Source organism: Stenotrophomonas sp. CASM110, from assembly GCF_049384345.1.
GTDB lineage: Bacteria > Pseudomonadota > Gammaproteobacteria > Xanthomonadales > Xanthomonadaceae > Stenotrophomonas > Stenotrophomonas muris.
Genome location: NZ_JBMRGI010000001.1, coordinates 167,248 through 223,852, shown reverse-complemented (window position 1 = coordinate 223,852; position 56,605 = coordinate 167,248). Strand labels below are relative to the sequence as shown.

53 protein-coding genes (2 of these 53 running past the window's edge) are annotated in these 56,605 nt (G+C 66.9%); 24 read left to right on the top strand and 29 right to left on the bottom strand.

Going from position 1 to position 56,605, the window contains the following annotated elements:
• Positions 1–1,095, top strand: partial view of a bifunctional diguanylate cyclase/phosphodiesterase gene (locus VG561_RS01095; RefSeq protein ID WP_134808847.1) — the 3' portion only. The gene continues 1,665 nt to the left of window position 1, outside the view; the window shows 1,095 of its 2,760 coding nt (coding positions 1,666–2,760); its start codon lies beyond the left edge, outside the window; it ends in the stop codon at positions 1,093–1,095.
• Positions 1,096–1,219: 124 nt separating this feature from the next.
• Here the strand turns inward: VG561_RS01095 and VG561_RS01090 are convergent, their stop codons facing one another.
• The 7 genes from VG561_RS01090 to VG561_RS01060 all read right to left on the bottom strand — a co-directional run bounded on the left by VG561_RS01090 (position 1,220) and on the right by VG561_RS01060 (position 6,203).
• Positions 1,220–1,726 (bottom strand): hypothetical protein, encoded by a 507-nt coding sequence (locus tag VG561_RS01090; RefSeq protein ID WP_032961898.1) that lies wholly within the window; start codon positions 1,724–1,726, stop codon positions 1,220–1,222.
• Positions 1,727–1,793: 67 nt separating this feature from the next.
• Positions 1,794–2,009, bottom strand: a complete 216-nt coding sequence (locus VG561_RS01085) for a hypothetical protein (RefSeq protein ID WP_014647074.1) — start codon at positions 2,007–2,009, stop codon at positions 1,794–1,796.
• A 98-nt stretch (positions 2,010–2,107) separates the two neighbouring features.
• Positions 2,108–3,298 carry a methyl-accepting chemotaxis protein gene (locus tag VG561_RS01080; RefSeq protein WP_014647075.1) on the bottom strand — a complete coding sequence of 397 codons (1,191 nt, stop codon included), beginning with the start codon at positions 3,296–3,298 and terminating at the stop codon, positions 2,108–2,110.
• Positions 3,299–3,516: 218 nt separating this feature from the next.
• On the bottom strand, positions 3,517–4,131 hold the full coding sequence (gene hflD / locus VG561_RS01075; protein ID WP_032961893.1) for a high frequency lysogenization protein HflD: 615 nt from the start codon (positions 4,129–4,131) through the stop codon (positions 3,517–3,519).
• Positions 4,128–5,270 carry a tRNA 2-thiouridine(34) synthase MnmA gene (gene mnmA / locus VG561_RS01070; protein WP_049403980.1) on the bottom strand — a complete coding sequence of 381 codons (1,143 nt, stop codon included), beginning with the start codon at positions 5,268–5,270 and terminating at the stop codon, positions 4,128–4,130. The genes hflD and mnmA overlap by 4 nt, the downstream gene beginning before the upstream one ends.
• Positions 5,267–5,728 carry an NUDIX hydrolase gene (locus VG561_RS01065; protein ID WP_014647078.1) on the bottom strand — a complete coding sequence of 154 codons (462 nt, stop codon included), beginning with the start codon at positions 5,726–5,728 and terminating at the stop codon, positions 5,267–5,269. Before VG561_RS01065 ends, mnmA begins: the two co-directional genes overlap by 4 nt.
• Position 5,729: 1 nt before the next feature.
• A complete protein-coding gene (locus tag VG561_RS01060; RefSeq protein ID WP_053495614.1) occupies positions 5,730–6,203 on the bottom strand; it encodes a hypothetical protein in 474 nt (157 codons plus the stop codon).
• A 112-nt stretch (positions 6,204–6,315) separates the two neighbouring features.
• Here VG561_RS01060 and clpS point away from each other — a divergent pair, with 112 nt between their 5' ends.
• A complete protein-coding gene (clpS, locus tag VG561_RS01055) occupies positions 6,316–6,642 on the top strand; it encodes an ATP-dependent Clp protease adapter ClpS (protein WP_005416477.1) in 327 nt (108 codons plus the stop codon).
• A gap of 161 nt (positions 6,643–6,803) precedes the next feature.
• Here the strand turns inward: clpS and VG561_RS01050 are convergent, their stop codons facing one another.
• Complete coding sequence (locus VG561_RS01050) at positions 6,804–7,562, bottom strand: aminoglycoside phosphotransferase family protein (RefSeq protein ID WP_423179288.1); 759 nt, start codon at positions 7,560–7,562, stop codon at positions 6,804–6,806.
• Between the two features lie 138 nt (positions 7,563–7,700).
• On the opposite strand from VG561_RS01050, the gene clpA reads away from it, so the two are divergent.
• The 3 genes from clpA (at position 7,701) to VG561_RS01035 (ending at position 10,739) form a co-directional block, all read left to right on the top strand.
• Positions 7,701–9,986 (top strand): ATP-dependent Clp protease ATP-binding subunit ClpA, encoded by a 2,286-nt coding sequence (clpA, locus tag VG561_RS01045; protein WP_032961881.1) that lies wholly within the window; start codon positions 7,701–7,703, stop codon positions 9,984–9,986.
• Between the two features lie 112 nt (positions 9,987–10,098).
• Positions 10,099–10,443, top strand: coding sequence for a type II toxin-antitoxin system RelE/ParE family toxin (locus VG561_RS01040; protein ID WP_262093999.1), 345 nt, complete (start codon positions 10,099–10,101; stop codon positions 10,441–10,443).
• 8 nt (positions 10,444–10,451) lie between these two features.
• The gene (locus VG561_RS01035; protein ID WP_241883843.1) at positions 10,452–10,739 is read left to right on the top strand and encodes a HigA family addiction module antitoxin; all 288 of its coding nucleotides are present in this window, start codon (positions 10,452–10,454) and stop codon (positions 10,737–10,739) included.
• Positions 10,740–10,787: 48 nt separating this feature from the next.
• On the opposite strand, the gene VG561_RS01030 is transcribed toward VG561_RS01035, so the two are convergent.
• Entirely contained in the window at positions 10,788–11,162 is a 375-nt protein-coding gene (locus tag VG561_RS01030; RefSeq protein ID WP_141098667.1) for a hypothetical protein, read from the bottom strand.
• Between VG561_RS01030 and VG561_RS01025 the strand changes: the two genes are divergently transcribed.
• Positions 11,155–11,316, top strand: a complete 162-nt coding sequence (locus VG561_RS01025) for a hypothetical protein (RefSeq protein WP_153643327.1) — start codon at positions 11,155–11,157, stop codon at positions 11,314–11,316. The two genes, VG561_RS01030 and VG561_RS01025, sit on opposite strands and share 8 nt — an antisense overlap.
• A gap of 55 nt (positions 11,317–11,371) precedes the next feature.
• On the opposite strand, the gene infA is transcribed toward VG561_RS01025, so the two are convergent.
• The 3 genes from infA to VG561_RS01010 all read right to left on the bottom strand — a co-directional run bounded on the left by infA (position 11,372) and on the right by VG561_RS01010 (position 13,607).
• Positions 11,372–11,590 (bottom strand): translation initiation factor IF-1, encoded by a 219-nt coding sequence (gene infA, locus VG561_RS01020; RefSeq protein ID WP_005409596.1) that lies wholly within the window; start codon positions 11,588–11,590, stop codon positions 11,372–11,374.
• 86 nt (positions 11,591–11,676) lie between these two features.
• Entirely contained in the window at positions 11,677–12,417 is a 741-nt protein-coding gene (gene aat / locus VG561_RS01015) for a leucyl/phenylalanyl-tRNA--protein transferase (RefSeq protein WP_014647084.1), read from the bottom strand.
• A gap of 65 nt (positions 12,418–12,482) precedes the next feature.
• Positions 12,483–13,607 carry a GNAT family N-acetyltransferase gene (locus tag VG561_RS01010; protein ID WP_262093998.1) on the bottom strand — a complete coding sequence of 375 codons (1,125 nt, stop codon included), beginning with the start codon at positions 13,605–13,607 and terminating at the stop codon, positions 12,483–12,485.
• 191 nt (positions 13,608–13,798) lie between these two features.
• On the opposite strand from VG561_RS01010, the gene VG561_RS01005 reads away from it, so the two are divergent.
• The gene (locus VG561_RS01005) at positions 13,799–15,361 is read left to right on the top strand and encodes an N-acetylmuramoyl-L-alanine amidase family protein (RefSeq protein WP_423179287.1); all 1,563 of its coding nucleotides are present in this window, start codon (positions 13,799–13,801) and stop codon (positions 15,359–15,361) included.
• A 78-nt stretch (positions 15,362–15,439) separates the two neighbouring features.
• Here the strand turns inward: VG561_RS01005 and trxB are convergent, their stop codons facing one another.
• Entirely contained in the window at positions 15,440–16,411 is a 972-nt protein-coding gene (gene trxB / locus VG561_RS01000) for a thioredoxin-disulfide reductase (RefSeq protein ID WP_014647087.1), read from the bottom strand.
• A 233-nt stretch (positions 16,412–16,644) separates the two neighbouring features.
• On the opposite strand from trxB, the gene VG561_RS00995 reads away from it, so the two are divergent.
• From VG561_RS00995 to VG561_RS00975, 5 genes are all read left to right on the top strand, one after another.
• On the top strand, positions 16,645–19,005 hold the full coding sequence (locus VG561_RS00995) for a DNA translocase FtsK (RefSeq protein ID WP_014647088.1): 2,361 nt from the start codon (positions 16,645–16,647) through the stop codon (positions 19,003–19,005).
• Between the two features lie 39 nt (positions 19,006–19,044).
• The gene (locus VG561_RS00990; protein WP_423179286.1) at positions 19,045–20,988 is read left to right on the top strand and encodes a DUF3857 domain-containing protein; all 1,944 of its coding nucleotides are present in this window, start codon (positions 19,045–19,047) and stop codon (positions 20,986–20,988) included.
• 111 nt (positions 20,989–21,099) lie between these two features.
• Positions 21,100–21,738 (top strand): outer membrane lipoprotein chaperone LolA, encoded by a 639-nt coding sequence (gene lolA, locus VG561_RS00985; RefSeq protein ID WP_005413289.1) that lies wholly within the window; start codon positions 21,100–21,102, stop codon positions 21,736–21,738.
• 216 nt (positions 21,739–21,954) lie between these two features.
• Positions 21,955–23,232, top strand: a complete 1,278-nt coding sequence (locus VG561_RS00980; protein WP_262093993.1) for a replication-associated recombination protein A — start codon at positions 21,955–21,957, stop codon at positions 23,230–23,232.
• A gap of 225 nt (positions 23,233–23,457) precedes the next feature.
• Positions 23,458–23,829 (top strand): DUF805 domain-containing protein, encoded by a 372-nt coding sequence (locus VG561_RS00975; protein ID WP_014647091.1) that lies wholly within the window; start codon positions 23,458–23,460, stop codon positions 23,827–23,829.
• Positions 23,830–23,903: 74 nt separating this feature from the next.
• Here the strand turns inward: VG561_RS00975 and VG561_RS00970 are convergent, their stop codons facing one another.
• Positions 23,904–24,278, bottom strand: coding sequence for a hypothetical protein (locus tag VG561_RS00970; RefSeq protein ID WP_014647092.1), 375 nt, complete (start codon positions 24,276–24,278; stop codon positions 23,904–23,906).
• 281 nt (positions 24,279–24,559) lie between these two features.
• Between VG561_RS00970 and VG561_RS00965 the strand changes: the two genes are divergently transcribed.
• The 9 genes from VG561_RS00965 (at position 24,560) to VG561_RS00925 (ending at position 34,668) form a co-directional block, all read left to right on the top strand.
• Positions 24,560–25,588 carry an alpha/beta hydrolase-fold protein gene (locus tag VG561_RS00965; protein WP_262093992.1) on the top strand — a complete coding sequence of 343 codons (1,029 nt, stop codon included), beginning with the start codon at positions 24,560–24,562 and terminating at the stop codon, positions 25,586–25,588.
• 122 nt (positions 25,589–25,710) lie between these two features.
• Positions 25,711–27,087 carry an ATP-binding protein gene (locus tag VG561_RS00960; protein ID WP_262093991.1) on the top strand — a complete coding sequence of 459 codons (1,377 nt, stop codon included), beginning with the start codon at positions 25,711–25,713 and terminating at the stop codon, positions 27,085–27,087.
• Between the two features lie 51 nt (positions 27,088–27,138).
• On the top strand, positions 27,139–28,185 hold the full coding sequence (locus tag VG561_RS00955) for a heme/hemin ABC transporter substrate-binding protein (RefSeq protein ID WP_049439866.1): 1,047 nt from the start codon (positions 27,139–27,141) through the stop codon (positions 28,183–28,185).
• Entirely contained in the window at positions 28,182–29,225 is a 1,044-nt protein-coding gene (locus VG561_RS00950; RefSeq protein ID WP_046430486.1) for a FecCD family ABC transporter permease, read from the top strand. Before VG561_RS00955 ends, VG561_RS00950 begins: the two co-directional genes overlap by 4 nt.
• Positions 29,222–29,983, top strand: a complete 762-nt coding sequence (locus VG561_RS00945) for a heme ABC transporter ATP-binding protein (protein WP_014647097.1) — start codon at positions 29,222–29,224, stop codon at positions 29,981–29,983. Before VG561_RS00950 ends, VG561_RS00945 begins: the two co-directional genes overlap by 4 nt.
• A 63-nt stretch (positions 29,984–30,046) precedes the next feature.
• A complete protein-coding gene (locus tag VG561_RS00940; RefSeq protein ID WP_142234695.1) occupies positions 30,047–30,796 on the top strand; it encodes a hypothetical protein in 750 nt (249 codons plus the stop codon).
• 444 nt (positions 30,797–31,240) lie between these two features.
• Positions 31,241–33,277 carry an elongation factor G gene (gene fusA, locus VG561_RS00935; protein ID WP_014647099.1) on the top strand — a complete coding sequence of 679 codons (2,037 nt, stop codon included), beginning with the start codon at positions 31,241–31,243 and terminating at the stop codon, positions 33,275–33,277.
• Positions 33,278–33,529: 252 nt separating this feature from the next.
• Entirely contained in the window at positions 33,530–33,802 is a 273-nt protein-coding gene (locus tag VG561_RS00930; protein WP_005409616.1) for a hypothetical protein, read from the top strand.
• Positions 33,803–33,912: 110 nt separating this feature from the next.
• Positions 33,913–34,668, top strand: a complete 756-nt coding sequence (locus tag VG561_RS00925) for a SapC family protein (protein WP_032961063.1) — start codon at positions 33,913–33,915, stop codon at positions 34,666–34,668.
• On the opposite strand, the gene VG561_RS00920 is transcribed toward VG561_RS00925, so the two are convergent.
• The 12 genes from VG561_RS00920 to VG561_RS00865 all read right to left on the bottom strand — a co-directional run bounded on the left by VG561_RS00920 (position 34,669) and on the right by VG561_RS00865 (position 49,705).
• On the bottom strand, positions 34,669–36,978 hold the full coding sequence (locus VG561_RS00920; RefSeq protein WP_423179285.1) for an ATP-binding protein: 2,310 nt from the start codon (positions 36,976–36,978) through the stop codon (positions 34,669–34,671).
• A 14-nt stretch (positions 36,979–36,992) separates the two neighbouring features.
• Positions 36,993–37,643 (bottom strand): response regulator transcription factor, encoded by a 651-nt coding sequence (locus VG561_RS00915; RefSeq protein WP_232503899.1) that lies wholly within the window; start codon positions 37,641–37,643, stop codon positions 36,993–36,995.
• A 242-nt stretch (positions 37,644–37,885) separates the two neighbouring features.
• Entirely contained in the window at positions 37,886–41,359 is a 3,474-nt protein-coding gene (locus tag VG561_RS00910) for a DEAD/DEAH box helicase (protein ID WP_142234697.1), read from the bottom strand.
• Between the two features lie 306 nt (positions 41,360–41,665).
• Positions 41,666–42,199, bottom strand: a complete 534-nt coding sequence (locus VG561_RS00905; protein WP_111206860.1) for a lipocalin family protein — start codon at positions 42,197–42,199, stop codon at positions 41,666–41,668.
• An 8-nt stretch (positions 42,200–42,207) separates the two neighbouring features.
• On the bottom strand, positions 42,208–43,281 hold the full coding sequence (locus VG561_RS00900) for an SAM-dependent methyltransferase (RefSeq protein ID WP_014647123.1): 1,074 nt from the start codon (positions 43,279–43,281) through the stop codon (positions 42,208–42,210).
• Positions 43,278–44,063 carry a DUF1295 domain-containing protein gene (locus tag VG561_RS00895; protein WP_046430504.1) on the bottom strand — a complete coding sequence of 262 codons (786 nt, stop codon included), beginning with the start codon at positions 44,061–44,063 and terminating at the stop codon, positions 43,278–43,280. The genes VG561_RS00900 and VG561_RS00895 overlap by 4 nt, the downstream gene beginning before the upstream one ends.
• On the bottom strand, positions 44,060–44,605 hold the full coding sequence (locus VG561_RS00890; RefSeq protein WP_032961075.1) for a DUF2878 domain-containing protein: 546 nt from the start codon (positions 44,603–44,605) through the stop codon (positions 44,060–44,062). Before VG561_RS00890 ends, VG561_RS00895 begins: the two co-directional genes overlap by 4 nt.
• Before the next feature lies 1 nt (position 44,606).
• On the bottom strand, positions 44,607–45,866 hold the full coding sequence (locus VG561_RS00885; protein ID WP_049405283.1) for an SAM-dependent methyltransferase: 1,260 nt from the start codon (positions 45,864–45,866) through the stop codon (positions 44,607–44,609).
• Positions 45,863–46,630 (bottom strand): DUF1365 domain-containing protein, encoded by a 768-nt coding sequence (locus VG561_RS00880; protein ID WP_142234700.1) that lies wholly within the window; start codon positions 46,628–46,630, stop codon positions 45,863–45,865. The genes VG561_RS00885 and VG561_RS00880 overlap by 4 nt, the downstream gene beginning before the upstream one ends.
• The gene (locus tag VG561_RS00875) at positions 46,627–47,904 is read right to left on the bottom strand and encodes an NAD(P)/FAD-dependent oxidoreductase (RefSeq protein ID WP_049439856.1); all 1,278 of its coding nucleotides are present in this window, start codon (positions 47,902–47,904) and stop codon (positions 46,627–46,629) included. The genes VG561_RS00880 and VG561_RS00875 overlap by 4 nt, the downstream gene beginning before the upstream one ends.
• Position 47,905: 1 nt before the next feature.
• The gene (locus VG561_RS00870; RefSeq protein ID WP_049439853.1) at positions 47,906–48,856 is read right to left on the bottom strand and encodes an acyl-CoA desaturase; all 951 of its coding nucleotides are present in this window, start codon (positions 48,854–48,856) and stop codon (positions 47,906–47,908) included.
• An 81-nt stretch (positions 48,857–48,937) separates the two neighbouring features.
• Complete coding sequence (locus VG561_RS00865) at positions 48,938–49,705, bottom strand: hypothetical protein (protein ID WP_049439851.1); 768 nt, start codon at positions 49,703–49,705, stop codon at positions 48,938–48,940.
• A gap of 134 nt (positions 49,706–49,839) precedes the next feature.
• Between VG561_RS00865 and VG561_RS00860 the strand changes: the two genes are divergently transcribed.
• Genes VG561_RS00860 through VG561_RS00850 form a run of 3 tightly spaced genes read left to right on the top strand, consistent with a single transcriptional unit; the run spans position 49,840 to position 51,840 of the window.
• Entirely contained in the window at positions 49,840–50,463 is a 624-nt protein-coding gene (locus tag VG561_RS00860) for a sigma-70 family RNA polymerase sigma factor (RefSeq protein ID WP_014647131.1), read from the top strand.
• Positions 50,460–51,134 carry a ChrR family anti-sigma-E factor gene (locus tag VG561_RS00855; protein ID WP_423179284.1) on the top strand — a complete coding sequence of 225 codons (675 nt, stop codon included), beginning with the start codon at positions 50,460–50,462 and terminating at the stop codon, positions 51,132–51,134. Before VG561_RS00860 ends, VG561_RS00855 begins: the two co-directional genes overlap by 4 nt.
• Positions 51,135–51,147: 13 nt before the next feature.
• Positions 51,148–51,840, top strand: a complete 693-nt coding sequence (locus VG561_RS00850; RefSeq protein WP_049439847.1) for an oxidoreductase — start codon at positions 51,148–51,150, stop codon at positions 51,838–51,840.
• A 2-nt stretch (positions 51,841–51,842) separates the two neighbouring features.
• Here VG561_RS00850 and VG561_RS00845 read toward each other — a convergent pair whose 3' ends face one another.
• The 3 genes in view from VG561_RS00845 to VG561_RS00835 are tightly spaced (each overlapping or abutting the next) and all read right to left on the bottom strand, a layout consistent with a single transcriptional unit that may run on beyond the window.
• Positions 51,843–54,242: a PAS domain-containing protein gene (locus tag VG561_RS00845; RefSeq protein WP_423179283.1), complete on the bottom strand. Its 2,400-nt coding sequence runs from the start codon at positions 54,240–54,242 to the stop codon at positions 51,843–51,845.
• Positions 54,235–54,702, bottom strand: a complete 468-nt coding sequence (locus VG561_RS00840) for a response regulator (protein ID WP_014647135.1) — start codon at positions 54,700–54,702, stop codon at positions 54,235–54,237. Before VG561_RS00840 ends, VG561_RS00845 begins: the two co-directional genes overlap by 8 nt.
• On the bottom strand, positions 54,699–56,605 hold the 3' portion of the coding sequence (locus tag VG561_RS00835) for an ATP-binding protein (RefSeq protein WP_423179282.1). The gene runs 331 nt beyond the window's last position; only the last 1,907 of its 2,238 coding nucleotides appear in the window; the start codon falls outside the window, past its right edge; the stop codon is at positions 54,699–54,701. The genes VG561_RS00840 and VG561_RS00835 overlap by 4 nt, the downstream gene beginning before the upstream one ends.

Sequence of the window (56,605 nt, the reverse complement as noted above, 5' to 3'; positions counted from 1 at the left end):
AGCGGCGATGAGTTCATCGTGGTGCTGCGCGACCTGGCCGAGCCGGAAGATGCCGGTCATGTCGCCCGCAAGCTGATTGCCTCGCTGGCTGAGCCGCTGCGCCGTGGCGAGACCACGTTGAAAGTCGGCGCCAGCGTCGGCATCGCGATGCTGGGCGATGCGCAGACCGATTTCGACTCACTGCTGCGCGCGGCCGACGCCGCGATGTATGCGGCCAAGGAAGCCGGGCGCAACACCTACCAGTACTACAGCCAGGACGCCCTGGCCCGCATCCAGCGCCGGCTGGACGTCGAGCATGCCCTGCATGGGGCGATCGAGCGCGACGAGTTCAGCCTGGCCTACCAGCCGCTGCTGCACGCCCACCACGGCGAGCCACCGGCGATCGAGGCACTGTTGCGCTGGCACCGCCCCGGCATCGGCTACTGCAGCCCGGCCGAGTTCATTCCCATTGCCGAAAAGTGCGGCGAGATCGTGCGCATCGGCGACTGGGTGCTGAACGAGGCCTGCCGCCAGGCGACCGCCTGGGACCGTGCCGGACTGCACTTTGATCGCATCGCGGTCAACGTGTCGGCGGTGCAGCTGCGTGATCGCGGCTTCGCCGAGCGCGTGATCGAGATCTGCCATGCCCATGGCTGGCCGCCGCAACGGCTGGAACTGGAGCTGACCGAGTCGGCGCTGATCCGTGATACCGACATCCTGCGCCATTGCTTCGACGTGCTGGAACGGCATGGCGTGCCGCTGGCGGTGGATGACTTCGGCACCGGCTTCTCCAACCTCAATTACCTCAATCGCTTCCCGGTGGGGCGCCTGAAGATCGACCGCAGTTTCGTGCAGGGCATGCTGCATGATTCGGGCACGGCCGAAGTCACCCAGGCCATCGTCCACCTGGGCCACGCGCTGGGCATGAAGGTGGTGGCCGAAGGCGTGGAAACCCACCAGGAAGAAGACATGCTGCGCCGCCAGGGCTGCGACGAGATCCAGGGCTACCTGTACTCGCGCCCGCTCAGCCCGCGTGATCTGGCGCAGTGGCTGCGCCAGCAGCGCCCGGCGCCAATGCGCACCGACGCCAGCGGCGAAGCGGTGCTGGTGCGCTGAGGGTCTGCGCTGGCGGATGCCGGCGCGGTGTGGCCTGACTCTGGTGCGCCCAGCTCTGGTGGGTGCCGACCGTTGGCCGGCACGGATGCCCTGGCGCTCGCGATCATCCACGCATGGCGTGGAACTACCTGGGAAACTCCGCCTTCAACTGCATGCGCAGGGCCTCGACGATGGCCGCATAGCGCCGCTTCTGGACCAGGTAGCTGGCCAGGAACAGCGGCAGCACCAGCAGCATCGGTGCCACCATCGGGCGCATCGCCACCAGTGGCAACAGCAGCAGTGACAGGATTGCCACGAACCAGCTGCACAGGCCGATCACCCGCACCTCGTGCCGTCGCGCGTTGAGAACGATGCGTCCACGCATCACCGGGAAGTAGCGCAGGCCGAAGCTCGGTGCGAAGCTCTCGCGGAACGCCATGCTGCCATCGGGCAGCGCATGGAAGGCCAGTTGCAGCCATCTGTCCTGCGGCAGGTCACGTTCCAGGCTGCCCAGCGAAAGCCGGGCCTGCATGGCCGGTGACGCCGCGATGCGTTCGTTGAACAGGGTGATGCCCCAGCTGAAATAGCCGGCCACCCAGGCCATCAGAAGGACGGCTTCGATCAGGAGCACTGCGATCAGGGCGATGGCCATCGGTCTTCCATGAACGGGACCGGTGGATCATGCCATGCGGGACGGCCCATCCACGCAGGACGTGGATCTACTTCAGGGCTTCGCCATCCAGGCCCAGGTCCCATGCCAGGCCCAGCAGTTCATCGTCGGCTCGGGAGGGGGTGGGGCGCGCATCGGCCAGCTGCTGCAGTTCGAGCAGTTCCTCGCGGGCCACGTCTTCCAGCCGCTGCAGCTGCTCACGCACGCTCGCATTGCGCGGGCGCTCGGTGTCGGTGAGGGCGGGCAGGGCGCGGATCAGGGTCATGGTGCGCGTACAGGATGCATCCAATGGCAGGTTACAGGCAAAGGCCCCGGACGAACCGGGGCCTTGCGGGCTGCCGGCGAGGGCAGCGGACATCAGGATCAGAACAGCTCGACGGTGCCGGCGCCCATGCTCTGCTGGGCGACGGGCTTGTGCGGCGGGCGTTCCCATTCGCTGCGCAGCTCGCGCAGGCGATTGCCGGTGCGCTGCAGGGCGCTGGCGATCTCTTCGTCGAACACGCCGCCATTGCGGTGCAGCAGCTCCTGCAGGGCCACCGCTTCGCGGTTGATCGCGGTCAGGCGGTCCAGGTGGGTGTGCACGCCGCCCAGGGCCTGGGTGGCGATGTCTTCGAACTGCAGGGCGCGCACGGCTTCGGCCACGCTGCCATCGATCGCACGGGCGCACTCGGACACTTCGCGCATGCCGTCGCCGAGCGAGGCATTGATCTGCGCGACATTGTCGAGCATCGCCGCCGCTTCCTGGCGCGCTTCGCGGGAGCGGTCCATGTCACGTGAGGCCATGTGCGAGACCGTCTCGCGCACCTTGGCAATGGCGTCCTTGGAGCTGTGCGCCAGCTTGCGGATCTGCTCGTTGAAGGTGGTCGAGCGCTCGGACAGGTTGCGCACTTCGTCGGCGACCACGGCGAAGCCACGACCGGCTTCACCGGCACGCGCCGCTTCGATGGCCGCGTTCAGCGCCAGCAGGTTGGTCTGGTCGGCGATCGACTTGACGTCTTCCAGCAGCGCGAAGATGCCATCCAGGTGCTGCGCCATCTGGTCGATGTGCTGCACGGTGGTGCTGCTCTGGCCGCTCACCTGCTCCAGTGCTTCCACCAGCTGTTCCATGCGGTGGCTGGCGTGCTGGGCGAAACGGGCGACGTCGAGGCCGGCATTGCCTTCATCACCGGCGCGGTCGACGATGCGCGACAGGGCCTGGCTCTGCTGGCGCGACTTGCGGTTCATGGCATCGAAGCTGCCGCCCAGGCTGGAGACGGCCTGGCGGATCAGGTCACGGGCGCGTTCCACTTCGCCACGCGAACCGTCGATCTCGTTGCCAACGAAGTTGCGCAGCTCGGTCAGCAGCTGGTCCTGTTCGCGCAGGACACGGGCGTGCTCGGGGGAACGATGTGCCTGGGCGCGGGTGGTCCACCACGCAAAGCCGAGCCAGCTCAGCGTCATCGTGGTCAGGATCGCCCAGCGCAGGGCGGCCGGCCATTCGAAACCGATGGCGAAGGGGAGCAGCAGGGTCAGAGCCAGGGGGGCGGCCAGACGGATGAAAATGCGTGAGTACATGGACGTTCTCGGGAGGTGCACGGAGGATGTATCGGCCGTACCCCCTTTCTCTTTAACGTCGATGTGCCTCGAAGTGCATTCTGAATGCGCCGGTTTTCCGGCGCCTTGGCGGCCTCGGGGTCAGAGCCCTTTCCGTGCCGGAAAGGGACCCGACCCCTTGGGCAGGCGCAACGGGGTCGGATCCCTTTTCCATGGAAAAGGGCTCTGACCCCGCACCCTCAGGCCAGCAGGCGGTCCACGGCCTCGATCATCGCCTTGCGGCTGAACAGGAAGTCCCAGTAGCTGCCGCCCAGCTGGCGCCACAACACCGCCGAACGCACCGCGGCCAGCAGCAGGGCACGGATCTCCGCCACCACGCCGGCCTGGCCCAGGTAGTGTGGGTTGCCCTGCACCATCACCCGCGGTTTCAGGTGGCTGATGGTGTCGGCATACAGGCCGCCGAGGTTGGCCAGTACGTCCGGGTGGCCACTGTCGCCCAGTTCGGTGGCCTGGCGCTGGGCGCGCTCGATGCCCGAGGCGACCTTGTTCACGGTCGCCCCATCCTGCACGAAGCGGCGCTCCAGCTGCAGCACCGACAGGGCCAGCTTGGGCAGGATCGGGTCCTGGCCCTGGCTGCGGAAGTAGTTGTGCAGCAGGCGCAGGCCGGACTTCAGTGCATGACGGTCACCGAACACCGCCTGCGGCGAGGACGCATCGACGCGGAACACGCTGTCCACGGCGGTGCGCACGGCGGCGGCGTCGGAATGGCCGGTATCGGCGATGCGGCGCACCTGCTGCAGGGCCTGGGCAATGCCGGCCAGGGCCAGGACGCGGTCGTCGACAGTGAAACTCATGCAGCGATTACCTCAAAAGGGGAGGGGGTGGTGCGCAGGCGTTGTTCCAGCGGCGCATCGGTGGCGGCGATCACCGCGCCGCCCAGGCACACATCACCGTCATACAGCACCAGCGATTGACCGGGGGTAACGGCACGCTGCGGGCGCGCAAAGGTGACCAGCACGCTGCCATCGTCCAGCACCTGGACCGTACACGGCTCGTCGGGCTGGCGGTAGCGGGTCTGGGCGGTGCATTCGAAGCGCCGTGCCGGCGGTGAGCCGGCGATCCAGTGCGCGGTTTCCGAACGCAGGCGGTCGGACAGCATCCACTTGCTGTCGCGGTCCTGGTCCACGTACAGCACGTTGCTGGCCACATCCTTGCCAACCACGTACCACGGCGCGGCCGGGCGGCCACGCACGCCGCCGATGTTCAGACCCTCGCGCTGGCCCAGGGTGAAATAGAACACGCCCGGGTGTTCGGCAATCACGCTGCCGTCGGCCGGGTCGAGGATCTGGCCGGGCTTGGCCGGCAGGTAGCGGCCGAGGAATTCGCGGAAGTCGCGCTCGCCGATGAAACAGATGCCGGTGGAGTCCTTCTTGGCGTGGGTCGGCAGGCCGACGTCGCGCGCGATCCGGCGCAGGTCGCTCTTTTCCAGGTCGCCGATCGGGAACAGGGTGGCTGCCAGCTGTTCCTGGCCCAGTTGATGCAGGAAGTAGCTCTGGTCCTTGGATCGATCGGCGCCGCGCAGCAGCAGCCACTGGTGGCCGCGCTGGGTCACCCGTGCGTAATGGCCGGTGGCGATGCGCTCGGCGCCCAGCTCGCGGGCGGCGTCCAGGAAATGCTTGAACTTCACTTCACGGTTGCACAGCACGTCCGGGTTCGGGGTGCGGCCGGCCGCGTACTCGGCCAGGAAGTGCTCGAACACGCCCTGCCAGTACTCGCTGGAGAAGTCCCGGAAGTGGAACGGGATGCCCAGCAGGCCGCACACGGCCACCGCGTCGCGACGGTCATCCTCGGCACGGCAATCACCGCTGCCATCGTCGGCCCAGTTCTGCATGAACAGGCCGGCCACGGCCTCGCCCTGCTGTACCAGGCGCCAGGCGGCGACCGAGGAATCGACGCCGCCGGAGACGCCCACCATCACACGCGGAGTGCTCATGCGACCTCCCGGACCAGCGAAAGCGGGTGGCGCTGGCCACCCAGGTAATCCGCCACCACCTGCCACACCAGCGGGCTGCGCTGGCGCTCGCCGGCGGCCTGCAGCTCGGCCGGGGTCAGCCACAGCGCGCGGTCGATGCCGGTGTCCAGCGGCTGCGCCGGGTCGTGCGAAACCGGGCGCGCCGCGTAGCAGAAGCGCAGGAAGGCCGTGCCGTCGCCGGCAGTCCACTGGTAGCAGCCAATGAAGTGGGTCAGCTGCACCGTCCAGCCGGTTTCCTCGCGGGTCTCGCGCAGGGCGGCCTCGGCCAGGCTTTCGCCTGGCTCGAGGTGGCCGGCCGGCTGGTTCAGCACCTGGCGGCCGTCAATGGTCTCCTCGACCAGCAGCACGCGGCCGCCGTCGATCACCACGGTGGCAACGGTGGCGTGCGGTGCCCAGCGCGGGTCCGGCGTGGCGTTCAACTCAGAACTCGTCCTTCTTGGTCAGTTCCAGCTCCATCGCGTCGGCGGTGCGGATGGCCGCATCGATGGCGTCGCTGAGCTGGTCGGCGGTGGCATCGGCGTCGATCTTCACCACGAACATGGCGGTGGTGTCCTGCTTTACCCAGCCGCCCATCTTGGCGTCCTGCGAATCTTCCAGCAGGCGGTTGGCCACGGCCACCGGGAACTGCTTGGTCTTGGCGCTGTAGGCCGGCGACCAGATCTCGCGGATGTTGTGGCTGCCGAAGTCTTCCACCGCCGAGCGCACGTAGACCATCTGGGTGCGGTCGCCCTCGACGTCGAAGACCATGCGGTAGTCGCCATCCTCGTCGACTTCGTAGGTATAGCCCAGCTTGTCCAGGTGGCGGGCCACGGACTTGTCGGCGCTGGTCGCCGCGGCGGCAGAACCGGCAGCAGCCAGGGTGATCAGCAGGGTGGAGAGAAGGGTCCTTTTCATGAAGATCCTGTGAAGCAGTGTTGAAAGATGGTGCAATTGTGACGGGGGGCGTGCGTGCCGTCCAATCTGCGGCGGGCCGACGCAGGTCCGGCGCTACCCCTATAATGGAAGGATGCCCCATGAGTCCTCCCCCGATTCCCAGCACGAGCACGGCGTTGCCGTGGAGCCCGCGCGCCCGGAAGTGGCGCCGCCGCCGTTCTATCAGGTGATGCTGCTCAACGACGACTACACCCCGATGGATTTCGTGGTGGATGTGCTGCAGCAGTTCTTCAGCATGGACCTGGACAAGGCCACGCAGGTGATGCTGCACGTCCATACCCGCGGCCGCGGCGTCTGCGGGGTGTTCACCCGCGAAGTGGCCGAGACCAAGGTTGCCCAGGTCAACGAGTACTCGCGGATGAACCAGCACCCGCTGCTGTGCACGATGGAAAAGGCCTGACCGGCTGCCGATCCTCGTCCGGGTACATCGACTCCGAACACGGCGTGCCCACCAAGGTGGGCACCTACCAAGGCAGAAACCTGTAGAGCCGAGCCCATGCTCGGCTGCTTTTCGTCCCGGCGCAATGATCCCGGATGGAGTGCGCCCACCACGCGCGGAGGTCACGCCTCCGCCAACGCCTCCAGCGCCATCCGCGCCACCGCTTCGTCGATGTCGGCGGGGTCGCCATCGTCCCGGAACCACACGGCCGACAGTGCCGCGCTGGCGGCGATCCAGCGCAGCAGGCGCGCCCGTTCCAGCCCAGCCAGCGCGCTGACCTGTTCCAGCCGGGCGGCAAACCGCTCGGGCCGGGTGGCCACATGGATGCCCGGGCCACAGAGGTCCGGGTTGCTGAACATTGTCGTGTAGTCGAACGCGCGGTCGCCCAGCAGCCGCTTCGGGTCGATCGCCAGCCAGCCACGCGCGCCGAAATCCAGCACGTTGTCGTGGTGCAGGTCGCCGTGCAGCGGCCGGATCTCGTGTTCTTCCCGCAACACCCGCTCCGCCAGTGATCTGCACTGTTCCAGCAGTGGCGGCAGCGCGGCCCTTGGCTGCAGCAGGTCGGCGAACCATGTACGCAGGCAGACCAGTTCCGCTGGCGGCGCGCTCCGTGGCCGGTGCAGCTGCCGCAGGACCTGGCACAGGATCGTGGTACAGGCATCATCGTCGCCCTCGATCGAACGTTGCCGCAGCGAATCGCCGCCGGCACCGTCCCACCAGCGCAGCAGGCGATGGCCGTTCTGCTCCTCGGTTTCGCTGCTGACCTTCAGCATCGCCGGTTCGCCGTCGGCGGTCAGCACCGGCCAGAGCTGGGCGTGGGGCGTCTCGATGGCCGCGCCATCACGCCGCAATCGCCAGCGGCTCAGGTAGGGTTCGCTCATGCTGGGTGGGCTGTCCTGGAGTGAATGAAGATCAAGCGATCTGCACTGCTAACGCCATCTGAACGCAGCAATCCGCTAGGGTGATGGAAATCGCGTAGTCAGGCCGCATATTGTCCCCATCTGCCGCCGGAGTAATCCATGTTCAGCAAAGACCTCGAACACACCATCGGCCAGTGCTACAAGCGCGCCCGTGAGGCCCGGCATGAATTCATGACGGTCGAACACCTGCTGTTGGCACTGCTCGACAACCCGTCCGCCCAGGCCGTACTGAAGGCCTGTGGTGCCGACGCCGAACGCCTGCGCCAGGAGCTGGAGCAGGCCATCGAGGCTTCCGTGTCCCGCCTGGCCGAAGATGACGGCCGTGATACCCAGCCGACCCTGGGCTTCCAGCGCGTGCTGCAGCGGGCCGTGTACCACGTGCAGTCCTCGGGCAAGAAGGAGGTCACCGGCGCCAACGTGCTGGTCGCCATCTTCGGCGAAAAGGACTCCCATGCCGTCTATTACCTCAACCAGCAGGACGTGACCCGTCTGGACGTGGTCAATTACCTGTCCCATGGCATCGCCAAGCTGGGCGAGGAAGGCGAGCAGCCGTCCTCCTCCTCCGAGGGCGAAGGCCGCATCGAAGGCGGGGAGGGCGAGCCGAAGGGTGATGCCCTGACCGAGTTCGCCAGCAACCTCAACGAACAGGCGCGGTCGGGCCGCATCGATCCGCTGGTCGGCCGTGCCGACGAGATCGAGCGCACCATCCAGGTCCTGTGCCGCCGCCGCAAGAACAACCCGCTGTACGTGGGCGAGGCCGGCGTGGGCAAGACCGCGATTGCCGAGGGCCTGGCCCGCCGCATCGTCGAGGGCTCGGTGCCCGACGTGCTGGCCGACGCGGTGATCTACTCGCTCGACCTGGGCGCGCTGGTGGCCGGCACCAAGTACCGCGGCGACTTCGAGAAGCGCCTGAAGAGCGTGCTGACCGCACTGAAGAAGGTCCCCAATGCGGTGCTGTTCATCGACGAGATCCATACCATCATCGGTGCCGGTTCGGCCTCGGGCGGCACCATGGATGCGTCCAACCTGATCAAGCCGGCGCTGGCCTCCGGCGAGCTGCGCTGCATCGGCTCGACCACCTTCCAGGAGTACCGCGGCATCTTCGAGAAGGACCGGGCGCTGGCCCGCCGCTTCCAGAAGATCGACATCGTCGAGCCGACCGTGGGCGAGACCTACGAGATCCTGCAGGGCCTGAAGTCCAAGTACGAGCTGCACCACGGCGTGACCTATTCGGACGAAGCGCTGCAGGCGGCAGTGGACCTGTCGGTGAAGCACATCGGCGACCGCCTGCTGCCGGACAAGGCCATCGACGTGATCGATGAGGCCGGTGCCCGCCAGCGGCTGCTGCCGGAAGGCCAGCGCAAGGAGCTGATCGACGTCGAGGAAGTGGAGGCGATCGTGGCCAAGATGGCGCGCATCCCGACCAAGCAGGTCAGTGCCACCGACAAGGACGTGCTGCAGCACCTGGAGCGCAACCTGAAGATGGTGATCTTCGGCCAGGACCCGGCCATCGAGACGCTGTCCTCGGCGATCAAGCTGGCCCGCTCGGGCCTGGGCAATCCGGAAAAGCCGATCGGCAACTTCCTGTTCGCCGGCCCGACCGGTGTCGGCAAGACCGAGGTGACCAAGCAGCTGGCGCTGCAGCTGGGCATCGAGCTGGTCCGCTTCGACATGTCCGAGTACATGGAGCCGCATTCGATCAGCCGCCTGATCGGTGCCCCTCCGGGCTATGTCGGCTTCGACCAGGGCGGCCTGCTGACCGAAAAGATCGTCAAGACGCCGCACTGCGTGCTGCTGCTGGACGAAATCGAAAAGGCGCACCCGGATATCTTCAACATCCTGTTGCAGGTGATGGACCGCGGCGTGCTGACCGATACCAACGGTCGCGAGGCCAACTTCAAGAACGTGGTGCTGGTGATGACCACCAATGCCGGCGCGGCGCAGGCCTCGCGGCGCTCGATCGGCTTCACCAAGCAGGACCATGCCACCGACGCGATGGAGACCATCCGCCGCAGCTTTACCCCGGAATTCCGCAACCGACTCGATGCGGTGGTGCAGTTCCAGGCGTTGGGCTTCGAGCACATCCTGCGCGTGGTCGACAAGTTCCTGATCGAGCTGGAGATGCTGCTGCAGGACAAGCACGTCAGCCTGTCGGCCACGCCGACCGCGCGCGACTGGCTGGCCCACCACGGCTTCGACCCGCTGATGGGTGCGCGCCCGATGGCCCGCGTGATCCAGGACAAGATCAAGCGTCCTCTGGCAGACGAGCTGCTGTTCGGCAAACTGGTCAACGGTGGCAAGGTGAACATCGATGTCCGCGACGACGAGCTGGTCGTCGAGACCCAGGCCGAGCCGGAGCGCCTGCTGCCGGTCACCGTGGAGTGAGCTGACGCCGGGCCTGGCCCGGCGGACCTGAAATGACAAGGGCGGCTTCGGCCGCCCTTGGTTGTTCTGGGCCTGTCGCCTACGGCCTTGCTGAGCGGGTACGGAGGCATCAATGCTGTTCCGTGAGCGCGATGGGGCATTGCTTCATTTGTATCGCGCAACGATACGGGATACAGTGATGATCATCGGTTTTCGCCACAAGGGCCTCGAGCGGCTCTACCGTTCCGGTAGCAGCAGCGGGGTCCGGCACAGTCACACCGGCAGAGTGCTGATGATCCTGTCGATCCTGGATGTGGCGTCAGGTCCCGAGGATCTCGCCATGCCTGGATTGCGCCCCCACAAGCTGCGCGGCGACCTGAAGGGGCATTGGTCTGTGTGGGTCAATGGGAACTGGCGGATCACCTTCCGTTTCACCGGTGGCGACGTGGAGCTGCTGGACTACCTGGACTATCACTGAGGCCGCGCATGATTCATCACCATCCACACCCGGGGCAGACGATCAAGGCAATGGTTTTCGATCCGATGGATCTCTCGGTGACCGAAGCGGCCGAGCGCTTGGCAATGTCGCGGGTGGCATTGTCGCGGGTGTTGAACGGGAAGGCGGGCATCAGCCCCGATCTGGCCATTCGCTTGGAAATGGCTGGGGTCAGTACGGCGGCTTTCTGGATGGGGCTGCAATCCAGCTACGATCTCTGGCTGGCGCGGCAGCACGAGCAGCCGCGGGTGCTTCCACTGGTGGCGCCTGTGCGGTGACGCCCTTCATGACAAGGGCGGCTTAGGCCGCCCTTGTCATGTGTGCCATCAACGGCCGCGCTGGCGGGCCTTCTTCTGGAAGGTGGCTTCGTCGATCGGTTCGATCTGCGCCACCCGGCAGTGGTCGGCATCGGTGCGCAGCTGGCTGCGGCCGGCGCTGCACAGCAGGCCCTGCTGGCCTTCGGTGATGAAGCTCAGTTTCCGCGAGTAGCCGGCAGTGGAGCAGTCGTTCTGGAAGTGCACGACATAGTGGTCCTGGCCATTGCGCAGCAGGATGTTCCGCGAAACGCCGGCGCGCACGATCTGCTGGTCGCTGCCCAGCTGGATGCAGTCACTGGCCGTGGAAGGGGGCTCGGCGGCGCGCACAGGCGATGCGCTGGCGGACGTGGCAACGGCGACGAGCAGGGCGGTCAACGTGAGCATGTTCATGGCGGGGCAGGGGAATGGCGATCCGGACTGGATCGGGTCCCACGATGCCGCCACGGATGAAGATGCGAATCTGCCGCAAGCAGGGCTGACCGACGCCACGGTGCGTTCGGTCACGATGACCTCCGGCAGGGCCGGATTGCAGGCATGACAAAAGGCCAGCAACCAGGGCTGGCCTTGTCGCAGTGGCGCAACGCGCCGACCGCTTACTTCATGCGGTAGGTGATACGACCCTTGGTCAGGTCGTACGGGGTCATTTCAACCTTGACCCGGTCACCGGTGAGGATGCGGATGTAGTTCTTGCGCATGCGGCCGGAAATGTGGGCGATGATTTCGTGCCCATTTTCCAGGCGAACGCGGAAAGTGGTGTTCGGCAGCGTCTCGCTGACGGTGCCCTCGAACTCGATGGAATCGTCTTTCGACATGTAGTCCTGTGCGGTTCAGAAAACGGCCACGCTGGGCCTAAGGCGCAGTATTTTACGCGTGACCGGCCCAGCTTGCAAAGTTTGTGTTAACCCCCGGCCAAACGCTGTGCCGGCAGGCGTCCGACCGCCTGCGTCCAGGGGCCTTCACGGCCGTCATGGCGCACCGCGTGGCGGACGTGCTGCAGGAACGCCGCGCGCGGCAGGTGCTCGGCGCCCATCCGCAGCAGGTGCGGATTCTCCACCTGGGCATCGATCAGCGCCCAGCCCCAGCCGTGAAGCGTGGATGCCAGCGCGGCCAGGGCGATCTTGGAGCCGCCGCTGGCGCCACTGAACATGCTCTCGCCGAAGAACATCGTCCCGATGGCCACCCCGTAGATGCCGCCGACCAGCGTCTGCCGGTCCCAGACCTCGAAGGAGTGGGCAAAGCCGAGGTCATGCAGCTGGCTGTAGGCCTCGACCATGTCGGGGCTGATCCAGGTGCCGTCCTGGCCGGGCCGCGGTGCCGCCGCACAGGCGCGCATCACCCGGCTGAAGGCGGTGTCGGCGGTGACCTCCCATGTGCTGCCGCGCAACTGGCGGCGGAAGCGGCTGGACAGATGCACGCCATCGGTACGGAACACCATGCGCGGGTCGGGCGACCACCACAGGATCGGCTCGCCCTCGCTGAACCATGGAAAGATGCCGCCCGCATACGCGTTGAGCAGGCGCGCCGGGTGCAGGTCGCCGCCCACGGCGAGCAGGCCGTCGGGCTGGCGCAGGGCGGTCTCGGCCGGCGGGAAGGGGGCGTCCGGCGCGTCGGCCAGGCGCCAGGGCAGCTGGCGGGTCATGCCGGCATTGTATTCGTCGCGGCCCCGCGTGAATGCCGCGGTAGATGCCAACCTTGGTTGGCAGGTCACCCGTCCGCGCGAAATGGCCCATGCCCCTGCAGCTCCTGCTGGTAGCGCCGCACATCGCGCCGTTCCTGCCGGCACCAGTCCTGCAGTGCTTCTGCGAAATCCGCATCAGCCACCCAGTGCCGGCTGCGCACCAGCGTCGGCAGGAAGCCCCGCGCCAGCTTGTGCTCGCCCTGTGCGCCGGGTTCGAAACGGCTCAGGCCTTCGCGCAGGCAGTACTCGATGCCCTGGTAGTAACAGGCTTCGAAGTGCAGGCCGGGCAGGGTGGCGCCGCCCCAGTAGCGGCCGTACAGCGTGTCACCGCCGCGCAGGCAGAGGGCGCCGGCAATCGGCTGGCCTTCCTGCTCGGCCAGGAACAGCACCAGCCCGCGTCCCAATGAAATGGCCAGATGGCGCAGGAAAGCCTCGGTCAGCGCCGGGGCATTGCCGTACTCAAGGAAGGTCTGCAGGTAGAAGCGGTACATGGCCTGCAGGTCGGCGCGACTGGCGTCGTCGCCATGCACCACGCGGAAGGTGATGCCCTGGCGCGTGACCTTGGCCCGTTCCTGGCGGATGTTCTTGCGGTGCTTGTGGTCCATCGCGCCAAGGAACTGGTCGAAGGTCGCCCAGTCACCCGGGTTCTGCCACTGGAACTGCACGTCTTCGCGCAGCAGCCAGTCATCGCCGAACAGCGCCTCGTCGCCGGCGGTGTGGAAGTTGATGTGGGCCGACGACACGTCCAGTGCCGGCAGCGCCTCGCGCAATGCCGACAGCAATGCGGCCCGTCCTGAATCGTGACGCGCCAGCAGGCGCGGCCCGGTGACCGGCGAGTACGGCACCGCGCCCAGCCATTTCGGGTAGTAGTCGCGGCCATGGCGGGCATAGGCGTTGGCCCAGGCATGGTCAAACACGAATTCACCGTGGGAGTTGGTCTTCAGGTAGCCCGGAATGGCGCCGACCAAGGTGTCGCCTTCCCAGAGCGTGAAGTGCCGGGGCTGCCAGCCCCAGTCCTCGCGCAGGCAGCCGTGCTGTTCCAGGCCGGAGAGGAAGGCGTGGCTGACGAACGGGTTCTGGCCGTCGTGCAGGGCATCCCAATCGGTGGCGGGAATGGACTGCAGGGAGTCGAGGAAGCTGGCGGAGGGCATGGTTGGCAAGGATAGGCCAGGTGGATCACGAACGGTGTTGGCGAGGCTGGGTTGGTTTGTTCCGGTTGGGGGTGAGGAAAGTTTGAACTCTCCATCCGTGTGCGCTTGGTTGCGGAATGCCTGAATGCACAGGGGCAGAGTGAGCTGCGCCGCTGGAGCGGTGCATTCACTCTTTGCATGGAGTAGCCAAAATGAACCAGGAATTTCGCCTTGGATCCCTTTCTGTCCTGCTGTCTCTTCTGGGTGGCGGACTGTTGATAAGCCCCGCGCAGGCCGTTGACGCTCCTCCTGCGGTGGAGCAGGACACTGGGCTCGACATCCTCTTGACCCAGAAGGCGCGCGACATTCTGGAGCGCGTTCGTCTCGTGGATGGCCAGGCACGTAGTCGCCGGGTTGAGGTATCAGCAGATATCGCCAACGGTGTAGTGACCGTGGCGCTGGATCGTGACTTCGTTCCTGCCGATTACGGACCGTCGTTCGAGGATCAGCGAAGCGAGATCAGTTTTGGACTACTGCATTGGGCCGAGCAGGTGGCGCCGTTCAGTCGTGTCGTTTTTCTGTATGACGGGAAAGAGATCGAATACTACTTTCCTGAGATAAAGGCTGCGGACGATGCGGCGCGGAAAGCGGGGGATGCGCTGAGGCGGATGCGTGGAACGCCTGGGTCCGGGATGGCATTTGTCGCAGCCGGCCATGGGTATTTCTACAGCTACAAGGACAACCGGTGGGTGACCTCAAGGAATGAATGGAATGGCGTCTCCGAGGGGTTGTTGACTCCGTCGTACGCTGCGGAGCTGAAGGCGATGATCGAGCAAAGGAACCAAATGCCTGTCGTCCGTCCGCGCGTTCAGATCACGGGAACGACTCATCCTCCGAGTGGTGAGGAGTGGTGGACCATAGCTGCGCGCCACGCGATTGCCGAGCAGTATCCGGCCGAGACAAAGATATGGAACACGTACGCAGGCAGTACGCTTTGGGATCGGGAGGAGCGTGAAGACATCAACAGTCGGCCGCTTCTCGCAAACCACCACGGAGCTGAGGTAGCGATTCATCTGCACAGCAATGGAGAACCCTCGGGGGCCGCGCGCGGTACTCGTGTGATCGTGCAACCTGGTAGGCCGATGGATGCTGCTCTTGCAGAGAGTGTCCTGTGCTCGATGAAGGAGCTGATTCACTCGCTACCTGAGTATGCGGCATTCACCGTGGCTCCCGCTCCGCACGCGCTGAACAAGGGGGAGAACCGAGAGGCGCACATGCCATCGATCATCGTAGAGACGGCGTTTCACACGAATCCGGATGATGCCAAGGCGCTGCAGGACCCCGTCTTCCGCTCGGCGTCGATGAAAGGGGTGGAGAAGGGCTATCGCCTGTGGGCAACAGGAAAGACGTGTGAGCCGCTGTCCGGGCAGCCGATCGCAGATGTCGACGTTCCATCCGGCGACTCGCGCGAGGTGGACGTGGCGTTTGCGGGCCATCCGCAATTCCCGATCAGCCTGATCACCCGCAATACGCTGTGCCCATCAGGGTGGAACTGCAGCGGACGGACGGTGGTCATCGATTCGCCTGACCAGCCCAGCAGGATGCAACTCAGCTGCGGTCGCGACAGCGTGGGGACGCTCGGCTGGGAGACGCATGTGTTGGATGCGGATGGGGTCAAGTCGCAGCCCGTGCCTCACACTGTTCGTTGTGTTCCCGATGCGGCCGGCCCTGATCGAAATGGCTTGCCTGAGAATACGGCTGCCGCAGGGATGTAACGAGAAAGGCCGACGCTTTCGCGTCGGCCTTTCTCCTGAGTCGAGCATGGCTCGACTCTACAGAGCATAATCAGCGCTTCAGCTGGCCTTGCCCTGCGCGTCCAGGTAGCGCTCGGCGTCCAGTGCGGCCATGCAGCCGAAGCCGGCCGAGGTGATCGCCTGGCGGTAGTGTTGATCGGCCACGTCGCCGGCGGCGAACACGCCTTCCACCGAGGTCTGGGTAGCGTTGCCGCCCAGGCCCGAACGGATTTCCAGGTAGCCGTTGTTCATCGCCAGCTGGCCGTCGAACAGGGTGGTGTTCGGGTGGTGGCCGATGGCCACGAAGAAGCCGTGGGCATCGATGTCGCGGGTGCCGCCGTCCAGGGTGGACTTCACGCGCACGCCGGTCACGCCGGCGTCGTTGCCCAGCACTTCCTCCACCTGGTGGTGCCAGACGGTCTCGATCTTGCCTTCGGCCACCTTCCTGAACAGCTTGTCCTGCATGATCTTCTCCGCCTTCAGGGTGTCGCGGCGGTGGACCAGGTAGACCTTGCGGGCGATGTTGGACAGGTACAGGGCCTCTTCCACCGCGGTGTTGCCGCCGCCGACCACGACCACGTCCTGGTCGCGGTAGAAGAAGCCGTCACAGGTGGCACAGGCGGACACGCCGCGGCCCTTGAACTCGTCTTCGGTCGGGATGCCCAGGTACTTGGCGGTGGCGCCGGTGGCGATGATCAGCGCGTCGCAGGTGTACTCGTGGCTGTCGCCGATCAGCTTGAACGGGCGCTGCGACAGGTCGGCGGTGTGGATGTGGTCGAAGATGACCTCGGTCTCGAAGCGCTCGGCGTGGGCCTGCATGCGCGCCATCAGGTCCGGGCCCATCAGGCCGTGGGCGTCACCCGGCCAGTTGTCCACCTCGGTGGTGGTCATCAGCTGGCCGCCCTGCTGCAGGCCGGTGATGACGACCGGCTTCAGGTTGGCACGGGCGGCGTAGACGGCGGCGGTCCAGCCGGCCGGTCCGGAACCGAGGATGACGAGGCGCTGGTGGCGGGAGGGCAGGCTGGTGCTCATGTAGACTCGCGAAAAGGTAGATGGGACAAGGCGCTGGCGATGTTTGCGCAGCATCCGTGGCTGGTCATAGAGTGGCGGCTGGGGCAGGGCGATTCAAGCCGATGAACAGAACGCCGTCATCCAGCGGTGGTTTCGGCCCTGTCCGGGCCCGGTCAGAAGTCGCATAACTGAAAACTGACGCCGTCTCATTTATTATCAATCACTAACAGCGCATTCCAAAGGTATGGTCTAAGGTGGCGAAGCAGGTCCCTGAACGCTCCAAGTCGGACGACAGCAAGGCGTCACGTCGCACGGCTGCTGCGGCGACGACCGACAATCCACGCCGCCAGCGCCTCTGGCGCGACCTGGGCCTGATCGCGATCGCGCCGGCCCTGCTCTATCTGGCGGCAAGTCTTTTCACCTATTCAGCGACGGATCCGGGCTGGTCGCATACCGGCAGCGTGGTCGCGCCGGTGCACAACCTCGGTGGTCGCGCGGGCGCCTGGATCGCCGACGTGCTGCTGCAGTTGTTCGGCTACATCGCCTTCCTGCTGCCGGTGGTGCTCGGTGCGCTGTCGTGGATTGCCATGTTCGGCCTCAAGCGCGAGAGCAAGGGCGAGAACGACCTGGACCCGGCGCTGCGCCTGGTCGGCCTGGTCGGATTCCTGATCGCCGGCACCGGCTTCCTGCATGTACGCCTGTTCAGTGGCGATGTCTCCAGCGCCGGCGGCATTCTCGGCAAGCTGGTTGGCAATTCGCTCACGGTGGGCTTCGGTGCGCTGGGCGCGAACCTGTTCGTGCTGGTGCTGCTGCTGGCCTCGATTACCCTGGCCACCGGGCTGTCCTGGTTCACGGTGATGGAAAAGATCGGCCGTGGCGTGATGTCGCTGGCACCGTTGCTGGCGCGCAAGAAGGAAGAAGTCACCGAGTGGCAGCAGACCCGGGTGATGCGCGAGGAGCGCCAGGAAGTGCGCAAGGCCGATGCCGAGGTCCGCGCCAAGCGCGAGCCGGTGAAGATCGAGCCGCGCCCGGAACCGGTGATCGAGAAGAGTGACCGGGCCAAGCGCGACACGCAGATCCCGATGTTCCGTGGCGTCAACGGCGACGGCTCGGACCTGCCGCCGTTGGCCCTGTTGGACGACCCCAAGCCGCAGCCGGTGGGCTACGACAAGGAAACCCTGGACGCGCTGTCACGGCAGATCGAGTTCAAGCTGAAGGATTTCCGCATCGACGCCCAGGTGGTCGGCGCCAATCCCGGCCCGGTCATCACCCGCTTCGAGATCGAGCCCGCGCCGGGCATCAAGGTCAGCCAGATCAGTTCGCTGGACAAGGACATCGCGCGCGGCCTGTCGGTGAAGTCGGTGCGCGTGGTCGACGTGATTCCGGGCAAGTCGGTGATCGGCCTGGAAATTCCCAACGTCACCCGCGAGATGATCTACCTGTCCGAGCTGTTGCGCTCGAAGGAATACGACAAGTCGGCCAGCGTGCTGACCCTGGCGCTGGGCAAGGACATTGCCGGGCGCTCGACCGTGGCCGATCTGGCGCGCATGCCGCACCTGCTGGTGGCCGGTACCACCGGTTCGGGCAAGTCGGTGGCGGTCAACGCGATGGTGCTGAGCCTGCTGTTCAAGGCCTCGCCGAAAGATCTGCGGATGCTGATGATCGACCCGAAGATGCTCGAGCTGAGCGTCTACCAGGGCATCCCGCACCTGCTGGCGCCGGTGGTCACCGACATGAAGGAGGCTGCCAACGGCCTGCGCTGGTGCGTGGCCGAGATGGAGCGCCGCTACAAGTTGATGAGCGCGGTGGGCGTGCGCAACCTGGCCGGCTTCAACAAGAAGGTGAAGGAAGCGCAGGATGCCGGCCAGCCGCTGATGGACCCGCTGTTCAAGCCGAACCCGGAGCTGGGCGAGGCGCCGCGTCCATTGGAGACGCTGCCGTTCATCGTCATCTTCATCGACGAATTCGCCGACATGATGATGATCGTCGGCAAGAAGGTGGAAGAGCTGATCGCGCGCCTGGCACAGAAGGCGCGTGCGGCCGGCATCCACCTGATCCTGGCCACGCAGCGCCCGTCGGTGGACGTGATCACGGGCCTGATCAAGGCCAACATCCCGACCCGTATCGCCTTCCAGGTCAGCTCCAAGATCGACTCGCGCACCATCCTCGACCAGTCCGGCGCGGAAACCCTGCTGGGCCACGGCGACATGCTGTACCTGCCGCCGGGCACCGCGCTGCCCGAGCGCGTGCATGGTGCGTTCGTGTCCGATGACGAAGTGCACCGCGTGGTCGAGCACCTCAAGGCGATGGGCCCGGCCGACTATATCGACGGGGTGCTGGACGAGGTGCAGACGATGGGCGACGGCGTGGTCGTCGGTGCCACCGGCCTGCCCGAGACCAGTGCGGCCGGCGACGAGTCCGACCCGCTGTATGACGAAGCGCTGCGGGTGGTCACCGAGACCCGCCGCGCCTCGATTTCCGGCGTGCAGCGCCGGCTGAAGATCGGCTACAACCGTGCAGCGCGACTGATCGAGGCCATGGAAGCGGCCGGCGTGGTCAGCCCGCCCGAGCACAACGGCGACCGCACGGTGCTGGCACCGCCGCCGCCGAAGTAAAGCCCGACGTATCCCCCACGACGTCCAAGGAACCGACGCATGCTTCACCCCGTACCAAGCGCGCTGGCGCTGGCGCTGGCAGCCTTCCTGGCTGCCGGCCCGGCACTGGCAGAAACCGCCACCTCCGCGCCCGCCACGGCGCCGCCTTCCACCAGCGGCGATACCGAAGCCAGCAATAATTTCAGCATTGTCCGTTACCGCGCCGACTACCAGGTGCGGCCGGATGCGGGCAATGTGCAGACCGAAACCTACGAAGTCCTGCTCAAGACCAAGGCCTCCGTCGAGCAGTTCAGCCAGGTGCGGCTGAGCTACAGCGAAAAGATGGAGACGCTGGAAGTGCTCGGTGCCTACACCATCACCGCCGATGGCCAGCGGCGCGACGTGCCGGCCGATCGCATCTACACCCAGGAGAGTTACTCCAGCGCCTCGGCGGCGATGTATGCCGACCGCAAGGTGCGGGTGATCGTGTTCCCGAACCTGGCCCCGGGCACGCGCCTGTACTACCAGGTGCGCCGCACCCAGGCCACGCCGTACTTCCCGGGCTATTTCGGCCTGTGGGAGACCTTCAACGTCTTCACCGAGTACGAAGACGCCGAGGTCACCCTGACTGCGCCGGCCAGCCTGCCGATGTTCGTCGACAGCCGCGGCGTGCAGGGCAGCGATCGCCCGACGGTGAAGAACGGCCAGGCGCAGTGGCGCTGGCGCTACCAGCGGCGCGAAGCCATGCCGGCACAGAACTGGTCGGCGGCGGGCTGGGAGTTCGGCCCGAACATCATGGCCAGCACGTATCGTGACTGGTCGCAGATGGGACGCGCCTACCAGCTCAAGGCCGGCCCGGCGGCCGACGTGACCCCGGCGCTGCAGGCGCTGGCTGATGAAATCACCGCTGGCATCAGCGACCGGCGCGAGCAGGCCGATGCGCTGTACCGCTGGGTGGCGCAGAACATCCGCTATGTGGCGGTGTACCTGGGCAATGGCGGCCTGGAGCCGAACAGCGCGCAGAGCATCCTCGACAACCACTATGGTGACTGCAAGGACCATGTGACGATCCTCGAGGCACTGCTGGCAGCCAAGGGCATCACCAGCTCGCCGGTGCTGATCGGTGCCGGCGGTGGCCCGACGCTGCCGAAGATTCCGGTGCTGGGCCGCTTCAACCACGCCATCACCTACATCCCGGAATTCGATCTGTACCTTGATTCGACCACCGCGTGGGCCCGCTTCGGGCAGCTGCCGGAAGGTGACCTGGGTGCGCCGGTGATGCGTACCCGCGACGCCACGCTGGCACGCACCCCGGCCAACACGCCGCAGCGCAATGCCACCTCGATGGAAGTGCGTTTCACCTTCGACGCCAACGGCAACCTGCGCGGCGAGACCATTCCGAAGCTGGGCGAGAACGCCGAGATCGGCATGCGCGCCCAGTTCTCCCAGCTCAACGCGCAGAATCGTGCGCGCGCCGAGGAGCAGATCATGGCCGCGTCCGGTTTCGACGGGCGAGGGCAGCTGCAGATCCAGGGCGTGCCGGTCGACCTGACCCGGCCGTTCGGCTATCGCATGGCCTTCCAGGCCGAGGACTACGCCGACTTCAGCGTGGCCGGCGGCATGGCCGTGCCGGATCCGCCGGGCGGCGAGTCGGTGCGTGGCCTGTACGCCACCGCTTCTGCGCCGGCCAACGAGACGCCGTTCTACTGCAATGCCAGCCTGCGCGAGGAAACCTATCGCCTGCAGTTCCCGGCCAATGCGCCGATCATCGCCATCCCGGCCAACCAGCGTTTCACCAACGCCGCTGGCGAGTACCGCGTGGACTGGAGCCGCGAGGGGCAGGACGTGATCGTGCGCCATCGCTTGCAGCAGAACGCGGTGCGTGGCCCGGAGGCGCTGTGCCAGCCGCAGGACTACACCGCATTCCGCGCGTTGTATCGCGAAGTGCGGCGTGGCTTCCGTGGCCAGGTGCTGTACGGCAAGCTGCCGGGCTCGGGCGGCTGAATCGCCGATGGACGTTCAGGGCGGCATAATGTCGCCCTGATCGCCCATTCATCTTTCCCCGGGCACACTGGCAACCACCTTTCCTGGCGCCCGCGCCCACAGGATTCCCGCATGAACTTCCGCTTCCGTCGTTTCCTTGCCACCACCACCCTGGCCGTGGCCTGCGCCGCCGCCGGCAGCGCCTGGGCAGGCGCCCGCGATGACCTGAAGACCTTCACCAGTGGCCTGAAGGGCCTGGATGGCCAGTTCAGCCAGCAGGTGTTCGACAGCCGCGGCAAGGTGAAGGAATCGACCAGTGGCCGCGTGGCCCTGTCGGCGCCGCGCCTGTTCCGCTGGGAATACGTGCGCCCGCACGAGCAGTTGATCGTGGCCGACGGCAAGAAGGTCTGGATGTATGAGCCGGACCTGGAACAGGCCACCGTGCGCGAGCAGGGCAAGGAAGAGCAGAACAGCCCGCTGACCGCGCTGATCAACCCGGCGCTGCTGGAGCAGCAGTACGACGTCAGCGAAGAGGCCGCGCAGCGCGATGGCCTGCAGTGGCTGTCGCTGTCGCCGAAGCGCGAGACCGAAGCCAGCTTCCAGTATGCCGCGCTGGGCTTCAATGCCCAGGGCCTGGCCAAGATGGAAATCACCGATGCGGTTGGCCAGCGCACTGTGATCAGCTTCAGCGGCTGGAAGCGCAACCCGGGCTTTGCCGCCGGCACCTTCAGCTTCACCCCGCCGAAGGGCACCGACGTCATCGGTAATTGATCAGGGCGCCGGGCATGGCCCGGCGCTAGCTGCTCTGGTGGGTGCCAACCGTTGGTTGGCACGCTTGGGATTTGCCGGCCAGCGGCCGGCACTACCGAAATTGCTGGCACGCGCTCGCGGTACAATGACCGGGTGGCAAGACATCGTTCAACTTCCTTCCTTGGTCCCGATCTGCTGAGCGTCGATCGGGAGCACCTGCGCCCGCTGGCCGAGCGCATGCGTCCGCGCACTCTCGACGAAATGGTTGGGCAGAAGCGCCTGCTGGCGCCGGACAGCGCGCTGCGTCGCGCGGTCGAATCCGGTCGCGTGCATTCAATGATCCTGTGGGGGCCGCCAGGCTGTGGCAAGACCACGCTGGCGCTGTTGCTGGCCGAATACTCCGACGCAGAATTCCGTGCCATCTCCGCCGTCCTCTCCGGCCTGCCGGAGGTGCGCCAGGTGTTGGCCGAGGCCGCGCAGCGTTTCGCCGAAGGCCGGCGCACCGTGTTGTTCGTGGATGAGGTGCATCGCTTCAACAAGGCGCAGCAGGACGCGTTCCTGCCGCATATCGAGTGCGGCACCATCCTGTTCGTCGGTGCCACCACCGAGAATCCGTCATTCGAACTGAATTCGGCGCTGCTGTCGCGTTGCCGCGTGCATGTGCTGGAAGGCGTTTCGCCCACAGACATCGTTGAGGCGCTGGAGCGTGCGCTGGGTGACCGCGAACGCGGCCTGGGTGAAGAGCGCATCGAGGTCGCTCCCGAGCTGCTGCTGGAAATTGCGACCGCCGCCGATGGCGACGTGCGCCGTGCGCTGACCCTGTTGGAAATCGCCGCGGAACTGGCGGGCGGGGAGGGAGGGCGCATCACGCCGCAGACCCTGGCCCAGGTGCTGGCCGATCGCACCCGTCGCTTCGACAAGGGCGGCGAGCAGTTCTACGACCAGATCTCGGCGCTGCACAAGTCGGTACGCAGCTCCAACCCGGATGCCGCGCTGTACTGGCTGACCCGCATGCTCGATGGTGGCTGCGACCCGTCCTACTTGGCGCGCCGGCTGACCCGCATGGCCATCGAGGATATCGGCCTGGCCGATCCGCGCGCGCAGAGCATGGCGCTGGAAGCCTGGGACATCTACGAGCGGCTGGGCAGCCCGGAAGGCGAGCTGGCGTTCGCGCAGCTGGTGCTCTACCTGGCCAGCACCGCCAAGTCGAACGCCGGCTATGCCGCCTTCAACCAGGCCAAGGCCGACGTGCGCGAGAGCGGCACCGAAGAAGTGCCGCTGCACCTGCGCAATGCACCGACCAAGCTGATGAAGGAGCTCGGCTACGGCGCCGAGTACCAGTACGACCATGACGCCGAGGGTGGCATCGCGCTGGACCAGACGGGTTTCCCGGATGCGATGGGCGAACGGGTGTACTACAACCCGGTGCCGCGTGGCCTGGAAATCAAGCTGAAGGAAAAGCTGGACCGGCTGCGTGCCGAGCGCGAAGCGGCGAGGGCGGCAAAGGGTCGCTGACCCGGTTTATGTAGCGTCGAGCCGCGCTCGACTCCGCTCTGGACCGGGCCAGCAGCGCCTGCGGCAACGGCAGCCGAGCATGGGCTCGGCTCTACAGGGCCAACGGCAGCCGAGCATGGGCTCGGCTCTACAGGGCCAATGGCAGCCGAGCATGGCTCGGCTCCACATTGTTCCCGGCGGCGGTCTTTGGCACACTGCGCGGCCACTTTTTCAAGGATTGATGCCGTGCAGGAAATGATTCTGCCGTTGAAGCGCTACGCCCAGTTCGAGGGGCGTGCCAACCGTCGTGAGTACTGGATGTTCCAGCTGTTCATGCTGATCGTCTCCGCCGTCCTGATGGTGCCGCTCGTTGCCGGGCTGGTGATGCAGTCCGACGTCCTGGGCATCGCGTCGATCATCCTGTTTGTCGTGTTCTGGCTGGCCACGTTCGTGCCGGTCATCGCCGTCACCGTGCGCCGCCTGCACGACTGCAACCAGTCGGGCTGGATGTACCTGCTGGCCTTCGTTCCGTTCGGCGGCCTGGTGATCTTCGTATTCGCGCTGCTGCCGGGCACGCCGCAGGAAAATGCTTATGGTCCGGTGCCTTCGGGGCCGTGACATTTCGCGAGTCGGGCATGGCTCGACTCCACAAGAGGCAAAGAAAAGAAGCCGGCATTTCGCCGGCTTCGTCTTTACTTGATGGTGCAGTCGCCGAAGGACAGGTAGTCCGTGCCGGAACTGAACTGCAGCGTGCAGCTGGCGGTGAACGTCGCGCCTTCTTCCAGTGCGCCCAGCTTGGCCGCCTGCTGTTCGTCGTCGCTGGTCAGCCGGGCCAGGACATTGCCCTGGTCGTCGCCGGCCTCGATCAGCGGCTCGCCCGCCAGGTTGCTGGAAACGCTCAGGGCTACGGCAGTGAATGTCACCGTCTGGTTGAGTTGGTCCATGCCCAGTGACGAATTGCCGGCTTCTTCAAAGGCCTGGTAGAGCGTTGGCAGGTCCTGTGCGGCATGGGCGGCCAGCGGCGCAAGCAGGCCGAGGGAGAGGGCGATCAGGGTGGTGTGCTTCAAGGGAGTCTCACAATCATGGGATCCAATCCCATGCCGGTTGTGTGCAGATGAACGCGACCCGGATGGCGGCAAGTGCCCGCCATCCATGGCTGCGCTGGAAGCGGGGCGATCCAATGCCCCGATGGGCGGCAAAATAGGGGAATTGCTGCCCCTTGCGCAACCCGGGCATGCGCGCGCGTGATACACAGCGTGACGTTTGATCGATGTGATAATCATTCGCGTTTAAGGTAGACTGCGGTCCCTTGTGAACCGGCGGCCCTGGGCCGCTTCTGCCGCCGCTGATGAAGCACTTTGTTCCGCCTTCGCGCCGTGGTCCGCTGGCCCGCGGCTTGGCCGCCTTGATGATGGGTCTGCTCCTGGCCACCCCATATGCCCATGCACAGCAGCGCAACCCGCTGCAGAAAATCGGCCACACCGTACTCGACGAGCCGGCGGCCAGCTATCGCTTCGAGCATTTCGTGGTGGACAGTCCCGACCAGCAACGCCGCTGGCGGGTGAACCTGGCGATTCCGGCCAAGGCCGGCAAGACGCCATCCCCGGTGCTCTACGCGCTGGACGGCAACGCCGTCGCCATGGTCCTGGATCAGCCGTTACTGGCCGAGCTGGCCGCGCGCAAGGCGCCACCGGTGCTGGTGCTGATCGGCTACGACAACGACCTGCGCATCGATTCCAAGGCGCGCACCCGCGACTACACCGCATGGATCGACCGTGCCGACGATGAGAGCGGTACGACCCAGGCGGTCGGCGGTGGTGGTGCGGCCTTCCTGGATGTGATCGAACGCCGCATCAAGCCGGAAGTCGAGCGTCGCGCACGCATCGATACGCAGCAGCAAGCGCTGTGGGGCCACTCGCTGGGTGGATTGTTCGTGCTCAATGCGCTGTACACGCGTCCGGCCGCCTTCCAGTCCTATCTGGCCGCCAGCCCGTCGCTGTGGTGGAGCCAGGGTGCGGCGCTGGGGGATCCGGAACAACAGTTCGTGCAGAACGTGCACGGCCAACCGGCAAGGCTCTGGCTGATGCTGGGCGGTGCCGAGCGTGTCGGTGATCGCGGCAAGCGCGACATGAACAATCCGCGCGTGGTCGCGCACCTGCGCCGCATCGGTGGCGCCACCCCGGATGCGGCGATGCAGCTGTCCGAGCGCTTGGGCAAGGTGCCGGGCCTGAGCGTGCAGTACCGCGAGTTCCCCGGCCTTGGCCACGGCCCGATGCTGCCGGCGTCCTTCCATGCGGCGCTGCATGAGCTGTACGGCGTGACCGATCGCAGCGCCGGCGATGGCGCGCCCAATGGCGGTGACAACGCCGCCGAATGAATCCCTTCGCACGCGCTGCCGTGCGACCCCACTACCCAGGCGAGGCTGCCGACGTGCAGCGGCCCAGGCAACCGATGACCCCCGCGCCACGTGGCGCGGCCTACGTGTGCAAGGAGCCTGCCATGTCGTTCCGTCCGTCTCTCCGTCTTACCTCTCTCGCTGCCGGCCTGCTGCTGGCAGTGACCGCCACCGCGCAGCCGGTGTTCGACCAGCCGGCCAACGCCACCTTCAAGGGTGAGGTCGTCTCACGCGGTGAGAACGTGGTTCCCGGCAGCACCGCCGACGTGGTCGGCCGTGGTTTCGTGCCGGGCCAGAAGGTCAGCCTGCTGCGTGGCGACAGCGTGCTCAACGCACAGCCGGTGGTGGTCGATGCCGATGGCAACTTCAAGACCCAGCTGAGCATTCCGGCCGACGCGGTGCCGGGCACCCACCCGGTGGTGGTGCGCGCCAGCCAGCCGGCTGCGGCCACGGTGCTGAAGCTGCGCGTGTCGCCGCAGTTGCCGCTGTCCGGCCAGGCGCAGTTCGCCACCCGGTCCAGCAAGCTGGTGCCGGGCCTGTACCAGTCCGCCTACAGCGCCGCCAGCAACGCAGTGTTCGTGACCTCGGCGGTGGGTCGCCCGCCGGTGACCCAGTCGCAGCTGCTGAAGCTGGACCCGACGTCGCTGAAGGTGACCAGGGCGATCACCCCGGCGCAGGTGCCGGGCAGCACCAATGGTGCGGTGTACGCGGTCTACGGCGTGGGCGTGGATGACACCAACGGCAATGTCTGGGTGACCAACACCCGCCAGAACTCGATCGCGGTCTACCGGCAGAAGGACCTGTCGCTGGTCCACCAGTTCCCGGCCGACACTGTGCCGCACGCGCGCGACGTGGTGGTCGATGGCACCCGCGGCAAGGTGTTCGCCTCGGCCACGGGCGAGGACCACCTGTCGGTGTTCGACGCCAGGACCTTCAAGGAGCTGCCGGCAGTGACGCTGGAATCCGGCGTGGACGACGGCACGTTCACCCCGATGAGCCTGGTGCTGGACGAGAAGGGCGGCAAGCTGTTCACCGTCAGCATCGGCACCCCGGAAGCGGCGGTGATCGATGTGGCCAGCGGCAAGGTCGAGAAGGTCATCGATCTGGGCAATTCGATCAGTGCCTCGGGCGTGGCCTTCGATGCGGCACGCAACCGCCTTTACGTCGCCTCGCAGGGCACCGACAACCTGCTGATCGTCGACGTGGCTGCCGGCAAGGTGCTGCATGACGTGCCGGTCGGCGCCGGTGCGCTGAACGTCGCCTTCGATGATGCCTCCGGCCTGGCCTATGTCAGCAACCGTGGCGCTGGCACGGTCACCGTGGTGAATGGTGACGGCAAGGTGGTCGCCAATCTTGATGGCGGCACGCTGCCGAACCACGTCGGCGCCGATGGCAAGGGCAACGTGTTCGCGGTGAACAAGTCGCGCGGCGCTGAGGACCCGAAGGGTGACCGCATCACCCGCATCACCCCGAAGCAGTAAGTCACACGGTGGGGCGGCGTGCGCGCCGCCCTGCCAGCAAGGAGAACGAGCATGAACATCGCGTCCCGTCTGCGCCTGTGTGCGCTTCCGTTGGCTGTTTCGCTGGTACTGGCCGCCTGTGGCGGCGCGTCGACACCGCCTGATGGCCAGAAGGCCGCCGAGCCGCCCGCCGCACCGGCCGCTGCCGAAACCGCGTTGCCGGCAGGCTGGCAGCGCGTGGCCGGTGCCGAGCTGCCGGCCGTGCATGACCAGAAGGCGATGCTGCCGGCCAAGGTGCATTCCGATGACGGCGCCGATATCGAGGTGACCGATACCAGCCGGATCATTGCCGGTGGCGACGACGTCATCGCGGTGATCGAAGCACTGGGGCTGGGCACGCAGGTATTCGCCGCGCCGACCAACACCACCACCCAGGCCGGCCTGGCCGCGCCGCACCAGTTCCTGTTCAACCGCACCACCGGCGTGGAGGGCGTGCTGAGCCTGCAGGGCTCGCTGTTCCTCGGCAACAGCCTGCGCCGCCACACCGAGCTGGCCAAAAAGCTGCGCGAAGTCGGTGAGCCGGCGGTGGTCATCGATGATCTGCAGCCGGCCCCGGACAAGGTGCGCAAGGTCGCCGCCGCACTAGGGCTGGCCGAAGCGGGGCAAACATTGGCCACGCAGGTGCAGCGCCAGCTCGACGAGGCTGCAGCGATTGGCAAGGGCCTGGGCCATGCGCCACGACTGATCCACGTATCGGCCACCGGCGCTGGCGGCTCGCCCACTGTTGCCGGTGCCGACAGCGCGTCAGCGCAGCTGATCGCGCTGGCCGGCGGCATCAACATCGGCACCGAGGCCGGGGTGAAGAACTACTCGCAGCTGAGCAACGAGGGGGTGGTCGCCGCGGCACCGGAGGTGATCCTGGTGACCGAGCATGACCTGCGGCTGTTCGGCGGTGCCGAAGGCCTGTGGAAGGCGTACCCGACGCTGAAGCAGACGCCGGCCGGGCAGGCCAATCGGGTCTGGGTGATGCCGGATGTGCAGCTGAAGTACACCAGCGTGGGTTCTGGTGCGGGCGCGCTGGCGCTGGCCAAGGCCCTGGCGGCGTTGCCGGAGGCATGAGTCCGGCGGATCGGCGCCGCCGTCGCGGGCGGACGATGTTGATGGTGGCGTTGCTGGCGCTGCTGGGGGCAGTGCTGGCGTCGTTCGCCGTGGGTCCGTTGCGGTTGCCGCCGCTGGAGGTGATGCAGGCGCTGGCGGTGAAGCTGGGCCTGCTTGACCCAGGGGCAGTCAGCAGCCGTGATCTGGCCGTGGTCTGGCAGCTGCGCATTCCGCGCGCCCTGTTGGGCGCGATGGTCGGTGCGTCGCTGGCGATGGCCGGTGCCAGCCTGCAGGGCCTGTTTGGCAATCCGCTGGCCGACCCCGGCATCGTCGGTGTCAGCCAGGGTGCTGCGCTGGGTGCGGTGGCTGCCATTGTTCTCGGCGCTGCCGGTGCGGCCGGCTGGCTGGTGCCGGTGGCAGCCTTCGTCGGCGGCGCGCTGGCGATCGGCCTGACCTATGCGCTGGCCCGGCCCGGCAAAGGCAGTGGGAATGCCACGCTGCTGCTGGTCGGCATCGCGATGGCCGCGTTCTGCTCGGCGCTGATCGGTTTCCTTACTTACATCGCCAGCGAAAGCGAGCTGCAGTCGCTGGTGTTCTGGCAGATGGGCTCGCTGGCGCGCGCCAACTGGGCCGACGTGGCCGCGGTGGTGCCGCTGTTTGCGCTCGGCGTGTTTGCGCTGCAGCGACTGGCCACGCCGCTGGACATGCTGGCGCTGGGTGAGCGCCAGGCGCAGCACCTGGGGCTGGACGTGACCCGTACGCGGCGTCGCCTGGTCGCGTTCAGTGCGCTGCTGGTGGGCGCAGCGGTGGCGTTCGCGGGCTCGATCAGCTTCGTCGGCCTGGTGGTGCCGCACGTGGCGCGACTGCTGGTCGGCCCGGGTCATCGCTGGCTGCTGCCGTTGTCCGGGCTGCTCGGTGCGCTGCTGATCGTGGTGGCCGACACCGCCGCACGCACGCTCGATCCACCTGCGGAGATTCCGCTGGGCCTGTTCTCGGCCGCGCTGGGTGCGCCGTTCTTCCTCTGGCTGGTGCTGCAGCAGCGCCGCAAGGCGGCGCCATGAGCGTGCTGCTGAAGCTGCACGAGGTGGTGGTGCGCCGCCAGCAGCGCGAGATCCTGCATGGCATCTCGCTGGCGTTCGAGCCGGGCACGGTGACCGCGCTGGTTGGCCCGAACGGCGCGGGCAAGTCTACGTTGCTGGCGGTGGCGGCCGGTGACCTGCGCGCCGATGCGGGGGAGGTGAGCCTGCTGGGCAAGCCGTTGGCCAGTTACAAGGCCGGGCCGCTGGCACGCGAGCGCGCGGTGATGCCGCAGGAGCATGGCGTGCGCTTCGCCTTCAGCGTGGAAGAAGTGGTGGCGATGGGACGGTTGCCGCATCCGCCGGATCCGCGTGTGGACGATGCACGGGTGGAAGCTGCCATCGATGCCGCCGAACTGCAGGCGCTACGCCTGCGCGAAGTGCAGCAGCTGTCCGGTGGCGAGTCCGCCCGGACCACGTTCGCGCGCGTGCTGGCGCAGGACACGCCGCTGCTGTTGCTTGATGAACCGACCGCGGCGCTGGATCTTCGCCACCAGGAGCGTACGTTGCGCAGTGTGCGTGCCTGTGCCGAAGCCGGTGCGTGCGTGATCGTGGTGCTGCACGATCTGAACCTGGCCGCCGGCTATGCCGACCGCATCGTGCTGTTGGAGCAGGGCAGGGTGGCGGCCGATGGCACGCCGCTGCAGGTACTCACCGAAGACAACCTGCAGCGGGTCTATCAGCAGGATGTGGTGGTGCTGGAGCATCCGCGGCGCGGGGTGCCGTTGGTGGTGGTGACGTAGTCCGGATCTGCTTCCGTCGCCGCGTATCATGTCTGACCGGTATTCCCTCAATGGACTGATGCAATGATCTGTAGCATTTCGCGCGGCACGCTGCTGGCCGTGTTGGTTGGCTTCGCAGGCGCTGCGACTGCGGCTTCCACCTCTCCGGTTTCGCTGGCCGATGCGGCGGAGAATGCCTCGCTGATCGAGATACGGCATTCCGCTGGCGCGGGTTCTCCTGTTGCGTCCATCCGGACGCAGTACTTCGCCAGCGAGGAAATGTCCGTGAGTTGGGATGACCAGCAGGTGCTGGTGCTTTGCAAGGAGGCGGCATACCTGCAGATTCCCCCTGCCAAGCTCAAGGCCGCTGCGTTGAGCACCGAGCAGCGGCAGATGATCGTCTACCAGGCGCTGATGTCCGGCCTGGGTGCTGTCGCGGGCGTGGTCGGGCCGGCGGGCGAGATGGTGGCTGTGGCGGATGACGGAAGCGAGACCCGCAGCATTGGTGAAAGCCATTGGGCGTACGGTATCGAGCGCTACGACGTCACCACCCAGCGCATGCCGGGCGGCGCGCTGCGTGTGCATTCCCGCAAGACCGAGACCGTGAACACGACGCCCCCGGCGAGCCCGGACGACACGTTCAGCACCGAGGATGACCAGGCGGCACGCCTGTCCGAACTGGCGCCGGTGGGGAGCTGGACCGAGGTGCTGATCCATGGTGGCCCGCAGCTGCCGCACATTGACCCGGCGACGTCGCTGAAGGGGTGGATTTCGATGGGGGATGACCAGGCGGCGACCGTGGCCGAGGCGCGCACGCTGCACGGCTGCAAGTAAGGGCTGAGAGGAGGCAGATCCCTTTGGCCAGGGTCAAAGGGATCTGACCCCGATCATTGTCGGCCTCATCGTTCCATTTATGTTTGCAATATTCACTTGCGTGCCAGATTGGCAGGTCTAGAATGCGCCCCATGAACCGGATGCCGCTCCTGAAGTTTTTCACCCTGACCCGCGCCAACGCGGAACGGGCGTGTCTGCCTGGAGCCCCACGAGGCCGTTGAAGCGGCCATCGCTGGACCTTCGACAGAGCGCCCCCCGGGGCGCTCTTTTTGTTTTTGTTTTTTTTGTTAGTCGACTAACAGTCGACTCTACCCAGTCGACGCTACCCAGTACTGCAAAGGAGAACGTGCCATGCACCAGATCGCCGAGACCGAACGCTAGCCGCGCACCCTGTCGCCAACCGGGGGGCGCGGCCCCTGAAGTTGGCTTTGCAGGAACCTCTATATGAACACCCAAGTCCTTTCCCGTCGTCGCAACCTTGGCATCATTGCCCACATCGACGCCGGCAAGACCACGCTGACCGAACGCCTGCTGTGGAAAAGCGGCGAGATCCACCGCGTCGGTGAAGTGCACGACGGCAACGCGACCACCGATTTCTCGGCGATCGAACGCGAACGCGGCATCACCATCGGCGCTGCCGCCGTGCAGGCGCAGTGGGCGCCGCGCGACCTGCCGCCGCATCGGCTGACCCTGATCGACACCCCTGGCCACATCGACTTCGCCATCGAGGTCGAGCGTTCACTGCGCGTGCTCGACGGCGCCGTGGCCGTGTTCTCGGCCGTGGATGGCGTGCAGCCGCAGTCCGAAACCGTGTGGCGCCAGGCGCGTCGCCACCGCGTGCCGCTGATCGCTTTCGTCAACAAGATGGACCGCGTCGGCGCTTCGTTCGAGCGCGTGCTGGAGCAGCTGCAGGACAAACTGCGGGCGCGGCCGTGGGCGCTGGGCGTGCCGTTGGGCAGCGAAAGTGGCTTCAACGGCTGGGTCGATCTGGTCGATGAGCGCGTGCTGCAGTGGCAGGATGGTGCCGCAACCACGGTGACCCCGTGGGACCAAGCGGCGCGGGCCCAGTGGCAAGCCCAACGCGATGCGCTGGTCGAGGCCGTGGCCGATCACGATGAGCAACTGGCCGATGCCTGGCTGGAAGGTCGCGTGATCGATGCCGGGCAGCTGCGCGCGGCGATCCGCCGGGCGACGCTGGCGGGTGCGGGCGTGCCCGTGCTGGCCGGTGCTGCGTTCAAGGACAAGGGTATCGAGACGCTGCTGGACGCCGTGGTCGATTACCTGCCGTCGCCGCTGGATCGCCCTGCCGTCAGCGCCGAAAGCGATGAGGGCGAGGTCGTGCTGCCGCCGGACCCGGACGGTCCGCTGGCCGGCCTGCTGTTCAAGATCACCCACCAGCAGCACGGCGCGTTGAGCTTCGTGCGGCTGTACTCGGGCACCTTGAAGGTGGGTGATGCGGTGGCCAGTTCGCAGCATCCGCAGGGGCGGCGTGTCAGTCGCCTGGTGCGGGTGCAGGCCGACCAGACCCACGACATCGAACAGGCCGTGGCCGGTGACATCGTTGCAGTGCTGGGCTGGAAGGATGCGGTCAGTGGTGAAACGCTGAGCGGTCGTGCGCAGCCGCTGCGCCTGGAGAACATCCAGGCACAGGCACCGGTGCTGGCGTGGCGGTTGGAGCCGGCGCGTGCGGCCGACCTGATCCGGATGGCACAGGGTTTGGCCAGCCTGGCCCAGGAAGATCCCTCGTTCCGCGTCGAAACCGATCGCGACACGGCGGAGACCCTGGTCTGGGGCATGGGCGAACTGCACCTGGAGGTGATGGTCGAGCGCCTGCGCAGCGAATGGAAGGTCGACGTAGGCGTAGGTGCGCCGCGCGTGGCCTACCAGGAGACGCCGATGCGTGCGATGACCGGCGTCGTCGGGCGGCTGGTCAAGCAGACCGGCGGCCAGGGCCAGTTCGCGCACGTGGTGCTGGATGTATCGCCGCGCGAGGACGACCAGGTCGTATTCAACGACCGCATCGTCGGTGGCGTGGTGCCGCGCAGCTTCATCGCGGCGGTGGAGAAAGGTGTGCGTGCTGCGCTGTCGGAAGGCCCCCAGGGCCATCCGGTGGTCGGCATCGAGGTCAGTCTTGTCGATGGCCAGACCCATGCCAAGGACTCCTCGGAGATGGCGTTCCATCGCGCAGGCGCCGAGGCGATCAAGGCGGCGCTGGCCGAAGGCGGCACGCAGCTGCTGGAGCCGGTGATGGCGGTGACGGTGCATTCGCCGTCAGCGTCGGTGGGTGATGTGGTCGGCGACCTCAACCGCCGCCATGGTCGCATTGCCCGCATCGACGATCAGGATGGTCGCGCCGAGGTCAGTGGCTTCGCACCGCTGGCGCAGCTGGTGGGCTATACCACCTCGCTGCGTTCGCTCAGCCAGGGGCGGGCCAGCAGCGAGGCGCACCTGCATGGCTACGAGCCGGTGCGCGCTGCATGAAGAAGGTGAGGGGAGCCCGTTCGCGGGCTCCCTTTTTTGTGGGTTCGGGTTTCCGCATCCATGCATGGCGTGGATCTACCGGGTGATCGGGTCGCGAGCTCTGCACTAGATCCACGCCATGCGTGGATGGGGCCCTCGCGATGCGTTTTTTTGCATTGCGATGCAACAAAACTGCAGAAAAAGCTGGATTAAAGTGATGCCTCACGATAAATTGCGCACCCCCCGTTGCTCGCCGCCGCCCGCACCCCTCTCATGCGTGATGACAAAGACCCCGGAACCCTGGAGCTGACCCTGCCGCGCAAGCGCGGTCGTCCGCCCAAGTTCGGGTATGCGATGAGCGATGCGCAGCGGGCCGCACGCTATCGTGCGCGCCGGGCAGGGCAGGCCAACCACGCCGATGTGCGCTCCTGCAGCGACATGGTGCTGCTGGACAAGATCCGTGCAGCGGTGAGCGCGCGCGACACCGAACTGGCCGGGTTCCTGGTCCACGTGCTCTGGCAGCGCTACCCCCTGCAGCTGAAATAGTTCGCTGGCGGGGTGGCCGTTGTCATCGAGCTTGTTGATAATGCGGGATTCAGGTTGTTCCCGCTGGCGTGCCCGGGATGGCAGGCGCGCATGATCGAACGGTTCCCAAGATGACCACCACCAGCGACACCACCACCGAAGCGGCGCCGAGCGGCGCTCCCCTGTTCTATACCCGTCCGGTGCCGCTGCAGGCCGATGTGCACGCCGATCTGCGCATCCTGCCGGGCAAGCTCGAGTTCGCCGCCGGCAACAACGCCATTCCGCTGGTGCTGGGCGAGTTCTCGCTGGCGCTGCATCATTTCCCGATCCTGTTCGCCGGCCCCGGTGCGGTTCCGATGGCTGCCGTCGGCGTGTCCGACCAGAACCTGTTCATCAAGGACGGCCTGTGGGAAGACGAGGCCTATATTCCGGCCTACCTGCGCCGCCACCCCTTCATCTTCATCGACACCGGCGCGGAGAATGACTTCCTGCTGGGCATCGACGAAGAAAGCCCGCGCGTGGTCAAGGGCGGCGAGGAAGGCCAGCCGCTGTTCGTTGACGGCAAGGCCACCGAAATGGTGCAGCAGGCGCTGGAGTTCTGCGGCCAGTACACCCGCGAGCACGAACAGACCTTGGCCTTCTCCAAGGCCCTGACCGACAACGGCCTGCTGGTCGAGCGCAACGCCACCGTGCGTACCCCGGATGGCCGCGAGTTCAACCTCAATGGCTTCCTGGTGGTGGACGTCGAGAAGTTCGTTGCGCTGCCGGAAGCCACCGTGGTCGAGTGGCACCGCAGCGGCTGGCTGGCACTGATCCACCAGCACCTGATGTCGCTGGGTCGCTTCAATGACCTGACCCGTCGCCAGGTCGAGCGCCTGGCCGCCTGATCAAGGCATTGGCAGGGTTCCCGCTGGGCGGGAGCCCTGTCCGGCCTTCAGCACGTCCAGCAGGCGCCGCGCATCGGCCCAGTCCGGCGCGGCGTCATGCGCCAGGTCGACCAGCTCCGCCGCGATGGCCGCATGCTCGCATTGGCCCAGCATCTGCAGCGTGCCCTGCAATCGGTGCGCGTGATGGCCCAGTGCCGATGCATCCGCTCGATCAATAACCCGCTCCATGTTGCCGAGCTCATCGTGGATGTCGGCGATGTAGGCCGCGTCCATGTCAATCGTCTGCGCGGCTGCGCCCGGGCCCTCTGGTCGCGCAATGCCGAGCGCAGGCAGCAGCTGGGCGGCGCGCAGCGGCTTGGCCAGCACCGCGTCGAAGCCCGAGCGGTGGCAGCGTGCGCGATGACGCCGTCCGGTGCGGGCAGACAATGCGATCAGGCGAACGGTGCGCCCGGCAGACCCGCGTAGCTCGCGCGCCAGCACGTGACCATCGGCGCCAGGCAACCCAATGTCGATCAGAGCAGCGGAGCGGGGCTGTCGTGCCTGTTCGGCCAGGGCACTGGCCGCATCTTTCACGGCGCACACCTCTGCGCCCCAGCGCCGCAGCTGTTCGGCGATCACGTGGCGATTGAGCTCGTGGTCCTCGACCAGCAGCAGGTGCAGTCCGGCCAGTGGCGTATCGCCCACGGGCATGTCCTGGGCATCCACGCCGGTGCCAGCCGGGCACACCGGCAGGCGCAGGATGAAGCGACTGCCACGGCCCAGCACGCTGTGCACGGTGAGGTCGCCGCCCATTGCGCGGGCCAGCTCGCGCGCGATGGAAAGCCCCAGCCCACTGCCGCCACGCCGCTGTCCGCTGCTGCCTTGCTGGAAAGGCTGGAACAGGGTGGCTACCTGCGCCGGCGCGATGCCGATGCCGCTGTCGATCACCTCCAGCAGCAGCGCCCGAGGACGCGCCGCCGGCATCAGTTGCAGGCGCAGCTCGATGCGGCCGGAATCGCTGAACTTCACTGCGTTCGCCAATAGATTGCTGGCAATCTGGCGTAGCGCATCGGCGTCCACCAGGATGTTCGACGGGGATGCGCCCTGGGCATCGAGATGCAGCTGCAGGCCTTTCCGCTGGGCCTGTGGCCGGATCGCCTCCAGAGCCTGCCGGCACAGCTGGGTTGCATCGCAGGGTTGCGCATGCGGCTTGAAAGCGCCGCTCGCAAGGCGCGAAAAATCCAGTGCGCGATTCAACAGGCTGCGCAGGGATTGGCTGGCGCTGCTGGCAGCGGCGAGCAGGTCACGCTCGCCCTTGGGCAATGTCGATTGCCCCAGCAGCTCGATCGAGGTCAGCACGGCCTGCGCCGAGTTGCGCATCTCGTGGCTGATCACGCCGATGGCATGCGCGCTGCTTCGGTCACCGCGCGCCCGCAGGTGGCGCATTGCGAGCCACAGCAGCGGCAGGGCAATCAGCAGTGGGGCCAGCAGCAGCCACCCGCGCGGGGGCGACGCCTGCATCCAGTCCAGTGCATTCCCGGCCGCGGCAGGCAGGGTCTGGCCTGCCCATAGGTGGAGCAGGCTTGCGTGCTCTTCCAGTGTGATCTCCCGCAATGCCTGTTCGATGCGCCCGAGCAGTTGCTGGTCTTCCCGACGAACCAGCAGGTAAAGGTCGGTGGAGAAACCGCTATCGAACGGCTGCAGGCGCAGGCTGCCATTGAAATGGCGTCGAACCAGGGGGCGCAGCGTGGGCTCCAGGCCAATCGCCACGTCCGCCACGCCGGCTTCGACTGCCGCCAGTGCTGCATGCCGGTCTGGCAGCTGCCGCAGCCGGACCTGCGGGTGATGCGCGTGCAGCCAGCTGGCGTAGGGCCCGCCTTCAACGACGGCGATGACCCGGCCGTCGAGTTCGCGCATCTCCCGTGGCAGCCACTCGCCGGCGCGTCCGGCCAACAGGGTGGCGCCGCCACGGAACGGGGTGGACGCGGCAAGGCCGGGGCAGGGCAGCGCCTGGTGCCTTGCGCCGCCAAACACCATGACCAGGTCAGCCTCGTGATGGCATACAGCGAGGATCGATGCGGCGGTTGTCGGGTAGGGGTGTTCCAGGAAACGGAATTGGGCGTGCCGCGCCACCAGGTTGGCATAGCCATGGGCGAGCGTTGGCGGTGATGACGGATCGGCCAGGGCCGCGGGCAGGGGGCGCAGGGAGGGAGTCGTGGCGACCCGTACAGTGCTGCCCGGCAGCCAGCGTGGCGAGCGGATATCTTCGGCCGAGGCAGCCGGCAGGAGAAGGAGCGCCAGCAGCCCCGTGGACAGGAAGCGGCGGCGCAACGGCGGCTGGCGCCTCACGGTGTCTCCAGTCGTTCGCGCAGTGCGTAGATTTCCACGTCGCTGCGCAATCCCAGCTTGCGCAGCACAGCCACCTTCTGCGTGCTGACAGTCTTGATGCTGCGGTGCCGCCGCAATGCGATCTCGGAGACCGTCAAGCCTTCCAACAGCAGGCCGAGTACTTCGCGCTCGTTGCGGCTGAGCTCGCCGCGATCGCCGGCCAGCCTGACGTCCGGTGGAACCCGGGTCAGGCCCTGGGAAACACGTACGATGGCGTCGGACAATGCAGCAAGCGGTTCCGCCTTGCTGACGAATCCGTTGAGTCCGGCATCGATCAGGCTGTTGAGGTTGGTGGTGGGGCAGAGCGTGGCGAAGGCCAGCAATGGCGTGCGCGGGAATTCCCGGCGCAGCAGCGCAACCAGCTCGAGGCTACCCAGGTCGTCACGGGCAAGCGTGAGATCGATGATGGCCACATCCACTGGTGTGCGTTGCAGGCTGCAGAGCAGTTCGTTGCTGCAACCGTGGCTGGCGACGATGTCGAAGCGGAGATCGCCTGACAGGTGCAGGGCGGTGCCGCGACGGACGACTTCGTGATCGTCCAGGAGCGCCAGGCGAAGCCGACGCGGTGCAGGAAATCCATTCATGCGCGGGAGGTGGTCGGCGCCCATGGGCGTGGCCGCCATTCTGGCGCCGCTGTCGCGTCGAACATCGAATTCGTTGCGTTTTTACGACTATTCCTAAAGATCGATGGACGCAGTTGATCGGCCGGGGCTTACGCATTCGTGACGTAAATGGATGGGGTGCTGCAGGCGTCCCGTCGTGGCTGCCGGAACCATTAATGTGACGCGTCACGCCGGCGTGACCCTGCGCCCCTGACCTGACTGGTTGACGCCGTCAGGGCAGGGCAGGGCTATCGAGTCTGCACGCGGGGGATCGACATGCGACCCAGGAACTGCGCCGGGGTGATGCGGGGCAACTGTTTGGCATGGGCGTCTGAGAAGTGGCGCAGGCCGCCCCAGAGTGCGGTGTCTCCGATCAGGAAGCAGCGGTGCTGGGCACGGGTGACGGCGACGTTGAGCAGATTGGGCTTGCTGGAGGCCCAGTGCGCCGCGCCCACCGTGTCCGTGTCGCAGCCCAGGACCATCCAGACAATGCTTTCCTCCTTGCCCTGGAAGGTGTGCACGGTGCCGACGCGCTCCCTGCACCACGTGCGCAGTTCGGTGGTGCGTGGCGCCTGCGTGCCGGGTGGGGCATCCGGGCCAAGCCAGGCGTCCTGGCTCCGCAATCGCTCGAGCAGGGCATTCTTGATGCGCTTGAAGGGCGAAATGATGTAGACCGGGGGAAGGCTTCCGGTGCTGTGGTAGAGCGCGGCCAACGCCTGCTGCACCAGGTCGATCTGGCACGGCACGACCTGCTTGTCGCTGGTGCGGCCGGGGGCGTGTACCCAGGCGCTGCTGCCGATGTCCAGGCTGTCGGCGGGTGGCCGCGCCGCACTGGGTTCCCAGGGGTTGGAGAAGATCATCTTCCCCTCGTAGGCAATCGTGTTGGCAATGGAGAACATCGGTTCGACGCAGCGACGATGCACGCGCAGCGGACTGCCGATCCAGAGCGGCGAGCCGCCGGACTCCATGCGGGCACCGAGCGGGTTGGCCTCGTCGGCCAGTACCTGTACGGAGGTCTTGTCGGGCGAGACGTTCACGCCTGCGGGCAGTGCGCTGGTTCGGCCCAGCGCCTGCAGCAGCTTGACCGGCACGGTGAACACCGGCTCGATCTGCAGCGGATCACCCACCACGACCGCGCGCCTGGAGCGCAGCAGTGCACCGACTGCCGCCTGCGGCACGGCCTGGCCAGCTTCATCGATGAACAGCCAGCCGATCGAGTCCGGCCCGAGGTGGCGGAACTGGCGTGCGACCGAGGCGAACGTGCTGGAGACAACCGGCACGATCATGAACAGGCTCTGCCAGATGGCCAGCGCATCGCGTGGCTCCTGCAGCCGCTTGCCACTCAGCAGGTGGCACAGTGCAATGACATTCTGGGCGAAGCCGCCGCCCTTCTGCACCACTTCGTGCAGCCAGGCCTGGTGAAGCTGCAGTGCCGCCACGAAGAGGTTGGCGCGCTGCTCGTTGAGCTGCTCGCTGTTCCAGACTCCCTTGATCTGCCAGTCCTGATCTTCCAGTTCGGCCGCGTCGGCGGGATGGGACGCGGTGCCGAATTCGGCTTTCAGTTGTTCGAGCTGTTGCGTCATTCCAGCCCATTGCTGCGCCCGTGCCTGCGCGGCGGCCGATGCCTCGGCCAGGGTGCTCGCGGTTCGGCCCAGGTGCTGTTGCGCCGTATCACATTGCGTCCCGAGTTCGAGCCCGCGCTGGGTCCATCGGTGTTGATGATCTGCGTTCTGCACCATTGCGGCCGCATGGCTGTGCGCGCGCTGCCGGTCAAAGATGCGGGCCCACCAGCCAGGCTTCTCTTCCTTGAGCAGGATGCGTTGCGCCTTGAGCAGGGCGAGCTGTTCATCGGATCTGCTGCGCTGGCCCTCGAGTGCACGGCACTGCTGTGCAGCTTCCTCATGCGCGCGCTGTGCATCGCGAAGCTGAGAAGTCGTTTGCCGGCAGAAGCTCTCCTCATCGTTGCCGCTGATTTCACGGCTGAGCGAGGCGAGCCGATCAAGCTTTTCGACCAGGCCATTGACGATCGCATCGGCCTTGCCGAACGCCTGCCTGGCCTGCTGGAAGCTCATGGCTGCTGGGTTGTCCCGCCACTCCCAGAGCGACTGGTGGCGGGCGCGGTCGTAGCCCTTCGGGGTTTTGCCATCTTTTGGGGCGCTCCTGCTGATGGCCCGCACAAGTGCCTCGCGGTTGGCCTTCCTGCCCAGCGCACAGCTGATCAACCCCCAGGCATCGCTGTCTGCCGCCGGTCGTTCATAGGCGCCCCTGCCGTTCCATTCGAGCAGGTTGCGGGCCAGTGGCCGCAGGTAGTCGAAGGTCACGTCCCCTGTGCTGTTGCGCCAGCGCGACCCTCCGGGCTTGCCCAGTGACCGGCTCTTCGGCAGGTCACGCGAAATATTCTCCACGGCGGCATTGTTCGACGATGCGACCACCATCTCGAAGCCGGTCAGGTCGGCCTTCAGTGGCGAGACCCTGCACGGCTTCTCACCTTCGAAGTTCACTTCGCGGGCTGGGCCGAGCGCAGCGGCTGGCGTCGCGTACTGTGACAATGCACGTGCACGCCGCACGATGTTCTCAGCGAAGACCTCACGCAACAGCGTGGTCTTCCCGGTTCCGGGCGGGCCATTGACCGAGAAGATGCCTGAATCGCGCACCTGCTCGAAGATGCTGTTCACAGCGAACTGCTGCATCAGGCTCATCGTGTGTGCAGGATCGCCGGGCCAGTGGCCCCGATTGATGTGGCGCGGGCGCAGCCGGTCGGCAATCAGCGCATGGCCTTCTGGGGTGTAAAGGTCTTCGCGTCGGCTTTCAGGCAATGGGCTCAGATAGGCGCGTAGCGGCGCACTGGCCTTGCCCTGGTCGAGTGCGCCGATGGCCCGCGCGATATCCTCGACGAAGAAACTGTTGAGGATGCTGATCTCCGCGTCCTCTTCGGGCTGGGCCTCGTCGTCCTCGACGTCGTCCGCTTCCGCCGTTGGCTCGTTGTCCGGCCCTGGGGGTGTGGCTTTTGCTGCCCGTTCCGGCTTCGGCTTGTCTTCAACGCTTTTCGCCCGGATGACCAGCAGCGGAGCGGACGCGTCGCCCGCGGAAGGGTCATGACCCGACCAGTTGCACAGGATGTCGAGCAGGCGCAACAGGTCGTCGGGGCTGCAGGGCGTTGGGCCCTCACCCTGTCCGGCGGGGGTGGCAGCGGCGCTGCGGAACGTTGCTACGTCGCGCTTGAGTGCTTCAAGGCTTGCCTGGAAGGCGTCGAAGTCCAGGCCCTGCAAGCCACGCCTGGAGATCGTGCCCAGTGCCCACGGAACGGTCGATACCGAGATTTCACCCAGCTGCAGCACGCCCTCGGCGCTTGCCCGCAGGCTGGCCGCGCAGGTCAGGCCTTCCAGTTCGGCCCGTTCGTCCTGTTCCAGCGACTCGTCTCCGCTTGGCGTCTCAGCCAGTACCCGCTGGGTGATATCGGCCAGCTGGGCTTTGTCGAATATGCCGAGGTAGACATCGAATCCGCTCAGCCTGCGACCGAATGGCAGGGGTGGGGACCACAGATCCTTCGGGTCCAATCGCTCGAGCTGATCCCTGGACAGCTGCCGTACGCTCCAGTCCGCGTCCTTCGACTCAAGGACCTGGCCCTGCAGATCGTAGGGTATGAAGAACTCAACCCTGTGCCAGAAGCTGAGGATCGCGCGATGACTGGCCTGCAACGTGTTGCGTCGTTCTTCCTTCAACTGCCTGTTCCTTCCATTGTGAAATCCGCCACGACCGGAATGCACCCTTCGTCGGCCATTGTGGCCCGCGCGCACAGCCCTGTATTGGCCATTAGCGGCCGCCGCGGTCGAGTCTTGAGTGTTCGCGACCCCGGCGCCAGCTACTGCAGGCAGGGCAGGGGCGGCGTCGCTGTACGCACGGGTCCGGCAGCGGCTGCGCGCATGCTGGATGAACAATGCGGCAGCGGTGATGAATGCGACATCCGGCGCAAGCAGATGTCGACACGCCCTGCCGTCAGCAGGTGCTGCGTGGGGATGACCGATGGCTCAGCGCACCGACTGCGGCACGCGCCTCAGCTTTGCGGTGTCGTAACCCATGGCCGCGATGCGCTGCACGGCCTGCTGGTAGTCGCTCTCGGACACCTGTGGCGTGCGTGCCATGTACCACACGTAGTCGCGCTTGCTGCGCGCGACGATGGTCTGGCCGTAGTCATCGCGCAGCCAGGCAATCACATACTCGGCCTGGATCGGCCAGATGAACTGCATGCCCCAGATGGCGCCGTTGCCGTCCTTCTCGACCCGTCCAACAGGGTGCATCGACTTCTGGGGGGCGTCGAAGCTGCCCTTGCGATAGGTGAAGGTGGTCTGGATGCGCCCGTCGGGCTTCAATGCGTAGCTCTCCACCGCGTCGAAAGCTTTGCGCTCCGGCCATGAGGGGATGTGGGCGATCACATACCAGTCGCCCATGAAGCGTGGCACGTCCACTGAGGGCGGGCGGGGCAGGGGACGGGTATCGGTGGAACTGCAGCCGGAACCAAACAGGCTCAATGCCAGCAGGGGAAGCAGCGAGCGCATGCGCATGTCACACCTCAACGGGGGCGGAACAGATAGTGGGCGACCAGCCACTGCTGGCCGTCGTCGTAGCCGAACAGCTCGGCGCATGCCATCCAGAACATGCGCCAGCGCTGCCACCAGATCTTCGCGGCGGCCTGGCCGTAGGTCGCGACCAGCACTGGCATCACCGCCTCGCGTGCTGCATCCTGGTTGGCCAGCCAGTGGTCGGCCGTGCGCTGGTAGTGGGTGCCGTCCAGCAACCAGCGCTGGTCAAGCCGCAGGTCGCGCTGGAAATGCAGCAGCGTGTCGGCCGCCGGCATCAGGCCACCAGTGAAGAAATGGCGGCCCATCCAGTTGTCGCCGCCCTCGGTCTCGAACGGGTACATCAGCGTGCGGTGGGCGAAGATGTGCACGAACAGCGCGCCGTCGGGCTTCAGCCACTGGCTGATGCGCGCCAGCAGGCGCTCGTAGTTGCGCACATGCTCGAACATTTCCACCGAGACGCAGCGGTCGAAGCGTGCGGTTGGCAGCTCGAGCTGGTTGACGTCGCGGGTGATCACCTCGACGTTGTGCAGCCCCCGGGCCTGGCACTGCGCCATGATGTGCTGGCGCTGGCTGTGCGAATTGGACACGGCGGTGATCGCGGCGGTGGGATAGCGCTCGGCCATCCACAGGGTCAGCGAACCCCAGCCGCAGCCCAGTTCGAGGATCTGCTGGCCATCGGCCAGTCCGGCGCGCTGGCCGTACAGCTCCAGCATGGCGTCCTCCGCCTGGTCCAGCGTTTCGCGCCCGGTTGGGTAGTAGCAGCTGCTGTACTTCAGGCGCCTGCCCAGGCAGGCCTGGAAGAAGGCCGCCGGAACCTCATAGTGCTGGCGGTTGGCCGCGTCGGTATGCAGCGCGAGCGGGCTGTCGGCCAGCTCGGCGATGCGACGGCTGAAGCGTGCGGACTGTGCTTCGATACCGCCCAGCATTTCCTCGTGCAGGCGTTGCGCGCACAGGCGACGGATGCCGGCGCGCAGCGCGGCATCGGGAACCAGGCCGCGTTCGGCCCAGGCGATCAGCCCGGTTTCCGCGTCGTCGGCCGGGGTCAGTGACGGAATCGCGCTCATGCGGAATGCTCCTTGGAAGGACGAGGGAACCAGGGGAAGAACATCGGCGTGCTGCGCTGGTAGGCGCGGTAATCGTCGCCGCGGCTGCGCAGCGCCTGCTTTTCGGTGAACGGAATGCCGCTCAGGTAGCGCAGGAACACATACATCAGCAGCGGGCCGGACCACGCCAGCCACCATAGCGGCGAGCCGACCGCGAGCAGGACATAGCTGAACCAGTGCAGCCACTCGAAGAAGTAGTTGGGGTGGCGGGAGTAACGCCAGAGCCCGGCGCGGCAGGTGCGACCCTGGTTTGCCGGATTCGCGCGGAACCGGGCCAGCTGATGGTCGGCCAGGCTCTCGCCGCCGACGCTCAGCAGCCACACGAGTGCGGCGGCCACGACCCACAACGTCATGCTGGTCTGTGGATTGGCAGCCACCGCGACGAAGGGCAGGGCGAACAGCACGACCAGCAGTGCCTGGGCCATGAAAAAGCCGAAGATCTTGGCTTGATGCCCTTGCCAGTACTCGCGCAGATAACGGTAGCGACCGTCTTCCTGTTCATGGCGGACCCGATGCCACAGGTGCAGTGCCAGTCGGCTGCCCCACAGGCCACCGAGCACGCCCAGTGCAATCCGTGGCGCCGCCGCACCATCGCCGAGCCAAGCCAGCAACAGGGCCGAAGCACCCACGCCCTTGGCCCAGAGCACATCGACCACGCCGATGTTGCGGTGGCGCCGCTGCCAGGCCCAGCCCCAGCTCATCACAAGCACGGCATACAGCAGTACCCACACCAGATTGATCATGACGGCGCTCCGGCCAAGGGCGGCGGGATGGTGCGGGAGCCGCGACGAGCGGCCATGCACAGCAGCGAAAGCGCGATGCTCCAGCCCACCCCCAGTACCAGCAGGCCCTGCCACAGCGGCGCAGTGAATCGAACCGCATCGAAACCGCGCGCTGCGGAGAGATAGGCCAGCGGGGCCAGCAGCAGGCCGAACGCGGCTGGCAGGGCAGGGTGGCGCAGCAGGAAGCGCATCGAAGTGGTCAGCGTCATCGCAAACGCGGCCCACAACGCCATGATCCAAAGGGGTGGCGTCCAGCCCAGCGGGGCCGCGGCGTAGCGTACGGTGCCGCTGGCGGCGGCACTGGCGTCGACCAGCCACGCGCAGGCCAGCGCCAACAGCATCAGCCGAAGATCCAGCCGAGGTTGCGGCGAGGTCAGCAGCTGGCTGCCGATGTAGAGCGACGCTGCCAGCAGCGCCGGCCATTGCCAGCCGCGCCCGGCGCCGGCCACGGCGCACAGCCAGACCAGCTGGTTGCCAAGCAGATTGGCCCAGAACCGGCGCACCTCAGCCGCCTTGACCCGATGCGCCAGCGGGACGATGCCCGGGGCGCGCCAGCAGCAGATGCGAAACGCCGATCGAACGCTCCAGGAAGCCGCCCTCGCAATAGGCCAGGTAGAACTCCCACATCCGGCAGAAGCGCGTATCAAAGCCCTGTGCCTGCACAGCGGGCAGCTGGGCAAGGAAGCGTTGGCGCCAGGCGCGCAGGGTCAGTGCGTAGGAGTGGCCGAAATCCTGCTGGGCGACCAGCTGCAGGTCACTGGATCGGGTCTTGGCCGCCATGATCGCGTTGATCGACGGAATGAAGCTGCCCGGAAACACATAGCGCTTGATGTAGTCGACGCTGCGCCGTGCCTGCTCGTAGCGGTGATCTTCGATGGTGATGGCCTGCAGCAGGGCGACACCATCAGGCTTGAGCAGGCGCTGCAGCGTTGCCATGTAGGTGTCCAGGTATTCGGCGCCGATGGCTTCGATCATCTCGATCGATACCAGCTTGTCGAACTGGCCCTGCAGGTCGCGGTAGTCCTGCATCAACAGCGTGACCTTGTCCTGCAGCCCGGCGACGCGGACGCGCTCTCTGGCCAGTGCATGCTGCTCGGCGGAGATCGTGGTTGTGGTGACGTGGCAGCCGTAGTGCTGCGCCGCGTGCAGCGCAAAACCACCCCAGCCGGTACCGATCTCCACCACGCGGTCGCCCGGCTTGAGCTGCAGCTGTTGGCAGATGCGGTCCAGCTTGCGCCGCGAGGCGGATTCCAGCGATTCGCCCTCTTCGGCGAACAGGGCCGAGGAGTACATCAGGTCCGGTGACAGGAACAGGGCGAAGAAGTCGTTGCCGAGGTCGTAGTGCGCGGCGATGTTGCGGCGGCTGCCTTCACGGCTGTTGCGGCGCAGGCGGTTCCAGCCGCGCAGCAGCCAGCCTCCCACGCGCGCCGGGCCGTGTTCCATGCTGTCGAGCAGATCGCGGTTGCGCACGAGCAGCCGTATCAGGGCGACCAGGTCGTCACAGCGCCATTCGCCATGGATGTAGCTTTCGCCGGCGCCGACGCTGCCCTGGGCCGCCACCTTGCGATAGAACGCCGGGTCCTCGATGGTGACGGTGACATGCAGCTCACCGCGGGCATCGCCCAACCAGACTTCGCCCAGCGCGTCGCGCACGCACAGGCGGCCGTCGCGCATCGGGGCGAGCTGGGCCAGCAGGCGGCGGCGCAGGAAGGCATCCAATGCGCCGGGGCGCGGCAGCGCGACCGAAGGAATCATCGAATTCATCGCGGTTTCTCGGCAAGGGTAGGGTGGTCGTGTACGGGATTACGTTTCAGCCACAGCCGCAACGCATGCCAGTGGATGGCGGCCACCACCTGGGTGGTCATCAGTGGATAGCAGGCCAGGACGCGGGCCAGCCCGCGGCCATCCAGGGGGTGTCGTTGCATGACCTGGGTGGCATCAAACTGGCGCACGCCGTCGCGCCAGACCTGCATGTGCACGCGCAGGTCCTCATCAGGGCAGTTGAACCGCCAGTCGTAATGACAATCCATCGGCATGAAGGGCGAGACATGGAAGCATTTGTCGAACCGCCAGCGCAGCGAGGTGCCTTCCTGCGTGGCCGTTGCGACCGGCAGCACGTAGGCGTGACGTTCCTTCCAGGGTGTGTTGGTGATCTCGGCGACGATGCAGTCCAGCGTGCTGCCATCGGCCCGGTAGCAGTAGTAGAAGCTGACCGGGTTGAACACGTGACCGGCGAAGCGCAGATGGGTGAGCAGGCGGACCGGGCCGGTGGGCCGGTAGCCCAGGGTTGATGCAGCGTGGTCGCGCACTGCATCGGCCAAGGGCCGCGCGGGATCGCCGAAGTAATCGCTGCGACGGAACTCGGCCAGATTGCGGCGATTGATCGACCACAGCCAGCGCCCGGCGAACACGCTGTCGAGTTCATCCAGGTCGAGCAGCAGCTGTGCGATCGGATAGCGGAACGCATGCGGGTGTGGCAGGTGCCTGCGGTGCGCCACCTGCCCGAAGTAGAGCGCACTGGCGCTCATGCGGCCACCTCGCCGGGAGCCGCCATGACGTGGTGCGGTTCACAGGTGCGCAGTGCATCGACCACGCGGCGGGCGCTGCGGATGCCGTCCTCATGGAAGCCCCAGCCCCAATAGGCGCCTGCGAACCAGGTGTGGCGGCGGCCCTGCAGCTCGGCCCAGCGCTGTTGCGCGCGCACTGCGGCATGGTCGTGCACCGGGTGCGCATAATGCAGGGTGCGCAGCACCTTGCCGGGGTCGATTGCTTCGCTGCGGTTGAGCGTGACCACCAGGGGCGTGCTGCCGGGCAGGCCCTGCAGCTGGTTCATGCAGTAGCTGACCGTGCAGGGCGCAGCAGGGTCGCGGGGCACATGGGCATTCCATGCCGCCCACGCCTTGCGGTTGCGCGGCAGCAATGACGCGTCGGTGTGCAGCACCGCTTCGTTGGCCTGGTAGCGGATGGCGCCGAGCACGTCGCGTTCGATGGGGTCGGCGTCACGCAGCAGCGCCAGGGCCTGGTCGCTGTGGCAGGCCAGGATGACCTCATCGAAGCCTTCCACGCCGGCCGCGCTGTGCACGCGAGCGCCCCACGGCATGCGCTCGACCGACTGTACCGGGCACTCCAGCCGCTCATGCACCCGCCAGCGGGCGCGCAGGGCATCGACATAGCGGGCCGATCCACCGCTCACCACCCGCCACGGTGCACGCCCGGTCATCTGCAGCATCTGGTGGTTGGCCATGAACTGGGCCAGATAGCGCGCCGGGAAGTCCATCACCGTGGCCGTCGGGGACGACCACAGCGCGGAGGCCATCGGCAGCAGGTGCTCGTCGATGAAGGCATCGCCGTAGCGCTGGCTGCGCAGGTACTGCCCCAACGTTGGGCCCTCGTCTTCTGCCAGCAACAGGGGGGCATCGCGGTAGAACCGGCGCAGGTCGGCCAGCATGCCCCAGAAGCGCGGCGACACCAGGTTGCGGCGCTGGCAGAACAGGCCATCCAGCGAGGTGGCGTTGTACTCCACGCCGCTGCGCTCGCTGTGCATCGAGAAGCTCATCGTGGTCGGCTGCGAGGCTACGCCCAGCTCGTCGAACAGTGCGGTCAGCAGCGGGTAGTGCTGGGGATTGAACACGATGAAGCCGGTGTCCACCGCCATGCGGACGCCATCCACCTGCACGTCGTGGGTGTGGGTATGGCCGCCCAGATAGTCGTTGGCCTCGAACAGCGTGACGTCGTGTTCGCCGTCCAGCCACCAGGCGCTGGCCAGTCCCGCAATGCCCGAACCGATGATCGCGATGCGCATGTCAGTACCTCGCCTTGGCCAGCACCCACTCGGGAATCGGCTTGAGCCCTTTGACCAGCCCAAGCGCCGCCATCGCGCGCAGTCCATACCAGGTCAGGTCCACTTCCCACCAGCGGAAGCCCTGGCGGACGGTGCCCGGGAAGAAGTGGTGGTTGTTGTGCCAGCCTTCGCCGAAGGTGAGCAGCGCCAGCCAGAGATTGTTGCGGCTGTCATCGCGGGTCTCGAAGCGGCGGCGACCGAAGCGATGGGCCAGCGAATTGATGGTGACCGTGGCGTGGAACAGCACGATGGTGGAGATGAAGAAGCCCCACACCAGCAACTGCGAGCCGGAGGTATGCAAGCCTGGCGCCCAGCGCTCCAACCCGGCGCCCAGTGCATACAGCGCTGCGGCCAGCAGTACCGGCACAGCCGTATCGAAGCGGTCCAGCCAGCGCAGCTCCGGGTAGCGCGCCAGGTCGGGCACCCGCGACAGGTCGGTGGCAAAGGCCTCGCGGGTCAGGAACCAGCCCATGTGGCTGCGCCAGAAGCCGCCCTCACGGGGGGAGTGCGGGTCCAGCGGCTGGTCGGCGTGACGGTGGTGGTGGCGATGGTGGGCGGCCCACCACAGCGGCCCGCGCTGTACGCTGGAGGCGCCTATCACCGCGAACACGAACTGCACCGGCCGCGATGCCTGGAAGGTGCGATGCGAGAAGTAGCGGTGGTAGAACGCCGTGATGGCGAACATGCGCACCGCATAGAGTGCTGCAGCCACGATCACCGCTGTCCACGAGATGCCCACCCAGATCACCGCGATGCAGGCCAGGTGCATCAGCGCGAAGGGCACGGCGCGCACCCAGTCGATCCGCCCCGGCCGCTCGTCGGTGGCCTCTGCGGCGTTGCCGGTATCGAACCAGCGCTGCAGCGTGCGCAGCAGGCGCCAGCGTTGACGGGGGAGGGGCGCTACAGAGGCCATGGCGGATCTCGGCGGGTTTCGTGTCTTCCTCTACGCGGCAGAAGGCCCACTGGATGCGGAGTGCGGCAGGAAATTTAGATTTCACCTGGCCGTAACGGTGCAGCGATCTGTCAGCGGCTGCGCCCAGGCCTGCTGCCATTCGCTGGCGGGGCGACCAGCCGCTGCGGCGATGAAGCGCACCGTCACCTGTGGATAGGCACCGCGTTGATCGCGCAGGTTGCTGGTGCCACGGAACTCCAGCAGGCGCTGGTCAGCGCTGGCGTATACCAGCGCAAGGCGTGGCGCGATGCCGCCGTACCAGGTGTCCAGGCTGACCTCGATCGACTGCGCATCGATCCCCTGCCAGCGCTGCGGGCCGATGCGCCTTACCTGCACCGGGAAGTAGCGCTGCCGCGCTGGGACCAGGAAGGGCAGGGTCACACGCTCGCCGCGCATGAGCGCCTGCCAATGCAGGCGCACCGCCGCGTCGAACCCTGCGTCGATGACCGCGCCGGTCGGCAGGTCGAGCTCGCGCTGCACCGGTGGGCTGCCGGCATCCTCCTTCCACGCGATCGAGACCCTGCCGCTGGCGGCCTCGACCTCGGCCTTCTGGCCGCTGCGCCGGTCCTCCAGGGTATAGCCGCGCGCCTGTGGGGCCGCGCTGGCCGGCAGGTGCTTGCGGGCGAAAGGCCGCCCGTCCGCGCATTGGTACAGCACCCAGCGCTCGGCACCCTCGGCCGCATCGCGTCGCCAGTGCACCTCGCGGTAGAGCAGGTCGCCGCGCGACGACGTTGCTACCCCCTCGCTTCGCAGCCAGGGCGCGGCCAGCGCAACATGGGGCAGGCACAGCAGCAGCCAAGCGGTACGCATCGCGTTCATCCGGGAAAGGAGGGCTGAGGTCATACGGCGGGGATGGGCGGTTGGATGCGCCTGCAGCGGCTGCATCCAATCACGGCCCCTGCGCGTAAAGAGGACAGACCTTCACCCGCCCGCCGCGAACGCCGATGTACCCTGACGCCGCCAGCAACCCCCTCAACTTCGATACCGCACGCATCGTGTCCAGTTCCCAGCAGCCGAGCAGCGAGCCGACGAACTGGGCCGGTGACATGGACGGCGTGGCACGGCTTCGTGACCGCGACTGTTTCATGCGGATCTATGATTACTTCATGCCGCGGCTGTGCGTATACCTGCGGGGCCTGGGCGTGCCTGACGCGGTGGCCGAGGAACTGGCGCAGGAGAGCCTGCTGCGGCTATGGCTGCGCGCGGCCGACTTCGATCCCGCGCAGGGTGCGCTGAGCACGTGGCTGTATCGCATCGCCCGTAACCTGCACATTGACCGCATCCGCCGCGAGCGCAGCTGGATGCAGGTGCAGGCAGCCGTGGAGGACGCAGCAACCCTGGATGTGATCGAACGCAGCAGCGCCGAACAGTTTGCCGACCAGGCCCGGCTGCGCCAGCGCATCAACGAACTGCCCGCCGTGCAGGCGCGCCTGGTGCGCATGTCCTATTTCGAGGCCAAGAGCCACAGCGAGATCGCCGAGGCGATCGGCATGCCCTTGGGCACGGTCAAGTCGCATCTGCGACGCGCGTTCCTGCAGCTGCAGGCCAAGGTGGGAGGTGCGCTGTGAACCCGCACCACCACCTGCACGAATCGACGTTGATGAGCTATGCCGCAGGCGCGCTGCCCGCGCCACTGAGCGTGGTCGCGGGTGCGCATCTGGAGCAGTGCCCGCACTGCCGCCAGCGCCTGCGCGAGGCCGAGGCGATCGGCTCGGTGCTGCTTGAGCAGACCCAGCCGCCCGCGCCTGATCCACGCCGCGAACAGCTGCGCGAGTCCATGCTGATGCAGCTGGCTGCGGAAATGCCGATTGCCATGGACCAGGCCGCGCGTCCCGTGCCGAAGGAGCGGCCCGAGGCCGACCCGGACCATCTGCCTGCCTCGCTGCACCCCTACTTCGGGGCATCGCTCAGTGGGTTGCGTTGGCGCTGGATGGCGCCCGGCGTGCACTGCATCCGTGCCGAGCAGATGCCTTCGCTGATCATGCTGAAGATCGCCCCGGGCAAATGCCTGCCCATGCACAGCCATGGCCGCAGCGAGCTGACCCAGATCCTGCGCGGTTCCTACAACGATGCGCTGGGGCTGTTCGCACCCGGCGACGTGGCGGACCTGGATGAAGACGTGGAGCATCAGCCGGTGACCGCGCCGGGGGTGCCGTGCATCTGCGTGTCGGCGCTGGATGCACCGCTGGTGTTCAGCGGGTGGCTGGCGCGCAAGATCCAGCGGTTCGTGAAACTCTAGTGCGGCCCTGGCCATGGCTCAGGCACAGACATTGCGGATTCTCCTGACCGGCGCTGCAGGCCTGGTAGGGCAGGGCGTTGCCCTGGCCTGCCAGCGTTCGCCGCAGGTTGCCGGCTTGACCGCGCTGGTGCGGCGCCCGGGCAGCCTGCGCGGACCCGGCAGCGAACGGGTGGTCCCGGACTTCCTGCACATCGACGCGCAGCGTGATGAACTGGCCGGGTACGACGCATGCTTCTATTGTGCCGGTGCGCCACCGGTTGGCACTGCCGAGGCCGAGTACCGGCGCGTGACCCTGGACACCACACTGGCAGTGGCCCGCGCCTGGGCTGCGGTGAATCCGCAGGGGTCCTTCCTGTATGTCTCCGGCGCAGGCGCGGACCCGCAAAGCCGGCTGATGCCGCTGCGGGTGAAGGGCGAGACCGAGCGGGCGTTGCAGGCGCTGCCGCTGCGCGCGGTGATGCTGCGTCCGGGCGGGGTCCGGCCGGTGCCGGGGACAGGTACCCGGCATGCCCTGTTGAAACCCCTGTACTGGGGCGGCGCACCGTTGATGAAACTGGCCGGTGCGCTCGCGCCCTCGCTGATGACCAGCAACCTGGCGCTGGGCATGGCGATGATCGCCCTGGCCGGAAGAGAAAACCCGCCGGCCACGATCGAGTGCGCGGATATCAACCGGATCGCGGCAGGCATGCGCGATGCGTCCGCCTGACCTCAGCGCGGCGCAGCCTCCAGCGCGGTGCGCACTGCCAGCGCAAGGTCACTGCGGGTAAATGGCTTTGGCAGCAGGGCGGCTGCACGCCCCTGCGCGCCAACCGCATCGTGGTCGCGTGGATAGCCTGACGTGAACAGGACCGCGATTGCCGGCCAGCGTTCACGCACCTCACGCACCAGCTCCCAGCCGGACATGCCCGGCATCACCACGTCCGAGAACAGCAGGTCGACCTTGGTGTCCGGCCGTTCCAGCAGCCGCAACGCCGAGGGGCCGTCGTGCGCTTCCAGCACGCGGTAGCCCAGCAGGCGCAGCGCATCGACTGTATGCGCACGGACATCGTCGTTGTCCTCGGCCACCAGCACGGTTTCCTCGCGTGGCGAGTAGCCGGCCAGGCCCGTCTGCGGGACGCGAGCCTCGCAAGGCAGCGCCAGAGGCGAGCGCGGGAACATCATGGTGATGCTGGTACCGCCGCCTTCCACCGAATCGATCAGCACGTGGCCACCGGACTGCTTCACGAAGCCGTGCACCATCGACAGGCCGAGCCCGGTGCCGCGGCCGACCTGCTTGGTGGTGAAGAACGGCTCGAACACGCGCGCCAGGGTGGCCGCGTCCATGCCGTGGCCGTTGTCGCGCACCCGCAGCATCACATACTCGCCGGGGGAAGCATCCGGGAACAATGCGGCGTAGTCGTGGTCGAGGTGGCTGTTGTCGACTTCGATCACCAGGCGGCCGCCGTGCGGCATCGCGTCGCGCGCATTGACCGCCAGGTTCAGCACCGACGCTTCCAGTTGGCTGATGTCGATCTCCACGCACCAGATGTCCTCGGCGGTGCGGATGTCCAGTTGCACCAGTTCGCCCAGCGCCCGCCGCAGCATGTCCTGCATGTCCAGCAGGCACTCGTTGAGGTTGGCTGCCTGGCTGTGCAGCGGCTGGCGCCGGGCAAAGGCGAGCAGGCGCTGGGTGAGGCTGGCGGCACGGCCAACCCCCTTCAGGGCATTGTCCAGGGCACGGCTGGCCATCGCGCCGGCTTCGCCGGCCCGTTCGCTGAGCAGCATGGCGTGCTCGATGTTGCCCGAGATCACCGTCAGGATGTTGTTGAAATCATGCGCGATGCCGCCGGTGAGCTGGCCGACCGCCTCGATCTTCTGCGACTGGCGAAGCGCATGCTCGGCCTGCCGCCGCGCAGTGGTTTCCACCGCCTCCGATACCACGGCGGTGACCACGCCGTCGGCGTCCAGCAGCGGACGCAGCGAGACATCGAAGCTGCGCCGGCCGGTGGGCAGTTCCAGCTCGAGGGAATGCAGCGAGTTGCGACCCTGCGCCGCCGCGGCGACGGCCTGGTCAACCACGGCGCCGACGCCGTCGGTGTTGGCGAACCACAGGGATTCGCCGAAGCGCTGGCCGACAATGTCCTTCTTGTCCGCCAGCACGGCGGCCAATGAAGCGTCATTGGCATCGACCACGCGCCCGGACAGATCCAGCAGCACCTGATGCTGGAAGCTGGATTCAAAGATTGCCTGCAGCCGCCGTTTGCTGGCCCGCAGTTCGGCGGTGCGCGCCTGCACCTGCTGCTCCAGGGCCTGGTTGTCCTCACGCAGGGCCAGTTCGGCCTGCTTCAACACCGATACGTCGCTGCCCATGCAGATGTAGCCGGCCACGCTGCCATCGGCGGCATGCTCCGGCACGCAGTCCATCTGCACGAATCGTGACTGGCCGCTGCGATGCACGAGCTCGACCTGGAAGCTGGTGCGCTCGCCCTGCAGCACGCGTTCCAGGCTGGGGAGGGCACGTTCGAAGGCGCTGATGCCGCTGACATCGCGGGCAAGGCGTCCCAGCAATTCGGCCTGGCTCACGCCATGCCAATCCAGGAACGCCTTGTTCGCGAAGCGGTAGCGGTGGTCCTTGTCGAGCCGGGCGATCAGCGCCGGAACGGCGTCGGTCACCTGCTGCAGCTGCGCCTGGCTCTCATTGAGCGCAGCCTGCGCCTGCACCAGCTGGTTGCGCTCGTGGGCTTCCTGCCGCGCGCGACGGATGGCATCCGGCAAGCGCTGCAGGCGCTGCTTCACCACATAGTCGCGTGCGCCGCGGGTCAAGGCCTGCACGGCCAGCTCTTCGGTCAGGGTGCCGGAGACGAAGATGAAAGGCGTGTGCGGGATGCGCTCGCGCGCCAGCGCAAGGGCGGCATCGCCATCGAATCCGGGCAGTACGTGGTCGGCCAGGATGATGTCGAAGGGGCGATTGTCGATCGCCTCGATGAACGCATTGCGGGTCCACAGCCGCTCGGCCTCGAAGTCGAGGCCTGCGCGCTGCAGCTGTGCGCTGATCAGCTCCGCGTCAAGCGCGCTGTCCTCCAGCATGAGGATGCGCAGGCGCTCACTGCGGCGCGATCCATCACGCATGGTGCTGCCCCGAACCGTTGGGCCGGTGCGGCGGTGGCTGGTTGGTGATGCCCCAGAACATGCCCAGCCCCTGGATGGCATCGAAGAATTCCTTGAAATCGACCGGCTTGACCACGAATGCATTGACGCCCAGTTCGTAGCTCCGCACCAGGTCCTGCTCCTCGCGCGAGGAGGTCAGCATCACGATCGGGGTGCTGCTCAGCTGCGCGTCGCCACGGACCTGTTCGAGCACTTCCAGGCCATTGACCTTGGGCAGCTTCAGGTCCAGCAGCACCACGACCGGGCCACCGTGCATGGCGCCGGCGAACTTGCCTTCGCAGCGCAGGTAGTCCAGCGCCTCGGCGCCATCGCGCACGTGGATGACGTCGTTCAGCAGCTGGCAGCGTGACAACGCGGCCATCGTCAGCTCGGCGTCTTTGGGGCTGTCCTCGACCAGGAGGATCGGCCGCAGGTCCCTCATGGGTGATCTCCTGTGGAACGGGGTAGGGTGAAATGGATCGTGGCGCCCTTGCCGGGTTCGCCCTCGGCCCAGGTGCGGCCGCCGTGGCGGCCGATGATGCGGCGCACATTGGCCAGGCCGATGCCGGTGCCTTCGAATTCCTCGACGTGATGCAGGCGCTGGAACACGCCGAACAGCTTGTCCACGTAGCGCATGTCGAAGCCGCAGCCGTTGTCGCGCACGAAGAAATGGTCTTCGTCGTCGTTGCGTTCGTGGCCGACCTCGATAACCGCCTGCTCGCGCTCGCGGGTGAACTTGATCGCGTTGCCCAGCAGGTTCTGCCAGACCAGGCGCAGCATGGTCGGATCGGCCTCGACTTCCGGCAGCGGCGCCAGCGTCCACTGCACCTCGCGGCCGGCATAGTCCAGGGCCAACGTCCTGCGTACGTCCTCGGCCAGCGCAGCCATGTCCAGCCGCACCCTGCCCACCGTCGAGCGGCCCATCTGCGAGAAGCTGAGCAGGTCATCCACCAACGTGCCGGCCGATTTCGCCGATTCCACGATGGTGTCGAGGAAGCGGCGTTCGGTGTCGTTGAGGCGCTCGCCCGCAGAGCTGCCCAGCAGCTCCGAGTAGCCGACGATGTGGCGGAAGGGAGCGCGCAGGTCGTGGCTGACCGAATAGGAGAACGCTTCCAGTTCCTTGTTGCTGCGCACCAGCTGTTCGTTCAGCTCCGCCATTTCCTCGGCCTTGCGCAGCACGATGTCGACAATGGCGGTGCGCATTTCGTGCGCGGCATCGCAGTCGGCATCACTCCAGGGCAGGCTGCGCTGCTGCACGGTCTCCTTCCACGCCTCGAACGAGTTGCGCGGCGACAGGGCCATGCCGGGCGCATCGGTCTTGCGCGGGTCGCCCCCCCAGCGCACGGTGCGCACGACCTCCGGCCGGAACCACATCAGGTAGCTGTGATGGAGCTGCGAGATCGACACCGCCAGCAGGCCACTGGCCACGTCGGTCAGGTGCGCGGCAGGCGACCAGTCGGCGGCGAGATGATCGGTGCAGTACATTTCCTGCCCGGCGTGCTGGTTGGCCAGCCAGTCGGCCAGGGCCAGCACCTCGCTGGGGGGCGGGCACTGCCCCACGCGCATGCAGTCCCCCTTGTGCACGATGGCCGCGCCGGCCGCGCCGGTCAGGGACAGCAGGCTGGCCTCATCGTAGCGCAGCGCCGCCATGAACTCTTCGTCCCCGGCCATGCGTGCCAGCAGCTTGACCAGCACCGAGCGACGGGCCACGCGTTCCTCGATCGCGCGCGCGCGCTCCTTCAGCGCGATCTGCAGCGACAGGATCTGGCCCATGAACTCACAGGCCGTACGCACGTGGTACGGCAGGCGGCGCGGCTGCACCGCGTGGCAGGACACCAGGCCCCACAGCCGCCCTTCGTGCACCAGCGACACGGACATTGATGCCCCGGTGCCCATGTTGCGCATGTACTGCAGGTGCACGGGCGAGACGCTGCGCAGCACGGCCAGGCTCAGGTCGGTGGGAGGCGCGTCGCGATGCGCTTCCGCGCGCAGCAGCGGTGCAGGGGTGTAATCGCTGTCCGCAATCAGGCGCACCCGGTTGCGGCGGTACAGCTCACGCGCCTGGGCGGGGATGTCCGATTCGGGGAAGCGCAGGTCCAGATAGGATGGCAGCAGGCCGTTGCCGTCCTCGGCCACCACCGTGCCATTCCAGCCTGCATCGAACTGGTAGACCAGGGTGCGGTCGAAGCCGGTGAGGCGTCGCACATGCGCGGCGGCCAGCCTGCACAGGTCTTCCACCGTCGTGGCGGTCTCGATGCCGGACATCAGCTCGCGGATCGCCGGGTACAGCTCTTCCAGCGAACCGGGCTGGCCCGGAACCGGCGCCTCCAGTTCAACCAGAAGGT

Coding starts and splice junctions, on each gene's coding strand:
- VG561_RS00865 (WP_049439851.1), bottom strand. CDS start 49,705: ATGCGTACCGCTTGGCTGCTGCTGTGCCTGCCCCATGTTGCGCTGGCC.
- aat (WP_014647084.1), bottom strand. CDS start 12,417: ATGACCCGCCAGCTGCCCTGGCGCCTGGCCGACGCGCCGGACGCCCCC.
- VG561_RS00915 (WP_232503899.1), bottom strand. CDS start 37,643: ATGGGCGCCGACCACCTCCCGCGCATGAATGGATTTCCTGCACCGCGT.
- VG561_RS01035 (WP_241883843.1), top strand. CDS start 10,452: ATGATTCATCACCATCCACACCCGGGGCAGACGATCAAGGCAATGGTT.
- VG561_RS00905 (WP_111206860.1), bottom strand. CDS start 42,199: ATGCGCATGCGCTCGCTGCTTCCCCTGCTGGCATTGAGCCTGTTTGGT.
- VG561_RS00950 (WP_046430486.1), top strand. CDS start 28,182: ATGAGTCCGGCGGATCGGCGCCGCCGTCGCGGGCGGACGATGTTGATG.
- VG561_RS01060 (WP_053495614.1), bottom strand. CDS start 6,203: ATGAAAAGGACCCTTCTCTCCACCCTGCTGATCACCCTGGCTGCTGCC.
- fusA (WP_014647099.1), top strand. CDS start 31,241: ATGAACACCCAAGTCCTTTCCCGTCGTCGCAACCTTGGCATCATTGCC.
- VG561_RS00895 (WP_046430504.1), bottom strand. CDS start 44,063: ATGATCAATCTGGTGTGGGTACTGCTGTATGCCGTGCTTGTGATGAGC.
- VG561_RS00860 (WP_014647131.1), top strand. CDS start 49,840: ATGTACCCTGACGCCGCCAGCAACCCCCTCAACTTCGATACCGCACGC.
- mnmA (WP_049403980.1), bottom strand. CDS start 5,270: ATGAGCACTCCGCGTGTGATGGTGGGCGTCTCCGGCGGCGTCGATTCC.
- VG561_RS00885 (WP_049405283.1), bottom strand. CDS start 45,866: ATGAATTCGATGATTCCTTCGGTCGCGCTGCCGCGCCCCGGCGCATTG.
- VG561_RS01090 (WP_032961898.1), bottom strand. CDS start 1,726: ATGGCCATCGCCCTGATCGCAGTGCTCCTGATCGAAGCCGTCCTTCTG.
- infA (WP_005409596.1), bottom strand. CDS start 11,590: ATGTCGAAAGACGATTCCATCGAGTTCGAGGGCACCGTCAGCGAGACG.
- VG561_RS00880 (WP_142234700.1), bottom strand. CDS start 46,630: ATGAGCGCCAGTGCGCTCTACTTCGGGCAGGTGGCGCACCGCAGGCAC.
- clpA (WP_032961881.1), top strand. CDS start 7,701: ATGTTCAGCAAAGACCTCGAACACACCATCGGCCAGTGCTACAAGCGC.
- VG561_RS01050 (WP_423179288.1), bottom strand. CDS start 7,562: ATGAGCGAACCCTACCTGAGCCGCTGGCGATTGCGGCGTGATGGCGCG.
- VG561_RS00875 (WP_049439856.1), bottom strand. CDS start 47,904: ATGCGCATCGCGATCATCGGTTCGGGCATTGCGGGACTGGCCAGCGCC.
- VG561_RS01085 (WP_014647074.1), bottom strand. CDS start 2,009: ATGACCCTGATCCGCGCCCTGCCCGCCCTCACCGACACCGAGCGCCCG.
- VG561_RS00930 (WP_005409616.1), top strand. CDS start 33,530: ATGCGTGATGACAAAGACCCCGGAACCCTGGAGCTGACCCTGCCGCGC.
- VG561_RS00955 (WP_049439866.1), top strand. CDS start 27,139: ATGAACATCGCGTCCCGTCTGCGCCTGTGTGCGCTTCCGTTGGCTGTT.
- clpS (WP_005416477.1), top strand. CDS start 6,316: ATGCCCCATGAGTCCTCCCCCGATTCCCAGCACGAGCACGGCGTTGCC.
- VG561_RS00900 (WP_014647123.1), bottom strand. CDS start 43,281: ATGAGCGCGATTCCGTCACTGACCCCGGCCGACGACGCGGAAACCGGG.
- VG561_RS00965 (WP_262093992.1), top strand. CDS start 24,560: ATGAAGCACTTTGTTCCGCCTTCGCGCCGTGGTCCGCTGGCCCGCGGC.
- VG561_RS01040 (WP_262093999.1), top strand. CDS start 10,099: ATGCTGTTCCGTGAGCGCGATGGGGCATTGCTTCATTTGTATCGCGCA.
- trxB (WP_014647087.1), bottom strand. CDS start 16,411: ATGAGCACCAGCCTGCCCTCCCGCCACCAGCGCCTCGTCATCCTCGGT.
- VG561_RS00945 (WP_014647097.1), top strand. CDS start 29,222: ATGAGCGTGCTGCTGAAGCTGCACGAGGTGGTGGTGCGCCGCCAGCAG.
- VG561_RS01080 (WP_014647075.1), bottom strand. CDS start 3,298: ATGTACTCACGCATTTTCATCCGTCTGGCCGCCCCCCTGGCTCTGACC.
- lolA (WP_005413289.1), top strand. CDS start 21,100: ATGAACTTCCGCTTCCGTCGTTTCCTTGCCACCACCACCCTGGCCGTG.
- VG561_RS01005 (WP_423179287.1), top strand. CDS start 13,799: ATGAACCAGGAATTTCGCCTTGGATCCCTTTCTGTCCTGCTGTCTCTT.
- VG561_RS00850 (WP_049439847.1), top strand. CDS start 51,148: ATGGCTCAGGCACAGACATTGCGGATTCTCCTGACCGGCGCTGCAGGC.
- VG561_RS00870 (WP_049439853.1), bottom strand. CDS start 48,856: ATGGCCTCTGTAGCGCCCCTCCCCCGTCAACGCTGGCGCCTGCTGCGC.
- VG561_RS00925 (WP_032961063.1), top strand. CDS start 33,913: ATGACCACCACCAGCGACACCACCACCGAAGCGGCGCCGAGCGGCGCT.
- VG561_RS00990 (WP_423179286.1), top strand. CDS start 19,045: ATGCTTCACCCCGTACCAAGCGCGCTGGCGCTGGCGCTGGCAGCCTTC.
- VG561_RS00845 (WP_423179283.1), bottom strand. CDS start 54,242: ATGCGTGATGGATCGCGCCGCAGTGAGCGCCTGCGCATCCTCATGCTG.
- VG561_RS01010 (WP_262093998.1), bottom strand. CDS start 13,607: ATGCCCTCCGCCAGCTTCCTCGACTCCCTGCAGTCCATTCCCGCCACC.
- VG561_RS01030 (WP_141098667.1), bottom strand. CDS start 11,162: ATGCTCACGTTGACCGCCCTGCTCGTCGCCGTTGCCACGTCCGCCAGC.
- hflD (WP_032961893.1), bottom strand. CDS start 4,131: ATGAGTTTCACTGTCGACGACCGCGTCCTGGCCCTGGCCGGCATTGCC.
- VG561_RS00940 (WP_142234695.1), top strand. CDS start 30,047: ATGATCTGTAGCATTTCGCGCGGCACGCTGCTGGCCGTGTTGGTTGGC.
- VG561_RS00960 (WP_262093991.1), top strand. CDS start 25,711: ATGTCGTTCCGTCCGTCTCTCCGTCTTACCTCTCTCGCTGCCGGCCTG.
- VG561_RS00840 (WP_014647135.1), bottom strand. CDS start 54,702: ATGAGGGACCTGCGGCCGATCCTCCTGGTCGAGGACAGCCCCAAAGAC.
- VG561_RS00980 (WP_262093993.1), top strand. CDS start 21,955: ATGCGTCCGCGCACTCTCGACGAAATGGTTGGGCAGAAGCGCCTGCTG.